Consider the following 56,349-nt stretch of genomic DNA (forward strand, 5'->3'; position numbering starts at 1 on the left):
GCGGCGGCGGCGGGGCGGGCGCGCGGCCCGGCGCGGCGTCGCGCGCGGCGCGGCGCGGCGGCTACTCGCGCGCCGCTCTGCGCTGCTCCGCCTCGATCCGCTCCAGCCGCGGCTCCTCGCCGTGGTCGACGAACCGCATCGCGGCGCCGACGGCCGGGTGCACGTCGGCGATCAGGCGGTGCAGCTGCTGCGCGACCGCGCGGTAGGCGGGGTGGCCCTCGCGGCCGGAGCGCAGCTCCGCGACGTGCATCGCCTCGCGCGCGTTGAGGTCGAGCACGTAGCGGATCCGGTGGCCGAGGCAGAGCGCGTAGGGGGCCTGCGCGCGGTGGCCGTCGTCGACGAGACGCTGCCAGGCAGTGCGCGAGACGTCGAGCGCGCGGCGGTAGTCGTCGCCGCGGCCGGCCGCCTCGACCTCCGTCGGCACCGCCGCGCCGAGGTGCGGCGTCAGCGTCTGCCACTGGACGGTCAGCATGCGGTGGCGCTGGAGGTCGCGGAAGGCGCCGTAGTCGGAGACGATCTCGAAGCGGTAGCGGAGCGCCTCGAAGCCGCGCCCGGGGCGGTGGCGGCGGTTGCTGCGCGGGCCGCACAGCTCCGCGATCGCGTCGGCGCGCTGCTCGGCCGTAAGGCGCTCGACGCGGGCGCGCACGCGCGCTTCGCTCGTCCCGGCCGCCTCGAACAGCAGCGCCGTCAGCAGCCGCTGCTCGTCACCGTCGACGTGCGTGAGGCGGACCGATGGACCTTCCGGCGTGGCAGCGTAGACGCTCGCGTCGTCGAGTCCGAGCTGGCGGGCGATCCGCGTCTCGGCGGCGCCGCGCTCGCGCAGGTAGTCGATCCAGACGCCGCCGCGGTCGGGCCGCTCGACGCGCGCGACGAAGCTCGGCAGCGCCGCTCTGACCGCCCTCAGCAGCTGCTCGCCGCAGCGGCGCGCCTCCGGCAGCGGATGGGCGAGCAGGTGGAGGATCAGCGCCTCGACCGCCTGGCCGCTGGCGAACAGGCCCATGTGCGAGAGCGAGCCGGCCGGCAGCAGGCCGCGCACGAGGTCGAGCGCCTTCGCCTTCACCGCGCGCGCGTGCGCGGCGCGGCCGGCGCTCCCGCCCGCGGCGGCCGGGAAGCGCTCCGCCACCCACGCGGTCATCGCCGGCAGCAGCCGCGCGTAGGTCGCGAACAGCTCGTCCATCGCCCGCTCGTACTCGGGCCCGAGCGCCGCCTCGCGGTGGTAGCGCCAGCCGCCTCCTGCTCCCGGCAGCGGCTGGTCGTAGGCGATGTAGCGGGTGCTCTGCTCCAGGTAGGCGCCGAGGCGCGGCCGCTGGAGGATCTTCGTCAGCACGTTGGAGACCCACTCGCAGGCGACGTGGACGCCGCCGAGCTGGGCGACCGAGTCGTCCCCGTAGCCGACGAAGACGCGCTCGTACAGCTCGGCCGCGCGGCCGGCGGGCGGGGCGGGGGCGGCCGGCGAGGGCGTCGCGTGCGCCGATCCGGCCGGTGCCGGCGGGAGGTCGCCGGCGAACTCGTCCAGCAGCAGCCGCCGCAGCGTTCCGGGGTGGCGCGAGTAGCGCGCGAACAGCGCCGCCTTGACCGTCTCCGGCAGGTCGACGAGCGCGAACACCGGCGCGTCGACGTCGGTCACGTGCCGCGCCAGCAGCGTCCGCTCATCGTCGCTGAAGACCTCGGCGGGGCTCATCGCGCCATCCTCGCAGACCGGTTGGCGGAGCCCGGTGGCGACGCCCGGCGCCGCGCCTGAAGTCAACCCCAGTGAATTGGTTTGTCCGCTCAACGACTGCGGTCAGTTCAGCGGTGTTTCCAGTTGCCGGAATCTGCGATATTGCGCACGGCGGCCTGTTCCGGGCCGTTGTGTGATCGCGGGGCCCCACGCGAACACTTCATGCTGCTTTGACGAGAGGAATTCAGATGAAGATCCGTCATCTCCTGATGGCGCTGGTCGCTGCTGTCTCGCTGTCCTTCGCGCTGGCAGGCACGGCGTCCGCGTCGTTCACCTGTTACGGCAACGTGACGTCGATCCCGATGTACGGCGATGGTCCCGGCGTCGGCCCGGTCGACTGGTACATGGGCAGAAACGAGGCCTTCATAGGCCAGCTAACGGTCGTCTCCAACGGTCACTTCTGGTCGTTCGGGCACAGCACCGGCTCAGCTCCCTACGACTACTGGGTGCTAACCGAGAAGCTGCGCTGCTGAACGATCGGATTGAGTGGTGACTGACGACAGTCACTGTCGCTGAACGACCGGGGTCCGCCACGTGCGGACCCCGGCGGTCAGCCGATGCGGTAGGAATCGCATATGGAGACGAGTGCGCTGGACGAGCAGGCCGTCGCCGCGGAGGCGCGGCTGCTGTGGGAGGCGGAACGGACGCGGGTCGCGGTCGCCCCGGTGATCGAGCGCCACCCGAGCGCGACGATCGCCGACGCCTACGCGATCCAGCTCGCCGGCCGCGCGCTGCGGCTGGGCGCGCCGGGCGCCGCGCTGGTCGGGCGCAAGGTCGGCCTGACGAGCCGGGTGATGCAGGAGATGATGGGCGTCGACCAGCCCGACTTCGGCTACCTGACGGCGGCGATGATCTCGCCCGACGGTGCCGCACTCGACCCGGCGGAGTTCCTCGCGCCGCGCGTCGAGGCCGAGATCGCGTTCAGACTGCGCGCGCCGCTGTCCGGCGCGGCGCTGACGATCGACGACGTGCTGGCCGCGACCGAGGCGGTCGCGCCGGCGCTGGAGGTGATCGACAGCCGCATCGCCGACTGGCGGATCGGCATCGTCGACACGATCGCCGACAACGCCTCCTCCGGCCATGTCGTGCTCGGCGAGTGGACCGCGCTCGACGCGCTCGCCGGCCTCGATCTCGCCACCGTCCCCGTGACGCTCGCGGTCACGCCTGACGGCGACGCCAACACCGGTACCGGCGCGGCGGTCCTCGGCCATCCCGCCGCCCCGATCGCCTGGCTGGCGAGAGCGCTCCACCAGTACGACGCGGGCGCCGCGATCGACGCCGGCGCGGTCGTCATCCCCGGCGCGGTCTCCAGAGCGCTGCCGGTGGCGGCAGGGCAGACGGCGCGCGCGACGTTCGCGGGGCTGGGGGAGGTGACGGCGACGTTCGAGGCTCGGCAGCTCCAGTAGCGCGAGCGCCGTCGCCGATCACGCCGCGGAGGGGATCACCGCCCGCACGCGCGTCCCGCGCCCCGGCACGCTGTCGACGTGCAGCTCGCCGCCGAGCGCCTCGACGCGGTCGGCCATCCCGCGGATCCCGCCGCCCGAGCGGGCGCGCGCGCCGCCGGCGCCGTCGTCGGCGACCTCCAGCGCGAGCAGGCCGCCGGTGCGCGCGAGCGACACCGTCAGCGCCGCCGGGCCGGCGTGCTTGAGCGCGTTGGAGATCGCCTCCGAGACGACGAAGTAGGCCGCGCTCTCGACGTCGAGCCGCAGGCGCTGGTCGAGCCCGGCGACGTGCAGCACGATCGGCAGCGGCAGGCGGTCGCGCAGATCCTCGATCGCCGCCGCGAGCCCGCGCTCGGTGAGCTGCGCCGGCATCACGCCGTCGACCAGCTCGCGCAGCTCGACGATCGCCGATCTGATGCCCGCGCGCAGCGTCTCGCGGTCGTTGTCGCCCGCCGCCTGCACCGCCAGCAGCACCAGCCGCGCCTGCAGGCCGTCGTGGAGGTCGCGCGCGATCCGGCGCCGCTCGCCGTCGGCGGTCGCGGCGATGCGGGCGCGTGAGGCGCGCAGCTCGACGGTCAGCCGCTGCCGGTCGAGCGCGATCGCGACGATCCGGCCGGCCTCGCGGATCTCCTCGGGGCGGTCGAACAGCATCGCGTCGTAGGCGATCGCGCCGACCACGCGCCCGCCCAGCTCGACGTCGACCGTCCCGCGCCCGTTCGCGCCCGCCGCGACGAGCACCGGGATGCCGCGATCGTCGACGAGCGCCTCCTCGCCCTGGACCCGGAACAGGACCTGGACGGAGGGGTCGCCGAGCGTGGTCGCGAGCGCCGCGCGCAGCTCCGGCCGCCCGGACTCGTCGGATCCGAGCCAGACGCCCAGCTCCGCGAGGTCGCTGGTGCGATCGAAGCCGCCGCGCGAGGCCGCCACGACGAAGACGATCGGCACGAATCCGAGGCTGACGAGCTGGAGGATCGTGCGCGGCACCGGGTCGCCGTCGAAGACGCTCTGCTCGAGCGCGCTGCTGACCGGCACGACGAGCAGCGCGAAGATGCCGTAGACGGAGAGCGGGACGAGCACGCGGCGCTGCTCCGGCCGGGCCTGCCGCATCCGCTCGATCAGCAGCGCGGCGGTCGCGATCACGACGAGTGCGCCCGCGATGCGCTGCACCTGCAGGCCGGCGTCGGCGAGGTCCGGGCGGTCCGCGAGCGAGAGCGGGTTGCCCGCGGCGTACAGGTACAGGGGCGCCTGCAGCGGCAGGCAGACGAGGTAGCCCGCGAGCACGACGAGGCGCTCGGTCCTGGTGTGCAGCCGACCGGTCGGGAAGCTCAGCAGCAGCTGCACGATCACCGCGAGGATGACCGTCCCGACGATCATGCCGACGGCGACCGGCACGGGCGCGTCGACGGCGACGACCTCCGCCAGCAGCGCGAAGCCGCCCGCGACGACGAGCAACAGCCCCAGGCGGCTGCTCGGCCGGCGCACCCACGCCAGCAGCCCGGTCGTGACGTACACGAGCCCGAGCGCCGGGAACCACGCCGTCAGCCAGGCGAACTCGCCGCCCTGATGCAGGATCACCGCGACCTCTGTGGCCGCGACGCAGACCGCGCCCAGCCCGATCAGCCAGAGCGCGGCGGTGAGCGGCCCGTTCCGCGACGCGGCGGGGGAAAGGGACGACGCGGTCGAGGCCCGGGGCACGCGGATGCGCGCATCCTGCCAGAACGGTCACCTGACGGCGAGCGTCGATGCGACAGTTCCCGGAGCGCTGCCGCGCCGCGCCGACGCACCCGAAGGAGACCTAGGTCCCTTGCCGGGGTCTCGGCGCTCTTGCAGGCTGATGCGTCATCGCGGCAGCCAGACATCGACGATCGAGGAGCAGCATGAGACGACTGACCGGAGTCGCCGCGGCGATCGCGCTGGCGGGCATCGCCGCGCCGGCGGCCGAGGCCGCGCCGGTGCCCGGCCTGCCGCCGGAGGCGCTGACCGTGATGAACCAGCCGGCCTACCGCCATTCGCAGTGGAACATCGCCGTCCGCGACGCCGCCACAGGCGCCCCGGTCATCTCGCTGAACGCCGACGTGCTGGCGCAGCCCGGGTCGGCCAACGACGACGTCGGCAAGGTCGCGGCGTCGATCCAGGGCGCCTACTGAGCCCTCCGTGACCAGAGGTCGCGGAGGCTCGCGGCGATGTGGGCTCTATGTGCGTCGTCGAGCGGCATCGCCGTGCAGCGTTCGAGCAGGAGCGTGATGTCGCACAGCTCGTGCTCCAGGCAGACGCGCGCGAACTCCCAGTCGCGGTCGCGTCCGGCTGCGAGCTTGGCGAGCACGAGATCGTGGATCTCCATGCAGAGCGCGATCAGCGCGGATAGATGTCGGCCTCCATCGAGCGCAGCAGCTCGGCCGGCGCCTCGGGGTGGCTGCCGAGCACGGCTTGACTGCCGATCACGACCAGCTCGTCCTCGTCGGCGACCTGTGCCGCGGCGGCGATCACGTGTTCGAAGTCGGCGCGATTTATCGGATCTCGGCGACGATCCGCTGCCGCTCAGACTCGGAGAGAGCCCCCGCGAAGGGGGAGTTCTGGCGCATGTCGTCGGCGTCTGTGCCACCCGCACTGATCTGCTCTCTGACCGTGCGCAGCGGACCGCGCAGAAGCAGCTCCCACCGCCGGGCGTACACGGGGTCGATGCGACCCTGGCTCTCCCACTCCCAGACCCGGTGCAGCGCTGTGTCCGCCATCGCCCGCGTGAGCTTGCGAGCGACCGCGCGGTGGTACGCGAGCGCCCGTGCCCGGCTGCGCTCGTGCGCGCCTTCCGCGGGCTCTTCGACATCGATCTGCATTCGCTCAGCCGCCTGGCGGGCAGCGGTCATCCGCGGCTCGATCACGTGCTTTCGTCCTTGCGCGCGTTGCTCGGCGACATCCTCGTAGAGATCTGCAAGCTCGCCGACGGGAACGCCCGGGCGGCCGCTGGGGGAGAGCACCGTCGGCAGCTCGCCACGTCTGATCCACCGCCGGATCGTCGCCTCCGACACGTCGAGGATCGATGCTGCCATCGACATGCTCACGGCGGAGCCGATCTGCGCCTCTATCTGCGCACGCACCTCGGGGATCTCGCGAACGCCAGGCGCAGCGCGCTCGGCACGCCGCAACGCCATCACCTGCTCGAACCATCGGCGCTTGTCAGCGATCACGCTCACCGCGACCACGATAACAAAAGACGAGAAATCGCTTCAAAACTCGTACTTTGTAGTTCTGGGTTCAGCCTCCAGAACGACGAAAGCCCCGCCGGAGCGGGGCTTTCGGTGAAGCGGATGAAGAGACTCGAACTCTCGACCTTCTGCATGGCAAGCAGACGCTCTAGCCAACTGAGCTACATCCGCGCTGACCCGGGGGAGTATATCCAGACTCGCGAAGCACGTGTCGTCACCCTGGCGCGGGCAGGAGCTTGCCCGGGTTGAGCAGGCCGCGGGGGTCGAGGGCGGTCTTGAGGGAGCGCATCGCGGCGACCTCGGCGGTGCCGCGGGCGCGCTCCAGCCAGCGGGCTTTCGCGACGCCGACACCGTGCTCGGCGGAGATCGTGCCGCCGTGGTCGAGCACGAGCTGGAGGACGGCGTCGTCGGCGCGCTCGTCGTCGGCGGGGAGGCCGAGCAGGTTGACGTGGACGTTGCCGTCGCCGAGGTGGCCGAAGAGGATCGGGCGGACCGCGGGGCCGAAGGGCGCGACCGCCGCGGGGACGGCGGCGAGGAAGGCGTCCAGCGCCGCGAGCGGGACGCCGACGTCGAGCTTGTGGGGCACGCCGGCGGCGTTGATCGCGTCGGCGTGGCCCTCGCGCAGCGCCCACAGCCGCTCGCGCGAGACGGTGTCGTCGGCGATCAGGGCGTCCTCGATCCCGGCCCGGTCCAGCGCCGCCACCAGCTCGTCGGTCGGGTCGGTGCGGCTGGCGCATTCGGCCAGCACGTAGACGGAGGAGGGCGACGGCAGCGGGGAGGACCGTCTCAGCTGCGACAGCACCAGCCGCAGCCCCGCGTCGAGGAAGAACTCGCACGACTCCAGCGACGGCGCCTCGGCCCGCAGCGCGGTCAGCAGCGCGGCGGCGGCCGCGGCCGACTCCAGCGGCACCAGCGCCGCCACGCGCGCGTCCTGGCGCAGTTCCAGCTTCCACAGCACCCGCGTCACGATCGCCAGCGTGCCCTCGGAGCCGATCAGCAGCGACGGCAGGTCGTAACCGGCGTTGTCCTTCGTCAGCCCCGCCATGCGCGTGATCACGCTGCCGTCGGCGAGCACCGCCTCCAGACCCGCGACGCGACCGCGCGCGGTCCCGTGACGCAGCGCGCGGGCGCCGCCGGCGTTGCACGCGACCGCGCCGCCGATCGTGCAGGAGTCGCGCGCGGCGAAGTCGAGCCCGGCGTCGAAGCCGGCCGCGCGCGCCGCCTCCTGCAACGCCGCCAGCGTCACGCCCGCGCCGACCGGCACGAGGCCCAGCGCCGAGTCCACCGGTCCGATCGCGTTCAGCCGCGTCAGCGACACGACGACCTCGCGGCCGTCGGCGGACGGCACGCCCCCGCCGACCAGTCCGGTGTTGCCGCCCTGGGGGATCAGCGGCACGCCGGCGGCCGCACAGGCGGCGACGACCGCGGCCACCTCGGTGACGGAGGCCGGTCGCACGACCAGCAGCGCCCGCGCGCCGAAGCGGCCGGTCCAGTCGGTCTCGTACTGGGCCGTCAGCGAGGGGTCGTCGAGCACGTGGCCGGCGCCGACGACCTCCTGCAGGGCGTCGCGCAGATGGTCTCTCTCGTCCATAACATGTGACATGCTACTCACGCTCGCCGTGGGGAGCGGGCGCCCGACGAACGAGGAGCGAGCGATGGCCGCAGCGCGAGAGACGATCTTCACCCTGGAAGCGACGCCCGTGAAGTTCGGGCCCGGCTCCTCGGCAGACGCCGGCTGGGAGCTGAAGCGCCTCGACGTCTCGCGGGTGCTGCTGGTGACCGACGCGGGCGTCGCGGCGCTCGGCCATCCCGAGCGGATCAAGCGTTTGATCGAGGCGGAGGGGATCGAGGTCGTCGTCTTCGACCGCTCGCGCGTCGAGCCGACGCTCGAATCGCTGGAGGAGGCGGTCGCGGCGGCGCGCGCGGCCGGCGTCGACGGCTTCGTCTCGGTCGGTGGCGGCTCGGCGATCGACACGGCGAAGGTCGCCAACCTCGTGCTGACCCACCCGGCGCCGCTGATGGACTACGTCAACGCTCCCGTCGGCGGCGGCCGCAAGCCGCCCGCGCCGCTGAAGCCGCACCTGGCGATCCCGACGACCTCCGGCACGGGCTCGGAGGCGACGACCGTCGCGGTGCTCGACATCCCCGAGCTGAAGGTCAAGAGCGGCATCTCCCACCGCTACCTGCGCTGCACGCAGGCGATCGTCGACCCGGAGCTGACGCGCACGCTGCCCGCCGAGATCACCTCCTCGGCCGGCCTCGACGTCGTCTGCCACGCGGCCGAGTCCTACATCTCGCGCCCGTTCGACACGCGCCCGCGCCCCGCCAGCCCCGACGACCGCCCGCCCTACCAGGGCTCCAACCCGGTCGCCGACGTCTGGTCGGCGAAGGCGCTGGAGTACGGCGGCAGCTACCTGCGCCGCGCCGTCGCCGACCCTGACGACGTCGAGGCGCGCGGCTGGATGATGCTCGGCGCGACGATGGCCGGCGTCGGCTTCGGCTCCGCCGGCGTCCACATCCCGCACGCCTGCGCGTACCCGATCGCCGGCCTCAAGCACGTCTACCAACCGCCCGGCTACCCGGCCGACCACCCGTTCGTCCCGCACGGCCACTCGGTCATCGTCACCGCGCCGGCCGCCTTCCGCTTCACCTACGACGCGGCGCCCGAGCGCCACCACCACGTCGCCGAGCTGCTGCACGGCGGCCCGCTCGACGACCCCGGCCCCGACACGCTGCCGCAGGTGATGAGGCAGCTGATGCGGGACGTCGGCGCCCCCAGCGGGATCGCCGAGCTGGGCTACACGGAGGGGGACGTCGACGTGCTCGTGGAGGGCGCGCTGAAGCAGCAGCGGCTGCTCGCCGTCGCTCCCAGACAGCCGACGGCGGACGACCTCCGCCGCATCGTCACCGCGTCGCTGCGCAACTGGTGACGGGCGGCGACGAGCATCCGCTGGCGCTCGGCGCGCTCGACGGGGGAGAGCGGCAGACGCTGACCGATCGCGCGACCGTCGCGATTCGCGCGGCGATCGTCGACGGCCGCCTGCGCGCCGGCGAGCTGTACTCGGTCGCGAGACTGGCAGAGCGGCTGGAGGTCTCGCGCACGCCCGTGCGCGAGGCGCTGCTGCTGCTCGAACGGCAGGGGATGGTGCGCTTCGAGCGCAACCGCGGCGCGCGCGTGCTGAAGTCCTCCGCCCACGACCTCGACGAGGTCTTCGCGCTGCGGCTGCTGCTGGAGGTGCCGGCCGCGCGCCGCGCCGCCGAGCTGATCGGCGCGCACGAGCTGGAGCAGCTGGCAGAGGTCCTTGCGGCGATGCGGGAGCACGTCGGCGACGCCGACGAACGCGCCTTCATGGCCCACGACAGACGCTTCCACGAGCTGCTGCTGGCGGCTGCGGGCAACCGCCGCCTCGTCGGCGTCGTCGGATCGCTGCGCGACTTCGTCCGCTTCCGCGGCGCCTCGACCGTCGGCCGCGGCCGCGACCTCAGCGCGATCTACGAGGAGCACGTGCGGATCCTCGACGCGCTCCGCGCCGGCGATCCCGCGGCGGTCGGTGCGGCGATGCGCGACCACCTCGTGCACACGCGCGAGCTGCTGCTCGCGGCCGACCCGGCCGGCGACGGCGAGGCGGCCGGCGAGCCGCCGTGGCCGGCGCGGCTGAGCTGACGCCGGACGCCGCCGGTTCGGACTGCGCGCGACGCCGCCGTCGTCTACCCTTCTCGATCTCGTTGGCGACGTGGCGGAGTGGCTACGCAGCGGCCTGCAAAGCCGTGTACACCGGTTCGATTCCGGTCGTCGCCTTGTCCGGGGAGCGTGAGCGCGACCCGGATCGCATCACCGGAGCCGCCACGCTACGCTTCCGGACCTCCCAGGGCGATTAGCTCAGCTGGGAGAGCGCCGCCTCGACAAGGCGGAGGTCACTGGTTCGAGCCCAGTATCGCCCACTCGACGAGCCCCGCCGACAGCGGGGCTCGCTCAGTTCACGGATCGAACGAGGGGACGGGGCGATGTGGCGACGACGGGGCTGGGCTGGTGCGGCGCTGGCGCTGCTGGTGGCGGCCGCCGCCGGCTGCGGTGGCGGCGATGACGGCCCTTCGACGTCGCGCGCGCAGTCGACGTCGACAGCCAATTCGGCGCCGAGCGGTGGAACGAGCGATGCGAAGCAGCGGGCGATCTCGTCGCTGCTCGTCGAGAGGGACCTGAGAGGCTCGAGAGCGCAGGGGTCCGTGATCGCCTACGGCAGCCGCGAGCTGAGAGAGCTCGAAGCGCGCGCCGCCGAGATGGGGAGCGGTGGGGCGTTGCTCGGCGGCTGCTCCGACATCGCCAGATCCGGCCCCAGAGCGGTCGCCTTCGCGATGACGCAGCTCGTCATCGAGCATGCGGCGACGGCGGTGACGAGCATGACGATGATCTTCGGCGACGAGACGCAGGCGCGCGCGGTGGCGGCGCTCTACGGCACGGCCACGACGCGCGACTGCCTCGCGCGGGAGTTCAGAGGCAACATGCGCGCGATCCTCAGGCGCAGCGGCTTCAAGGGCAGAGTCGGAGACGCGACGGCGCGGGCGGTCGCGCTCCCCGAGGTCGGGGATACCCGCTACGGGATGCTGATCGCGCTGCCGGGAAGCGGCGGCGGCACGCGGATGACGGTCTACGCGGAGCACTTCGTGGTCCAGGACGGCGCGGCGATCGGCCTCGTGACGACGACGACCGACGGCACGCCGCCGGCGAGCGATGGGCGCGAGTTCCTCGCGGCGCGGGTGGCGGAGCGGCTGTCGCGGATCACCGCGCCCGCGACCACGACCGAGACGCCCACCACGACGACGCCGCAGACGACCGCCGCGACGAAGCCGGTCGACGAGGCGCAGAAGGAGCGCGCTCTCTCCGCGCTGCTGCAGCCGGGCGACCTGCCCGGCTTCGAGACCGAGGGCGAGGCGGAGGCGCTCTGGACCGCCGGCAGCAACAGAGGCAGAGACGCCGGCAACCCGTTCGCCTCGCGCTGCATCGGCGGCAGAGCGACCTGGAGACTGCTGGTCCAGGCGAGAGCGCAGAGATTCGTGTTCCCCGCGGGGAACATCCAGAACGGTCTCTTCGTCTTCGAAGACGCGCAGCAGGCGAGCGACGCGCTGCGGATCTACGATCGCCCGCAGATGCGCGACTGCTTCGCCCGCAGAGCGCTCGACCAGTTGCGCACCGGCATGCGGCTGGAAGGAGAGAGCGGCTACACGATCGGGAAGCCGGCGATCAGAACGCGCGACCTCGGGCAGATCGGCGACGACAGCTACGCGATGCAGCTGACGATCCCGCTGAAGGCCGGTAGCGACAGCGCCACCTTCTTCACCGACATCGTGCTGGTACGCCAGGAGGAGGCGATCAGCATGATCTCGACGCTCGTGTTCGGCGAGGCGGCGCCGGGCGAGGTGCTGAAGCCGCTCACCGAACTGGCCGCCGACCGCCTCGAGGAGGTCTACGGCTGAGCGCCGGGGGAGCGCGCACGCGGCACGCCGCTTGGGTATGATCCAGCTCCCAGGGCGATTAGCTCAGCTGGGAGAGCGCCGCCTCGACAAGGCGGAGGTCACTGGTTCGAGCCCAGTATCGCCCACTCACTGAAAGCCCCGCACCTGCGGGGCTTTCGTCGTTTCGGCCTGCCTTTCTCTCCAACGGCCGTCGAGTGTGACGCTGAGCGGCGAGGCGCCACGCTACGGTGGCTGCCATGAGCGATCTCGCTGCCGTCCTCTCGCGCGACGAGGTCGCCGACCGGCTGGAGCGCAAGTGGTACGACGACGAGCTGCTGGCATGGGCTGAGGCGACGCTCGTGCGCGCGCCGGACGACCAGCGCGCGCTGGCGATCGCGGGCCGCTGCTGGTCGGCGCGCTGCGAGGTCGAGCGTGCCGACGAGCTGTACCGCCGCGCCGCCGCTCTCGGCAGCGGGCTCGCCACGCGCAAGGCGCAGGAGATGCGACAACGGATCGAGCTGCGCGCGGACGTCGAACAGCGGCTGCTCGCCGACCTCGACGGCCTGCTCGCGGAGGTCGAGGCGGCGCGCGCGCAGGAGCGCGACCTCGCCTTCCAGGTCGAGGCGCGCTGGGTCCTCGCCGAGCTTGACCGCTCGCCCGGCAGTCTCGCGGCGCTCGGCGGCGCGCTGCGACGTGCGACCGAGCACTACGCGGCGAGCCGCGTCTTCGCCGAGTCCGTCGCGCTCGACGGGAACGTCGCGACCAACGCCGCGACGTTCACCGGGATCGCGGCCCTGCAGCGTGCGCTCGGCGACACCGACGCGGCCGAGCGGCAGTACCTCGCCGTGCTGGCCGCGCACCCGCGCGACCGTTACGCGACCGAAGGGCTGGCGGCCGTCCACCTCGACCGGATCGAGCGCAACGGCAGCGAGCGCGCGCTCGCCGCCGTCAGACCGCTGATCGCGCGCCTGCCGCGTGACAGCAAGGCGCTGCGGCGTTGGTGGGCGCTCCGCGCTACTCCTTGAACGGCAGGTCGCAGCGCTTGGCGCGGTCGTTCGCCGACCAGATGCGGCCGCCGAAGTTGTCGGGGGAGAAGAAGGCCAGGCGGCTGAGGCCGAGGCCGGGGTCGCGGGCGGTCTCGGAGCGGAACAGCAGGTCCGAGATGCTCGCCGACTTCGGGAACACGTTGAAGTCGCGCGTCGGCCACAGCGTCGTCGTGCGCCGGCCGCCGTTCTCCCACAGCTCCGTCACGCCCACGGACGCGCCGCCGTCGATCCGGTCCCACGGATGGCTGGAGAACCAGCGGTTGCCGTAGTTGTCGCGCAGCATGCACTCGGTGCCGACCGCGGTGCCGGAGCCGACCGGCTTCGGCGTCGCACGCAGCAGGTACGGGAAGGCGGTCGGGACGAGCGACTCGGCGAACCAGCGCTTCGCCGACAGCTTCAGCTGCGCCGAGGCGGTGCCCATCGTCGCCGGCAGTCTCCAGTCGTTGTCGACCTTGCCGGCGGCAGCCTGCAGCTTGCCCCAGTCGCTCACGACCAGCAGCGCGATCCCGGTCGTCGCCTGCTGCGCGAGGTCGTAGCGGTCGTACAGCTCGTGGCCGAGCTGGCCGGCCTTCGTCGTGATCTCGTCGCCGAGGATCGACTTCCCGTTCTCCTGCGTCAGGTAGGAGGCGAGCGAGAAGACCGCCGACATCCCGCTCAGCCCGCCCGAGACGCTCGACTCGACCGAGCCGCCGACGGCCGCGATCTCGCTGACGAGGCCGAGCGCCCACGAGGTCGTCGCGTCGCCGGTCGGGGCGGCGAACTCGCTCCGCAGCCTGTCGGAGAGGTCGTTGAGGTCGAGGATGCTCTTGCCGGTCGTGCGGTCGAACGGCGCCTGCAGCGTCGTGAACCAGTGCTCGACGTTCGCGACGGCCGAGAGCTCGGCGTCGAGCTGCGTCTTGACCGCTCTGAAGTCGGCCTCGCCGAAGCCGCTGTCAGCGCCCGGCCAGGTCAGCTTCCCGAGGTCGGTCGCCTTCTGGTTCCAGTTGGCCGCGGCGTAGTTCTCGTAGTAGCGGCGGCGCATCTCGCAGCTGGTCGCGCTCGTGTTGCAGAAGCCGAGTCTGATCGCGATCCACGTCTCGGCCTTCTTCTGCTCGGCGCTGAACGCCGGGAACGGCACGGCTCTCTGGTACGCGACCTCGACGACCTCGGTGTTGAGTCTCCCGAACGGGTCGGCGGCGACCGGCGTCAGCTGCAGCGAGCGATCGGGCGAGGCGACGCCGTTGAGGTCGCCGTGCTCGCCGGTCTTGGTGCTCGACTCGGCCGCGGGCGCCGCGGCGCCGGGTCGGCCGACGAGCGCGTAGCTGTCGTTCTGGCCGTCGAGCGCGTTGATCACGTAGCGGTTGCCGCCGATCCGCACCATCTGGTCGACGAGCGCGTTCCAGTTGTCCGCTCTCGCGCTCGGCCGCCCGATGCTCTGCATGATCACCAGCGGCGCCGGCTTGCGGTCGAGGTAGCCCTTCAGCCAGTCGGCCGCGACCTTGACCTGGTTGTTGGTGTCGCTGCCGTTGCTCGTGAGCGGGTTGTCGTCGAGCACCGCGCCCGTGTACGGGTCGATGATCATCGTGTGGAAGCCGGCGGTCGCGCCGGCCGGCAGCGTCTTGGCGTAGTCGACGCCGTTCCAGCGGATCGTGTTGCTGGTCGCGCCGGGGGTGCCGACGCGCGTGTCGAAGGTCGGGTGGTTCAGCGGCGCGACGTCGTAGTGCGGCGGCGCGACGCCGGCCGTCGCCTGGTTGAGCTGGAGGTTCGCGGCGATGCTGGCGGAGGCGGCGCTGGAGCCCTTCGGCGGCAGCTTCGTCCACGCCGCGCCGGGCAGTCCGCCGGGGATGCCGACGAGCGAGAACGGCGTGCCGGCGGTGATCGCGTCGATCTGCGCGTCGGTCACGTCGGTGGCGCCGAGCTTGCCGAACAGCTTCTTCAGCGGCCCGCCGACGTCGCTCGTCGTGCCCTGCGCGCTGGCCACGATCATCATGTACGTGTCGGTGTTGTGGGCGTAGTCGTCGACCATCGCCAGCAGCTGGGTGATGCCGCCGCCGTGGCGCGGCGTCGTGCCGGCCTCGACGACCGCGCGCGTGCGCCGCTCCAGCACGACGACGAAGATCCCGTTGCGGTCGTAGGTGTTGGGGACCGGCTTGCCGTCGATCCAGACGCCGGCCGCCGGATCGCTCGACAGCGTCACCAGCGGCACGCCGATCGGCGGGTCGTCGGGCCGCGCGACGACGGTCAGCGTGTCGCGCGAGCTGGCGCGGCCGTCGCCGGCCGTCAGCTGCAGCACGTAGGTGCCGGGGCGGTCGGGCGTCAGCTGCGGCGTCGCGGTGCGGGCGTCGGCGAGCTTCGGCTTCGCGCCGCGCGGCGCCTTCGCGATCCGCCAGCGGTGCCTGCGCTGCGCGCCCTGCATGCCGACCGGCTCGACGCCGACCTCGACGCCGCGGCCGGCGAGCGTGGTCGCGTCGCGGCCGGCGTCGGCGAGCGGTCTTCTGACGTTCATCCGGCGGGTCGCGACGAGCACCCGCCCGCTGCGCAGCCGCGCCCGCAGCCGCAGCCGGTTGTCGCCGAACCGCAGCCCGTCGTGCGCGGTCAGATCGCCGACCCGCTCGTTCGCCCCCTGGCGCCGGAACGAGCCGTCGGCGCGGCGGCCGTTGACCCACGCGTGCAGTCTCGCGGTGCGCGGCAGCCGCAGCCGCACGACGACCGGCGCGCTGGCGCCGCCGATGCGGACCGACTGCACCTGCAGCGTCTGCTTCGCAGGCATGGCGGGCTTCGCCGGCTTGGCGACGGCGACATCGGCGGTCGCGGACGGCAGGAGCCCGGCGAGCGCGATGCAGGCGGCGGCGCCCGCGAGACGACGCGAGCGCGGGGACGGGGCAGGACGTGCGGGCATGTGGTGGCGACCTGACGGCGGGGACGAAAGTGGACGGTGTTCGGTAACCCGTTCATCGGCAGCGTACGACGTTCGGTTGAGTGCGCTAGGTTCGAACCCCGTGACCCGGCTCGCCCGCAATCGCGACACGCATCTGACGCGTGAGGAGATCGCCGCCGAGGCGCTGCGTCAGTTCGACGCCGGCGCGACCGCGCCGAGCATCCGCCAGCTCGCGACCGCGCTCGACGTCGCGCCGTCGGCGATCTACCACCACTATCCGTCGCGGGCGGCGATCTACCAGGCCGGCGTCGACCTCGTCTGGACCGAGGCGACCGCCGACGTGCTGGAGCTGGTCCCGGACCCCTTCAACGCGCCGCCGCAGGAGACGCTGATCGCGGCCGGGATAGCCTCGCGCCGCGCCTTCATGCGCCACTACCGGATCGCCCCCTACGCCTCCGCGACGCCCGCGGGCGAGGGGATGATGGCGAACGTGATCGCGCTCGTCGCGAGCCTGCTGGAGCGGATCGCGCTGAGGGGAGAGGCGGCCGCCGGCGCCTTCCACACCTACGCGACGTTCACCTTCGGCACGATCATCTTCGCCGCGACCCGCCAGATCGCGCACGAGGAGCTGGGCGGCGCGGTCGGCGACGGCAGCTTCAGCTCGGCCCCCGGCGAGCGCGAGGCGAGCTTCTCCAGCAGCGCGACGCGAACCGCGATCGACGGCGTGATCGACCTCTCCGCGATCGACCCGGAGCGCGACGAGCAGCTGTTCGCCGACGGCCTGAGGCGCCTCGTCGACGGCTTCGTGCGGGAGGCCGCGGATGCATGACATCGCCGACCGCGCCGACTGCGAGCGGCTCGTGCGCGCCTTCTACGGCCGCGCGCTCGCCGACGAGGTGATCGGCTTCATCTTCACCGACGTCGCCAGACTCGACCTCGAGGCGCACGTGCCCGAGATCACCTCCTTCTGGGAGAAGATCCTGCTCGGCGCGCAGAGCTACGGCGGCGGCGCCTTCGCGCCCCACATCAGGCTGCACGCGCAGGTCGGCCTCAAGCCCGGCCACTTCCAGCGCTGGCTGCTGCTGTGGCGCACGACCGTCGACGAGCTGTTCGCGGGCGAGCGCGCGGAGCTGGCGAAGGCGCATGCCGAGCGCGTCGCCGGCGCCTTCTCGCGCCGCCTCGCCGCGCTGCCCTCGCCGTACGGCCCCGGCGATCCCGCGGCCGCCCCGCCGATCGGCGGCCTGCTGACGATCACCCGCCACGGCGACGCCGCTTAACGCACCGCGCCCGCGAGGGACACTCGCGGGCGCGGCGGCTTGCGGGGTGCGATGCAAGCTTCTAGACGCCGGCCAGCTCCCGCTCGCGCTCGGCCTCCGGGCGCAGCGGCTCGACCGGCGGCTCGTGCGTCACCTGCGGCAGCCAGCCGAGCCATCTCGGCAGGTACCAGTTCCAGTCGCCGAGCAGGCTCATCGTCGCGGGCAGCAGCACCGCCCGCACGAGCGTCGCGTCGATGAAGATCGCGACCGCCAGGCCGACGCCGAGCTGCTTGAACTCGATCGCCGACAGCGTCGCGAAGATCGCGAAGACCGCGACCATGATGATCGCCGCGCTCGTCACCGTCGAGGCGGTCGTCTTGATCCCGTGCGCGACTGCGCGGTCGGTGCTCATGCCGCGGTCGTACGCCTCGCGGACGCGGCTGAGGATGAACACGTGGTAGTCCATCGACAGCCCGAACAGCACGACGAACAGGAACAGCGGCAGCCATGAGGTGATCGCGCCGGTCGAGTCGAAGCTGAGCAGCGACTCGGCCCAGGTGTGCTGGAAGACGAGCACCAGCACGCCGTAGGCGGCGCCGACCGACAGCAGGTTCAGCACGATCGCCTTCGTCGCGATCACGATCGAGCGGAACGTCACCAGCAGCAGCAGGAAGGCGAGCGTCAGGACGAACGCGAAGACCCAGAAGATCCGCGAGCTCATCAGATCGTTGAAGTCCTGCGAGCCGGCGGTCGTGCCGGTGACGGCGGTGTCGGCGCCTCTGCCCAGCTCGGCGCGCAGGGCGGGCGCCAGCTGGCCGCGCAGCTCGCCGAGCGAGGCGTGCGAGGCGGCGTTGGTGCCGTCGCCGTCGATCGGCAGGCCGATTCTCGCGACGTCGCCCGCTCTCGACAGCTCGATCGTGATCGGCTCGTGGATCGTGCCGGTCGCCAGGGCCGCTCTGCGGAATCTGCCGAGCGCCGCCTGCGCCTGCGGCGTGCGCAGGTCGCCGGCGCCGGAGACGGCCATCTCGGCCTCGATCTGCTGGCCCGGGAAGGCCGACTGGATGCGGTCGAAGGTCTGCATCACGGGCAGCGAGCGCGGCAGCGTCTCGATCCCCGGCACCGCGGTCTTCATCCCCAGCACGGGGATGCAGAGCGCGAGCAGGAGCCCGCCGGAGATCAGCGCCGAGACGAGCGGGCGGCGCAGCACGGCGTCGATCACGGCGCCCCAGACGCGCGGCGGCTTGGAGACGTCGCGCTTGCGCATCACGAACGGGATGCGGCCGCGGTCGACCTTGTCGCCGAGCTTCGAGAGCAGCGCGGGGAGGACCGTCAGCGAGGCGATCAGCGAGACGCCGACGACGAGGATCGCGCCCATGCCCATGCCCATGAAGGTCGAGTCGCCGGTGATGAACATGCCGGCCATCGCGATCATCACCGTCAGGCCCGAGATCAGCACCGCGCGGCCCGAGGTCGCCGCGGCGGCCTGCAGCGCCGCCTCCTCGGAGCGTCCCGCCGCGCGCTCCTCGCGTTCGCGGCGGAGGTAGAAGAGCGAGTAGTCGACGCCGACGGCGAGGCCGATCAGCAGCACGACCGAGCTGACGCTGTCCTCGACCGCGATCACGTGCGAGCCGAGCGCGACGAGGCCGAGCGTCGCCATCACGCTGGAGAGCGCGAGCAGCAGCGGCAGGCCGGCGGCGACGAGCGCGCCGAAGGCGGCGATCAGGATCAGCAGCGTGACCGGGATCGAGAGGATCTCGGCCTTCTTGAAGTCGTCCTCGAACATCTTCCCGAGCGCCTTGCCGGCGGAGGCGTCGCCGAACTGCTCGACGCGCAGCTCGGGGTGCGCTCTGGCGGCCGCTCTGGTCTGCGCGAGCAATGCGCCGACGTCGTCCTCGGCGTCCTCCTCGCTCGCTCTCATCTTGATCTGGACGATCGCCGCATGACCGTCGGCGGTGATCTGGCCGCCGTTGCCCTCGGCGTAGGGCGAGGAGACGCGCGCGACCGCGGGCAGCCTCTGCATCCGCGTGACGACGTCGTCGACCGCGGCTCTGAACTGCGCGTCGCTCGCCGTCAGCTTCGGCGACTGGATGAAGACCGTCTCACCCGACTGCTGCGGGAAGGCGTCGTAGAGGACGCGCTCGGCCCGGCCTGACTCGCCGGTGCCGCTGTCGCGATCGCTCACGGGTCTGGTGCCGGCCATGTTGCCGGCCATGAAGGCGACGATCACGAAGGCGATCCAGCCGAGGATCGCCGTCTTCCGGTGTTGTGCGCTCCACCTTCCGGCGCGCGCCGCGAAGTTCTCTCTCTGCATTGCTCGCAACCCCTTGCGTTCAGCCGATGACTCGATGCAGGAAGCAGGCTCTCAGCGGCCGGCTGCCGCGCCCATGAGGGGGTCCGCCGAGCGGCAGTGCAGGCACTCCCAGAGCGCGTGGTGGGGTCAGCCCCACCACGCGGTGCGGTTGGCCCGGTGACCAGTGGCGCGTTCGCGTATCCTGGCCAACCGATGAAGGCCCTCCTGCCAGACGGAACAGAGCTCCAGCTCGACGACGGCGCCACCGGCGCCGACGCCGCCGCCGCGATCGGCGCCGGCCTCGCACGCGCCGCGCTCGCGGTCAAGGTCGATGGACAGCTGCGCGACCTGACGGCGCCGCTGCACGACGGCGCCACGCTCGAGATCCTCACGCAGAAGAGCGGGGAGGAGGCGCTGGAGCTGCTGCGCCACGACACGGCGCACGTGCTCGCGGCCGCCGTGATCGACCTCTATCCCGGCGTCAAGATCTCGATCGGCCCGCCGATTCAGGACGGCTTCTACTACGACTTCGAGTTCCCGCCCGGCGTCACCGTCTCCGACGCCGACTTCGCCCGCATCGAGGCGAAGATGAAGGAGCACATCAAGGCCGACGAGCAGTTCGCGCGCGAGGACGTCTCGGTCGGCACCGCGCTCGAGCGGTTCGTGCGCGAGCAGCAGCCGTACAAGGTCGAGCTGATCGAGGACCTCGTCAGAAACGCCCCGGCCGACGACCCGGTCGAGACGGTCTCGCTCTACACCAACGGCCCCTTCACCGACCTCTGCCGCGGCCCGCACGGCCCCGGCACGAAGCGGATCAAGGCGTTCAAGCTGCAGTCGATCGCCGGCGCCTACTGGCGCGGCGACGCCAGACGCACGATGCTGACGCGCATCTACGGCACCGCCTTCTTCACGAAGGAGGAGCTGGCCGCGTACCTCGAGCGGGTCGAGGAGGCGAAGAAGCGCGACCACCGCAAGCTCGGCAGAGAGCTGAGACTGTTCGGCTTCTCGGCCGTCGCGCCCGGCTCGGCCTTCTGGCTGCCGCGCGGCACGCAGCTGTGGAACACGCTCGTCGCGTTCACGCGCGAGCTGAACCGGCCGCGCGGCTACGACGAGGTCAAGACGCCGCAGATCTACGACTCGGAGCTGTGGAAGACCTCCGGCCACTGGGGCAAGTACAAGGAGAACATGTTCCTGACGGCCGCGGAGGACCGCGACATGGCCGTCAAGCCGATGAACTGCCCCGGCCACTGCCAGCTGTTCGGGATGCAGCGCCATTCCCACAGAGAGCTGCCGGTGCGCTACAGCGAGCCGGGCCTGCTGCACCGCTACGAGCCGTCGGGGACGCTCCACGGGCTGATGCGCGTGCGCCACTTCGCGCAGGACGACGCGCACATCTTCTGCACCGAGGAGCAGGTGCAGGACGAGGTGATCGGCTGCCTCGACCTGATCTTCGAGACGCTCGGCCGCTTCGGCTTCGACATCGACATCGAGCTGTCGACCCGTCCCGAGAACCGCATCGGCAGCGAGGAGATGTGGGACCGCGCCGAGGCGAAGCTCGCCGACGCGCTCAGACACCAGGGCCTCGAGTACCGCATCAACGAGGGCGACGGCGCCTTCTACGGCCCCAAGATCGACTTCCACGTGACCGACTCGCTCGGCCGCTCGTGGCAGCTCGGCACCGTCCAGCTCGACTACTCGATGCCGGCCCGCTTCGGCCTCACCTACGTCGGCGCCGACGACAGAGAGCACACGCCGGTGATGATCCACCGCGCCGCGATGGGCTCCTACGAGCGCTTCATCGGCATGCTGATCGAGCACTACGCCGGCGAGTTCCCCGTCTGGCTGTCGCCGGTGCAGGCGATCGTGCTGCCGATCTCCGACCGGCACGTCGACTACGCGCAGGAGGTCGTCGCGGCGCTGCAGGCCGCCGGCGTGCGCGTCGACGTCGACGAGCGGACCGAGTCGGTCGGCCGCAAGATCCGCGACGCCGAGCTGCAGAAGTACCCGTACATGCTGATCCTGGGCGACAGAGAGGCGGAGGGGCGCGAGGTCGCGGCCCGTCGTCACAGAGAGGGCGACATCGGCAGCTTTGCGCTGACCGACTTCGTCGCGCGCGTCGCCGAGGAGACCGCGACCCGGTCCGCGTAGCCGATGCCTGCGACAAAAGCTTCAGCCCGACCGGGCGGCGCCGCTATACTGCGCCCCCTTGATGCTCATGATCTACACGTCGCGCAACTCTTGACGCGACAGAACAAGGCCTCGTAATGCCGGTCCCACGGCGATTTGACCGGCGCCCGCCAGAGCGGGACAACACGCGCATCAACGAACGCATCCGCGTTCCTGAGGTGCGCCTGATCGGCGAAGACGGACAGCAGATCGGCATCCTCAAGACGCCGGATGCGCTCCGCTACGCCCAGGAGCGCGATCTCGACCTGGTCGAGGTCGCCGCCGACGCGCGCCCGCCCGTCTGCCGCGTGCTCGACTACTCGAAGTACAGATACGAGCAGGCACAGAAGCAGAAGGCCGCGCGCAAGCATCAGCAGCAGATCACGATCCGCGAGATCAAGTTCCGCCCGAAGATCGCGCAGAACGACTACGACACGAAGAAGGGGCACGTCACCCGCTTCCTCAAGCACAAGGACAAGGTCAAGGTCACGATCATGTTCCGCGGGCGCGAGGTGACGCATCCCGAGCGTGGTCAGGTGCTGCTGGAGAGACTTGCCGAGGAGCTGCAGGAGCTGGGCACCGTCGAGCAGCGTCCGATTCAGGACGGCCGCAACATGACGATGATGCTCGGCCCCTCGAAGGCCGTGCTCGCGGGCGAGTTCGACACGCCCGACGACGGCAAGAAGAGCAAGCGCGACAAGGGCCCGAAGGACGACGACGCCCTCGAGGCGACGTCGGCCGAGGAGACCGAGTCGGCCGAGGACGCTCCGGAGACGGAGGCTGCCGAGGCGCCCGCTGCCGAGGCTCCGTCCGCTGAGGCTGAGGCTCCTGCTGAGGAGGCTCCGGCCGCCGAGGCTGAGGAGTCGCCGGCCGAGGAGGCTCCGGCCGCCGAGGCTGAGGAGTCGCCGGCCGAGGAGGCTCCCGCTGCCGAGGCTGAGGCCCCGGCTGCCGAGGAGGATCCCGCCGAGGAGGCTCCGGCCGCCGAGGAGAGACCCGCCCCGAGAGCAAGAGCGAGAGCTGCTCCGAGAGCCAGAGCGAGAAGAGCTCCGGCCAGAAGAGCGGCGGCCAGAAGAGCCGCTGCCAGAGCGACCAGAGCCGCCGACGAAGCGCCCGAGGGCGCGACGACGGCGTCCTGATCGCCTCGATCCTCACCGCGATGGCGGCCGCGCTCAGCGTGGCCGCACCCGCCGCGACGCCGCCCGCCGGCGCCGCGGCGACGCGCGCCACGGGGCTGACGCTCCAGCAGTCGGTCGGGCAGCGCGTCATCGGCTCGCTGCCGGGTACGACCGTCCCCGCCGAGCTGGCGGCGAAGATCCGCCGCGGCGAGCTGGGCGGCGTGATCCTGTTCGCCCGCAACATCTCCTCGCGCCCGCAGCTGAAGGCGCTGACCGACAGGCTGCAGGCCGAGCGCAAGCGCGGCCCGCGGGCGCTGCGGAGCCTGCCGCTGCTGGTGATGATCGACCAGGAGGGCGGGCTCGTGAAGCGCCTTCCGGGCGCCCCGCAGCTCTCTCCGGTGCAGGTCGCCGCGCGCAACAGCGCCGACCTCGCCCGCCGCACCGGCGTCGCGGCCGCCGCCAACCTGACCGGCGTCGGCGTCAACGTCAACCTCGCGCCGGTGCTCGACCTCGGGCTGCCCGGGTCGAGCGTGCTGGAGCTGGGGCGAACCTACGGCTCGACGCCGGCGCAGGTCTCCAAGCTCGGCGTCGCCTTCGCGAGCGGCCTCAGAGCGGGCGGCGTGCTCGCCTCCGCCAAGCACTTCCCCGGCCTCGGCCGCGGCGGCCACGACGAGGACCTCAAGCTCAACCGCATCGACGTGCCGCTGAGCACGCTGCGCGCCAGCGACGAGCTGCCGTTCAGAGCGGCAGCGCGCGCCGGCGTCCCGCTGACGATGGTCTCGACCGGCGTCTACCCGGCGCTCGACAGCCGTCCGGCGATGTTCTCGCCGCGGATCGTGCAGAGAGAGCTGCGCGAGGTCGTCGGCTTCGACGGCGTCGTCGTCACCGACGACCTCGAGGTGCCGGCGATCGCGCACCTGTCGCCGGAGCGCAAGGCGCTCGCCGCCGTCCGCGCCGGTGACGATCTGCTGCTCTTCTGCCAGACTGCGAGCGCGGCCGATCGCGGTGCCGCGGCGCTCGTCCGCGCCGTCAGAAGCGGCGCGATCTCACGGGCTGCGATCGACGACGGTGCTGAGCGGGCGATTTCGCTCCGGGCCGCGCTGCGTTGAAGCGCCGGGTCTGCTTTACTTCTCCGTCCCAATGCCCAAGATGAAGACTCATTCCGGCGCCAAGAAGCGCTTCAAGGTGACCGCCAAGGGCAAGGTCCGTGGTCGTCACGCCTTCTCGAGCCACATCCTCGAGAAGAAGTCGCCGAAGCGCAAGCGCGCCCTCGGTCGCCCCGCGATCATGTCCGACGACGATGCTCCGCGCATCAAGAAGCTTCTCGGGGTGGGCAAGTGACCCGCGTCAAGCGCTCCGTTCACGCGCGCAAGAAGCGCCGTGAAGTCCTGGAGATGACGAGAGGCTTCCGTGGCGAAGCCAACTCGAACTACAGACGCGCGAAGGAAGCCCTCCTCAAGGCGGATCAGTACCGCTACCGCGATCGCCGCAACCGCAAGCGCGACTTCCGTCGCCTGTGGATCGCGCGCATCAACGCGGCCGCGCGCATCAACGACCTGTCGTACTCGCAGTTCATGCACGGCCTCAAGCTGGCCGACGTCGAGCTGGACCGCAAGGTCCTCGCCGACATCGCCGTCCGCGATGCCGAGCTGTTCCGACGTTACGCCGACAAGGCCCGCGAGGCGTTGGCGGCGGCTGCCTGAGCGCAGACCCACCAGCTTCTCCCGAAACGGGCGCCGACTCCTTCAGGACGGCGCCCTTTTTGTTTTAAGCGCGTGCCGGGCAGGACGGCGGCGCGGCCGCAGCGAAGCAGCACCAGCGAGCAGCGAACGAGCGCGAGCGCGAACCCAGCAGAGCGATGCCACCGATCACCTCCATCCACAACGAACGCCTCAAAGAGCTGCGCCGCCTCGCGCGCAAGCGCGGCCGTGACGACAGCGGCCGCTTCGTCGCGGAGGGGGAGGACCTGCTCGCCGCCGCCGACGCGGCCGGCTGGCGCGCGCTGGAGCGCTTCAGCGCCGCCGGCAGCGGGCTCGGCGGGGCCGAGGTCGAGCCGGACGTGCTCGCGCACGTCTCGCAGCTCGGCTCCGGCACGCGCGCGCTGGCCGTCTACGAGCAGCGCTGGGTGCCGCAGCCGCTCGGGCCGCTCGCCGTCTACCTGCACGGGATCGCCGATCCCGGCAACGTCGGCACCGTGCTGCGCAGCGCGCTCGCGTTCGGCGCCGCCAGCGTCGTGCTCGGCCCCGGCTGCGCCGACCCGTACGGGCCGAAGGCCGTGCGCGCGAGCATGGGCGCCGTCTTCCAGGTGCCGGTCGCGCGCGCCACGAGCGTCGCCGAGCTGCCGGGCGAGACGATCGCGCTCGACGCCCACGCCGACGCCGGCGGACTGACCGGTCCGCTCGCAGGACCTGCGACGCTGCTGATCGGCGCGGAGCGGTCGGGGCTCCCGCCCGAGCTGGTGGCGGAGTGCGATCGCACGGTGCGGATCGCGATCCGCTCGGAATCGCTGAACGCCGCGATGGCGGCGACGATCGCCCTCTACGAGGCAACGCGCGGCGCGGACGCGCTGGACCATAGGATGAACGCCGCATGATCGAGCGCATCGACGAGCTGAAGAGAGCGGGCGAGGCCGAGGTCTCCGCCGCGACGACGACCGACGCGCTGGAGCAGGCGCGCGTCAGATGGCTCGGCCGCAGAGCCGAGCTGCCGAACATGCTGCGCGGCGTCGCGCAGCTGCCGCCCGAGCAGCGCGGCCCCGTCGGCAAGGCCGCCAACGAGGCGCGCAAGGCGCTGGAGGCGCTGATCGAGGCGCGCAACACCGAGCTGGCCGGCGCCGAGCTGGACCGCCAGCTCGCGGCCGACCGCGTCGACGTGACGCTGCCCGGCGCGCCGCTGCCGCCGGCCGGCGGCCTGCACCTGCTGACGCAGACGCGGCGCGAGATCGAGGACGTCTTCATCGGCATGGGCTTCACCGTCGCCGAAGGCCCCGAGGTCGAACGCGTCTACTACAACTTCGACGCGCTCAACCACGATCCGGCCCACCCGGCGCGGCTCAGAAGCGACACCTTCTACGTCGCCGACGAGATCGTGCTGCGGACGCACACCTCGCCGATGCAGGTGCGCGCGATGGAGCAGCAGCCGCCGCCGATCTTCCTGATCGTCCCCGGCCGCGTCTACCGCCGCGACAGCGACGCGACGCACACGCCCCAGTTCCACCAGATCGAGGGGCTCGCGGTCGACGAGGACATCACGCTCGCCGACCTCAAGGGCACGCTGCTGCAGTTCGCGCGCGCGATCTTCGGCGACGAGCGCGAGGTGCGGCTGCGGCCGCACTTCTTCCCCTTCACCGAGCCGAGCGTCGAGATCGACGTCTCCTGCTTCCGCTGCAACGGCACCGGCCACCTCAAGGACGGCTCGCGCTGCGGGCTCTGCAAGGGCACCGGCTGGATCGAGATCCTCGGAGCCGGGATGGTCGACCCGAACGTCTTCTCCTACGTGAGAGAGCACGGCTACGACCCCGAGAAGGTGCAGGGCTTCGCCTTCGGCATGGGGATCGAGCGGATCGCCTTCCTCAAGCACGGCGTCTCCGACCTGCGGCTCTTCTACGACAACGACCTCCGCTTCCTGCGGCAGTTCTGACGGAGGCCATCTCGCGATGAAGGTCCCGCTTTCCTGGCTCCACGAGCACGTCCATCCCGAGCTGACCGCCGACGAGCTGTCGGCGCGGCTGGCGCTGACCGGCACCGAGGTCGAGCGCGTCACGCACCACGGCGTGCCCTCGGGCGACCACTTCGTCGTCGCGAAGGTGCTGGAGGCCGTCCAGCACCCCGACGCCGACCGCCTGCGCGTGACGAAGCTCGACGTCGGCGAGGAGCAGCCGCTGCAGGTCGTCTGCGGCGCGCCGAACGCGCGCGCCGGCATCACCGTCGCGCTCGCGCGGCCCGGCTCGCGCCTGCCCGACGGCACGAAGCTGAAGAAGGCGAAGCTGCGCGGCGTCGAGTCCAACGGCATGATCCTCGGCGAGTCCGAGGTCGACATCGGCGTCGACCACGACGGCATCATGGAGCTGCCCGACGAGCTGATCGCCGGCACGCCGCTGGGCAACGTGCTGCCGCTGGAGACCGACGTGCTCGAGCTGGAGATCACGCCCAACCGGCCCGACTGCCTCGGCATCTACGGCGTCGCGCGCGAGGTCCACGCCGCGACCGGCGCTCCGCTGGGTCCGCCACCCTGGGCGCACGAGGGCGGGAGGGAGCAGCTCAGCGGCGCGCTCGCCGGCATCGACGTGACGATCGAGACCGAGCGCTGCCCGCGCTTCACCGCGCGCATCTTCGAGAACGTCACCGTCGGCCCGTCGCCGTACTGGCTGAAGGCGCGCCTGATGGCCGCCGGCCAGCGGCCGATCTCCAACGTCGTCGACATCACCAACTACGTGATGCTGCTGACCGGCCAGCCGCTGCACGCCTTCGACCTCGACCGCGTCGCCGGCGGGCGGCTCGTCGTGCGCGACGGCCGCGATGGCGACACGCTCGAGACGCTCGACGGCGAGACGCGCAGACTCGACCCCGACATGGTCGTGATCTGCGACGCCGACGGGCCGACCTCGCTCGCCGGCGTGATGGGCGGCGCCCGCTCCGAGGTCGTCGCCGCGACGACGACCGTGCTGCTGGAGTCGGCCGTCTGGGACGGTCCCAACATCCAGCGCACCTCGACGCGGCTGGCGCTGCGCTCGGAGGCGTCGGGCCGCTTCGAGAAGGGGCTCTCGCCCGAGGGCACGCTGGAGGCGCAGGCGGTCGCGACGAGGCTGCTGGTCGAGCTGTGCGGCGCGACGGTTCGCGAAGGCACGCTCGACGTCGCGCGGCCGTCCGGCTGGGACGCCGCGCACGCGACGATCCGCCTGCGCGACACGCGCGTCACCGGCCTGCTCGGCGCCGACATCCCGCGCACGCGCAGCGCCGAGATCCTCGGCGCGCTCGGCTTCGGCACCGCCGACGCCGACGACGGGCTCGATGCGACCGTGCCGCACTTCCGCCGCAACGACGTCACGCGCGAGGCCGACCTGATCGAGGAGGTCGCGCGGATCGACGGCGTCGACAACCTGCCCGCGACGCTGCCGCTGCGGCGCGGCGCCTCGGGCCAGCTGACGCAATGGCAGCAGCTGCGCCGCAAGGCGGCCGACACGCTCGTCGGCGCCGGCCTGCACGAGGTGATCGGCTGGAGCTGGTCGCCGCAGGAGCTGGCCGACAGACTGCGGCTGCCGGCCGACGACCACCGCCGTCAGTCGATCGCGGTCGAGAACCCGATGTCGGCCGACCACAGCGTGCTGCGCACGACCCTGCTCGGCGGCCTGCTCGACGTCGCCCAGCGCAACGTCACGCGCGGCACGTCCGACGTGGCGATCTTCGAGTCCGGCGCCGTCTTCGCGCCCTCGGGTCAGGAGCTGCCGCACGAGCCGCACCTGCTCGGCGTGCTGCTGACCGGCGCGCTGCGGCCGCCGAACTGGGTCGAGCCGAGACCGCCGCGGGCCGACTTCTTCGCCGCCAAGGGCGTGCTCGCGCACCTGCTCGACACGCTCCGCGTGACCTGGAAGCTGGAGGTCAGCAGCGAGTCGTTCCTGCACCCGGGCCGCACCGCGAGAGTGATCGTCACGCCGCACGGCGGCGGCGACGAGGTCGTCGTCGGCTGGATCGGCGAGCTGCATCCGACGGTCGCGGCCGACTGGGACCTGGAGCGGACGGCCGCCTTCATGATCGACCTCAACGTCGTGATCGCCGCCGTCCCCGGCCCGGCCGTCTACGCCGACTACACCTCCTTCCCGGAGATCCGCCAGGATCTCGCGGTCGTGCTGCCGGCGACGGTGCCGGCGGGCGAGGTCGTCGCGACCGTCCGCGCCGCCGGCGGCCCGCTGCTCGCGGACGCCGGGGTGTTCGACGTGTACAGCGGTACGCAGATCGGCGAGGGCAACGTCTCGCTGGCGCTGCGGCTCGCCTTCCGCGCCCCCGACCGCACGCTCACCGACGAGGAGGTCGGGGAGCGGCGCACCGCGATCGAGGAGGCGCTCGCCACGTTGGGGGGCACGCTCCGTGCCTAGCGGACCGAAGGTCTCCGTCTTCGGCGCGTCGGGCTACGCCGGCGCGCTCGCCGCGGCGCTGCTGCAGCGCCACCCGCACTTCGAGCTGAGCGCGATCACCTCGCGCTCGGACGTCGGCCGCCGCCTCGACGACCTCTACCCGCGTCATCGCGTCCCGCTCGTGATGGAGGAGCTGGACCTCGACCGCCACGGCGACGTCGACGCCGCGATCGTCGCCTACCCGCACCACGCCGCCGCGCCGACCGTCGCCGGCCTGCGCGAGCGCGGCGTGCGCGTGATCGACCTGTCGGCCGACTTCCGTCTGCGCGACCTGCCGACCTACGAGCAGTGGTACGGCGACCACTCCGCCCCGCAGCTGCTGGAGCACGCCGTCTACGGCCTGCCGGAGCTGGGCTACCGCGAGCGGATCCAGGTCGCCGACGTCGTCGCCAACCCCGGCTGCTTCCCGACGGCGGCGCTGCTCGGGCTCGCGCCGCTGGCGCGCGCCGGCCTGCTCGGCGACGTGATCGTCGACGCCAAGACCGGCGTCTCCGGCGCCGGCCGCGCCGCGACCGACAAGACCCACTTCGTCACCGTCGACGAGAACGTCGCCGCCTACGGCGTCGCCGGCCACCGCCACACGCCCGAGATCGAGCAGGAGCTGGCCGTCCTCGGCGCCGACCTGACGATCACCTTCCTGCCGCATCTGCTGCCGCTGGACCAGGGCGAGCTGATCAGCGCCTACGTCACGCCGACGCGCGCGGTCTCCGGCGAGGAGGTGCGCGACCTCTACGCCGACCGCTACGCGCACGAGCCGTTCGTCGAGCTGACCGAGCGCTCGCCGGGCGTCAAGGACGTGCGCGAGACGAACATCGCGCGGATCGCGACGCAGGTCGACCCGCGCAGCGGCCGGATCATCGTGCTGGCGGCGATCGACAACCTCTGGAAGGGCACCTCCTCGCAGGCGGTCCAGAACCTCAACCTGATGTTCGGCTACGAGGAGACGGAGGGCATCTCGTGAGCGACTCCTTCTTCGTCTCCCGCTGGGTCCCGCGCCCGCGCCACGTGCGCGAGGACGACCGCGGCGGCCTGCCGCGCGGCTTCCGCGCCGCCGGCGTCTCCGCGCACGTCAAGCCGAGCGGCGAGAAGGACCTCGGGCTGCTCGTCGCCGACGCGCCCGAGACCGTCAGCGCCGCCCGCTTCACCCGCTCCGGCGTGCTCGCCGCGCCGGTGATCGTCTCGCGAGAGCGGGCCGAGGTCGGCCGGCTGCGGGCGGTCGTCGCCAACAGCGGCAACGCCAACGCGGCGACCGGCGCCCGGGGCGTCGACGACGCGCTCGCGACGCAGGCCGCGGTCGCGCAGGCGACCGGCGTCGACCAGCTCCATGTCGCCGTCGCCTCGACCGGCGTGATCGGCGTGCCGCTGCCGCTCGACCGCTTGATCGCCGGTGTCGAGGAGGTCCACGCCGAGCTGCGCACCGACGGCGACCGCGACTTCGCCGACGCGATCAGGACGACCGACAGATTCGCCAAGCGCGCCTCGCTCGTCGTCGAGCTGCCGGCGGGCGACGTGCGGCTGACGGCGCAGTGCAAGGGCGCCGGCATGATCCAGCCGAACTTCGCGACGATGCTCTGCTTCGTGCAGACCGACGCGCTGCTGGAGCAGGAGACCGCCGACCTGCTGCTCGGCGTGACCGTCAAGCGCTCGTTCGACCGCATCTCCGTCGACGGCCAGCTGTCGACCAACGACACCGTCGTGCTGATGGCCAGCGGCGCCAGCGGCGTCAAGGTCGCGCCGCTGTCCGAGGACGAGCTGAAGCTCGGTGAGGCGCTCGACGCGCTGCTGCGCCAGCTCGCGCTGCTGATCGTCGCCGACGGCGAGGGAGCGGCGCGGATCGGCCGCGTCGTCGTCTCCGGCGAGGACCACGGCGCGGTCGAGAAGGTCGCCCGCGAGGTCGCCAACTCGCCGTTGGTGAAGACGGCGCTGAACGGCGGCGACCCCAACTGGGGCCGGATCGCGCAGGCGGTCGGCGGCGCGCTGCTGGACAGCTCGCCGCTGCACTTCGACATCGCGATCGAGGGCGTCACCGTCTTCGCTGACGGCAGCGCACTGCGGTTCGACCAGGAGGCCCTCAACACGGCCGTCCAGCGCGACGAGGTCGAGTACGTCGTCGCGCTCCCGGGCGAGGGGGCGGAGACGGAGGTCTTCTTCTCCGACTTCGGCCACGAGTACGTGACGATCAACGCGGAGTACACGACCTGAGATGAATCCAGCCCCGCCGACACGCGACATCGCGACGCTGCTCGAGGCGCTCCCGTACATCCGCGAGTTCCACGGCAAGACGGTCGTCATCAAGTACGGCGGGGCGGCGATGACCGACCCGGCGCTGCGCGAGGAGTTCGCGCGCGACGTGGTGCTGATGAAGTACGTCGGGATCAACCCGATCGTCGTCCACGGCGGCGGCCCCGACATCACCGACTACATGGGCCGGCTCGGCCTCCCGGTCGAGTTCGTCTCCGGCCTGCGCGTCTCCGACAGAGAGACCGTCGAGATCGCGAAGATGGTGCTCGTCGGCAAGGTCAACAAGGACATCGTGCTGCGGATCAACCGCCACGGCCAGGGGGCGGTCGGCCTCTGCGGCGACGACGGCCTGCTGTTCCGCGCCGCCCGCCAGCTCGCGCCCGGCGGCGAGGACATCGGCTACGTCGGCAGGATCGAGCGGGTCGACACGGACGTGCTGACGCACATCGCGCAGGACTACATCCCGGTCGTCGCCTCGGTCGGCGCCGACCGTGAGGGCAACTCGTACAACATCAACGCCGACGAGGCGGCCGGCGCCGTCGCGCGTGCGCTCGGCGCCTACAAGGTGATGTTCCTGACCGACGTGCGCGGCTGGCTGCGCGACCCGTCGGACCCCGAGTCGGTGATCACCGAGGTGACCGCCGACGAGGTCGAGCGCCGGCTGCCGGAGATCTCCGGCGGGATGCGCCCGAAGCTGTCCGCCTGCATCGACGCGATCCACGGCGGCGTCTCCTCGGCGGTCATCGTCGACGGGCGCGTGCCGCACTCGCTGCTGCTCGAACTGTTCACCAACGCCGGTCTCGGCACGATGGTCAAGCCCGCGATATGACCCTGACAGAGCTGCAGGCGGTCGAATCCGCCCATGTGATCCCGTCCTACGCCCGCTACCCGGTCGAGCTGGTCAGAGGGGAGGGGGCGCGGCTGTGGGACGACGAGGGCCGCGAGTACCTCGACTTCCTCTCCGGCATCTCGGTCCTCAACGTCGGCCACTGCCATCCGGCGGTCGTCGCCGCCGTGCGCGAGCAGGCCGGGACGCTGACGCACACGACCAACCTCTTCTACACCGCGCCCGCGATGCGGCTGGCGCGGCGCCTGTCGGAGTCCTCGCTCGGCGGCAAGGTCTTCTTCTGCAACTCCGGCACGGAGGCCAACGAGGCGGCGCTGAAGCTCGTCCGCAAGGCGAAGCCGCGCGGTGAGATCGTCGTCCTCCACGGCGGCTTCCACGGCCGCACCTACGGCTCGCTGAGCGCGACAACGCAGGAGTCCAAGCAGGCGCCGTTCGCGCCGCTGGTGCCCGGCTTCGTGCCGATCCACGCGACCGTCGCGGAGCTGGAGGCGGCCGTCGGCCCGCAGACCGCGGCCGTGCTGGTCGAGCCGATCCAGGGCGAGACCGGCGTCCATCCGCTGTCCGACGAGTTCCTGCTCGCCGCCCGCGCCGCCTGCGACCGCGTCGGCGCCGCGCTCGTCTTCGACGAGGTCCAGACCGGGATGGGGCGGACCGGCACGATGTGGGCGTACGAGCAGACGGCGGTCGTGCCCGACGCGCTGACCTCCGCGAAGGCGCTCGGCGGCGGCCTGCCGATCGGCGCGCTGGTGACCGGCCCGCGCCTGGCCGACGTCTTCCAGCCCGGCGACCACGGCTCGACCTTCGCCGGCGGCCCGCTCGCCGCCGCCGCCGCCAACGCCGCCTTCGACGTGCTGGAGGATCCCGCCCTGCTGGCGCGCGTCGTCGAGCTGGGCACGCGCCTGCGCGAGCGGCTGGCGGCGCTGCCGGGCCTCTCGAACGTGCGCGGCCGCGGCCTGATGGTCGGCTTCGACGTCGAGGGCGCGCCGGCGCTCGCGCTGCGGGCGCTGACCGAGCAGCGGATCGTCGTCAACGCGACCGGGCCCGGCACGATCCGCCTGCTGCCGCCGCTGGTCGTCTCCGACGAGCAGGTCGACGACGCCGTCGGGCGGATCGCCGCGCTGCTCTGACGCGTCGCCGCTCGCGGCGGCGCGCGCCGCCGCCGGGCCGGCTGAAGCTGTTCGGATCCGATCAGGATGCGGTCGGACCGCTGCTGGCCAGGGTATGGTCTTGGCGTCCCGTGATTCGCATCCTGATCGTCGACGACCATCCCGCCGTCCGTGCCGGCCTCGTCGCTGTCCTGCGCAGCGAGCCTGGCCTCGTGCCGGTCGGCGCGGCCTCCGAGGAGCAGGAGGGCTGGCGGCTCGCGCAGCGCGCGAGACCGGATCTCGTGCTGCTGGACCTGCACCTGCCCGGCGGCAGCAGCCTCGCGCTCTGCCGCCGCGTGAAGGCGCTGGACCCGCACTGCAGAGTGCTGATCTACTCGGCCTTCGCGCACGACGAGCTGTCGGTCGCGGCGACGCTCGCCGGCGCCGACGGAATGCTCGACAAGACCGCCCCGATGCTGGAGCTGTTCGACGGCATCCGCCGCGTCCACAGAGGCGAGCACCTGCTCGCGCCGGTCACGCCGGAGCGGCTGCAGGACGCGCGCGCGCGGATCCCGACCGAGGACTGGCCGATCGTCGCGATGCTGCTCGACGGCACTCCCTCCGCCGACATCGCGACCACGCTCGCAGTCCGGCCGGAGGAGCTGGAGGGCCGCGTCGAGCGGCTGCTGGCGCGGCTGGCGCCGACGGCGTCGCGCACCCGCGCGTAGGACTTGCCGTAAAGTCCGGCCCGCAATGAGCGAGCCCATCCAGACCGAAGTCCACCGCATCGCCGCTGCGCCCGCGCGCACCGCGAGCTACGAGGCCGATCCCGCCGAGGTCAGACGCGTCCTGCTGCTCTACTCGGGCGGGCTCGACACGAGCGTCATGCTCAAGTGGATCCAGGACGAGTACAGAGCCGAGGTCGTCTGCCTGACCGTCAACCTCGGCCAGCCTGGCGAGGACTACGAGGTCATCAAGGACAAGGCGCTCAGAATCGGCGCGATCGAGACGCATGTCGTCGACGCCCGCGAGGAGTTCGCGCGCGACTTCATCGCGCCGGCGATCAAGGCCAACGCCCTCTACGGCGGCGGCTACCCGCTCTTCACCGCGCTCGGCCGCCCGCTGATCGCGAAGCTCGCGGTCGAGTACGCGCGCAAGACCGGCTGCGACACGATCGCCCACGGCTGCACCGGCAAGGGCAACGACCAGGTCCGCATCGAGGCGACGATCGCGACACTCGGCCCCGAGCTGAAGGTGATCGCGCCGGTCCGCTCGTGGCAGATGGGCCGCGAGGAGGAGATCGCCTACGCGCGCGCCAACGGCATCTTCGTCAAGGGCGGCGCCGAGGTGACGCCCTACTCGATCGACGACAACCTCTGGGGCCGCTCCTCCGAGGGCCGCTGGATCGAGGACCTGACGCACGCGCCGGAGGACGACGTCTTCCAGCTCGTCACGCGCCCCGAGCTGGCGCCGGACGAGGCGGAGATCGTCGAGCTGGAGTTCTTCGAGGGCGTCCCGGTCGCCCTCAACGGCGAGCAGCTGAGGCTGGCCGACCTGCTGGAGCGGGTCGCCGAGATCGGCTGCAAGCACGGCGTCGGGATCGTCGACCACATCGAGGACCGCATCGTCGGCCTGAAGGTGCGCGACATCTACGAGGTGCCGGCGGCGGCGATCGTCCTGCCGGCCCACCAGGAGCTGGAGCACCTCGTCGGCACGATCCACCAGAACCAGTTCAAGACGGGGCTCGACCAGAAGTGGGGCTACCTCGTCTACGCCGGCCTCTGGTGGGAGCCGCTGCGCTCCGACATCGACGCCTACCAGGACGCGGTCAACAAGCAGGTGACCGGCAAGGTCGGGCTGAAGCTCTACAAGGGCTCGGTCCGCGTCGTCACGCGCGAGTCGCCGAACGCCGTCTACGACGCCTCGCTGGCCTCGTTCGCGGAGTCGGGCGGCCTCTTCTCGCAGACCGCCTCGCCCGGCTTCATCGAGCTGTGGTCGTTGCAGTCGCGGATGGCGTACCAGCTGCGCGAGCGCAGAGAGTCCTGATTTTGCGGGCTCTCCTGGGCGGGTAGGTAGGTCTCCATGTACTACAAGGCGCTTGGCTTCATCGTCTGGAGAGTCGGCACGCGGTACCTGCGCAAGCGCTACGGCACGGCGCCGAAGAAGATCGGCGCCGGCGCGCTCGTGGCGGTCGGCGTCGCGGGCGCGATCGTGATCGCGCAGAAGCGTCTCGGCTCGGCCGACTGATCTCGTTTCCCCGCATCGTGCGGGAATTTCTGAACGGCTTCTTGCAGGAGTTCGTTCAGTCATGTCGTGACGCTGCCGCGCGTCCGAGATCGCAGGTAGCCTGGGGCGTTCCCCGGCTTGCCCATGAAGATGTCTCCCGACCCGTTCCCGCCTGACGACGCCAACGTCGTCGACCCCGCCGTCCTCGCCGAGCGACGCGCGCAGCGTGCGGAGCTGGCGGAGCAGGTCGCGGCCCGCCGCGCCGCCGACGCGCAGGCGCTGGCGGCCGAGCTGTCGGCCGAGCGGGCGCGGCTGGAGGCGGAGCTGGAGCAGGCGCGGCTGGAGCCGGAGCGCCTCAGCCGCCTCGTCGCCGACCGCGAACGGGCGCTGAGAGCGGCCGAGCTGCGCGCCCACGCCGAGGAGGCGCAGCGGATCGAGGCGCGCGAGGCGCTGACGCAGGCCGAGGCGCGGCTCGCGCGCGAGCTGGCTGAGGCGCGAGCGCGCGGGGAGCGCGAGCTGACCGATGCGCGGCGCGCGCTCGACGAGGCGCGAGCGCGGGGCGAGCGTGAGCTCGAGGCGACGTCTGCCACTGCCCGGCGCGAGCTGGACGAGGCAGCGGCCTCAGCCCGCCGCGAGCTGGACGAGGTGCGCGCGCATGCCGGACGCGCCGACGTGGAGCTGGCCGAGGCGCACACGCGTGCAGAGCGGGTCGAGGCCGAGCTGGGGGAGGCGCGCGCGAGGGCCGAGCGCACCGCCGCCGAGCTGATCGAGCTGCGCGGCCGCGCCGAGCGGGCCGAGGCGACCGCCGCCGAGCGCGGTGACGAGCGCGAGCGCGTCTCCGCCGCCGCCGACGAGACGCGCACCGAGCTGGAGGCGCGCCTCTCGCGCGCCGAGCTGACCGCGTCGGAGCAGCGCGCGCGGATCGAAGCCGAGGAGGAGCGCGCGAAGCAGGCCTCCAAGCGGGCGGCGTCCGAGCTGGCCGCGCTGCGCGAGCGCGTCACCGAGGCCGAGCAGGTGGCGGCCGCCTCCGAGTCCGCCCGCCGTCGCGCGGAGGCCAAGCGCGGCGCGTCGAGAGAGAAGCGCCGCCGCGCGCTGGAGGAGGTCGAGCGCCTCGCCGCCGAGCTGTCCGCCGCCCGCGCCGAGGCGAGCGCCGCCCGCGAGGGCGCCGACGCCGTCCTCGCCGAGGTCGCCCACGAGCAGGCCGAGCGCGAGGCGCTGCGCGCCCAGCTCGCCCAAGCCCGCGCCGAGCGCGACGCGCTGAGAGAGCGCCTGGAACGCGGCGAAGCGGCCGCGCCCGATGCCGAAACCCCGGCCGCCGCCACGCCCGCCGCGGCCGTCGCCGATGTGCCTGCCGCGGACGCTGCCGATGCGACACCCGCCGCGTCTGACGCCCTTGCTGCCGGCGCCGGCGCTCCGGGCGCGAGCGGGGCGTCGCCGGTCTCGCTTCCGCTGCTGCACGCGGAGCTGTCGCTGGCGCGCTCGATGCAGGCGGTTGCGCTGGCGCCGCCCGTCGCGACGCCCGCGCCGGCCCCGATCGTGCCGAGACGCTCGGCGCTGGAGCGCGAGCAGCAGCTGGTCGCCCAGCGCGCGGCAGCCGAGGCACGCAGACCGGGCGCCGCTCGTCGCGGCCGCCCGCTGCCGTCCGAGATCGACCTGCGCCGTCGCGGCGAGACGACCCCGCCGCCTGCGGCCGCCGCGCCGCTCGCCGCCGAGCCGGCGTCGCCCGGCGTCGCCCCTGCCGAGGCCACGCCGGCCTCAGCGAATGCGCCGGGTGCGGATGCGGCGTCGTCGGCTGTCTCGCCGGGCGCGGACGCGGCGTCGTCTGCTGTCGCGCCGGGCGCGGACGCGGCCTCGTCCGCCGCGGACGCGATGCCGTTCGCGGCCGAGCGCGGGCCTTCGCGGGCGATACCGGTGACGGCGCTGGCGCTGGAGCGCGAGCGTTCGGGGCGGCTGCAGGGCCAGCTCGACCGTCAGGCCGCGACCGAGCGGGAGCTGCGCGAGCAGATCGCCCAGCTCGAGCGCGCGATCGCCTCGCGGATGGACGCCGAGCAGCGGATCGAGGGCGCGCTGCGGCGCGTGCGCGGCGAGCTCGAGGCGGCCAACGCCCTCCGCATGCTGACTGAGCGCGGCTCCCCGACCCGCTCGCTGATACCGCACGCCGAGCCGCTCACGTCTGCCCCTGCCGCGACCGCACCGGACACACCGACCGCCGATGACGCGCCGCCGGCCGCCGCAGAGACGTCTCCGGCTGCCGAGGCCGACCGCGCCCACGCGGCGCAGACTGCCGTGGGTACGCCGCCGGCTGCCGACACCGCTCGCGTGGACGCATCGCCGGCCACCGCGGATGCGCCGGCCGCTGCCGCCGAGCATGCGCCCGCTGCGGCAGCGTCGCCGGCCGAGCAGGCCGCGGCGCCGGTCGTGGACGCGCCGGAGGGCCTCGCCGACGAGGAGCTGCCGCCGGCCGCGCTGCCGGGCTTCGACGCCGCCCGCCTCGCCGAGGCCCGCGATCGCCTCCGCGCGACGACCGAGCCGCTCGACGAGGAGGCCGACGCCGCGCCGGCCGCCAAAGCCGCGCCTGTCGCTGACGCCGCGCCGGCCGCCGACGCCGCATCTGCCGGTGACGCCGCGCCGGCCGCTGACGCCGCCCCGGCACCTGCCGTTGACGCGCCGCCGGCCGCTGACGCCGCCTCGGCACCCGCCGCCGACGCCGCCCCAGCACCCGCCGACGCCGCGCCGGCTCCCGCCGTTGACGCGCCGCCGGCCGCTGACGCCGCCCCCGCGCCCTTCGCTCCCGCGATACCGCCGGCCGAGGTGGGCGCCAGTCCGGTCGCGTGGGAGACGCCGCCGACGAGGGCTGCGTCGGCGGAGCCGGAGCGGCGGGAGCCGTTCGGGCTGCAGCGCGCGCCGAGTGGGCCGCCGGCGCCGTGGCTGCCGCGCGCGCTGAAGCGGCTCGCGGCTGAGGATCCCGAGACCGCCGGCAGGATTCTGGTCGGCATCCTGCCCGCGCAGGGGCTCGTCTCGCAGCAGGTCTCCTACGACCTGGTGCTGACCGATCGCGGCACGGTCGCGGTCGACGTGCACGACGGGCACACGTGCGTCAGACCGCTCGACGGCCCGCGCTCCTCCAGAGCCACCGACCTGCGCGTCACGACCGACCACGCCGGCCTCGCCAAGCTGCTGCTGCGCCGCCGCGGCCTGCGTCGCCGCGCGCGTATCAAGGGCTCGCGCCGCAAGCTGCGGGAGCTGCGCAGACTCGCACGCGAGCCGCTCGCGCTGCGCGACCTCGCCTCCAGCGGCGCGACGCTGGAGCCGGCGCTGGCGCTGTGGCTGGCCGCGCTCGCGATCGACTCCTCCGCCACCTTCGGCAACCGCTTCACGATCGCCCACGCGCCGCTGCCCGGCGGCCCGCCCGACGCCTGGATGCGGATCCAGCACGGCGCCCCGATCGCGGTCCTGCGCACCCGTCCGGGCGAGGAGGCGACCGTCACGCTCCGCTGCACCCGCGGCGCGCTGCTGGCGGTGCTGGCCGGCGTCACGCCGCCGCCGGGGGAGGGCGCCGCGATCGACGGCGACCTGAAGGCGCTCGAACGGCTGCGCGGCTGGATCCGCGCGACCGAGTTCGCCCGCACCTGACGCACCCCGCGGCCCGCTCCGCGGAAGTCTGCGGATCTTGCCTCGCAGAGAGCGGCAAACACCGCAGACTTGTCCGGCGCGGGCAGCCCGCCGAGGGGAACCGGCCCGCCGCGGCACGCGTCGCAGCTAGGCTGCCTCACCGATGCCCGACCCCGTCAGACTCGGCGAGGTGTACCACGGCCCCGCGGCCCAGCAGACGCGCGCGCTCGAACGGACGCTGCGCCGCACCTGGATCCCGCTCGCCCGCTCGTGGCGGCTGACCCCGCGCGGGATCCGGCTGCTCAAGCGCGTCACCGACCCGACCGAGCGCGTGCCGGTGCTGAAGGGCACCCGCGTCGAGCAGACGCGCACCGGAGACCGCCCGGCCGAGTGGGTGCTGGCGCCGCGCGCCCGCGAGCAGGCCGCGCTGCGCGACGGCGATCGCGCCGCCGACAGCGTCATCCCCGCCACCGACGCGCCGATCGTGCTCTACCTGCACGGCGGCGGCTACGTCTTCGGCTCGCCGCGGACCCATCGCAGCCTCGTCTCGCGCATCTCGCACGTGACCGGCATGGCCGCGCTGAGCCTCGACTACCGGCTCCCGCCGGAGGCGACGCTGCCGGCCCCGACCGAGGACGCGCTCGCCGCCTACCGCGAGCTGCTCGACGCGGGCCGCGACCCGTCCCGGATCGTCGTCGCGGGCGACTCTGCCGGCGGCAACCTCGCGCTCAGCCTCGCGCTCCACGCCGCCGAGGCCGGCCTGCCGCGCCCGGCCGCGCTGGTGCTGCTGTCGCCGTGGGCCGACCTCTCGCTCAGCCACGACTCGTTCACCGGCAACGCGCTGCTGGACCCGTTCATCCCACCGGCCGCGCTGCGCCGCTTCGCCCGCATCGCGACGACGCCGGCGTTCGCGCGCGACCCAGCCGACTGGCGCGCCTCGCCGATCTTCGCCCCCGACGAGCTGTGGCGGCAGGCGATCCCGCCGGCGATCGTGCAGGTCGGCTCGACCGAGCTGCTGCTGGACGAGTCGCGCGCCGTCGCCGAGCGAGTCGCGGCCGCCGGCCAGCGGGCGGAGCTGCACGTCTTCGACCGCCAGCCGCACGTCCCGCCGCTGTGGGGCGGGACCCCGGCGGCCCGCACCGCGCTGCATCTGATCGGGCGCTTCACCACGTCTGTGTTGGCGCCTCAAAGCGCGCCCGAACCGCCGACGATCGCCGACGCCGGGACCGCCGCGGAGCTGCCGCCGACGGCCGACGCGCCGCGATCGTAGACGCCGTCGGGGATCGCGCACGGCGTCCGGCGCGGCGCCTATTCTGCATGTCCCGATGAGTTCCTCCTGCGCCCACCTCCACGTTCATTCCGAGTACTCGCTGCTCGACGGCGCGTGCAAGATCGACGCGCTCGCCGCGCGTGCCGCCGCCTTCGACCAGCCGGCTCTCGGACTCACCGATCACGGCGTCATGAACGGCGCGGTCGAGATGTACAAGGCGTGCAAGAAGCACGACGTCAAGCCGCTGCTCGGGTGCGAGGTGTACGTCGTCGACGACCGTCACTTCCGCGGCGGCAGAACGGAGCGCAACCACCTCACGCTGCTGGCGCAGAACGACGTCGGCTACAGAAACCTCGTCAAGCTCTCCTCGACCGGGTTCCTGGAGGGGCTGCACCGCGGCAAGCCGGGCGTCGACTTCGAGATCATGTCGCAGCACTCCGAGGGGATCATCGCCCTCACCGGCTGCCTCGCCTCGCGCTTCTGCCAGCGGCTGATCAACGACCGCCCGGAGGAGGCGCGCGCACACGCCGACGATCTGATGCAGATCTTCGGCCGCGACAACGTCTACTTCGAGGTCCAGAAGAACGGCATCGCGGACCAGGACAAGGCGAACGAGGGGATCGTCAAGATCGCCCGCGAGCTGGGCCGCCCGCTCGTCGGCACCGGCGACGTCCACTACCTCCGCCGCGAGGACTACCACCATCACACGGCGCTGCTGTGCGTGCAGACGAAGAGCACGCTGGCCGAGCCGAAGATGACGTTCGACACGAACGAGTTCTACCTCAAGTCGACGCAGGAGATGGCGGACGCCTTCGCCGAGTGGCCGGACGCGCTGCCGTCGACGCTGGAGATCGCGGAGCGCTGCAACGTCGAGATCCCGCTCGGCGGCCAGCTGATCCCGAGCTACCCGACGCCCAACGGCGAGGACGAGAGAGCGTACCTGCGCAACCTCGTGATGGAGGGGATGCACCGCCGTTACGGCACCCCGCTGCCGGCCGACGCGGTCGAGCGGATGGAGATGGAGCTGGCGGTCGTCGACAGAATGGGCTTCAACGCCTACTTCCTGATCGTCTGGGACTTCGTCAGATACTCGAAGGAGAACGGCGTCGCGGTCGGTCCGGGCCGTGGTTCCGCCGCCGGCTCGATCGTCGCCTACACGCTCGGCATCACCGACGTCGACCCGCTCGCCTACGACCTGCTGTTCGAGCGCTTCCTCAACCCCGAGCGCGTGTCGATGCCTGATATCGACATCGACTTCTCCGTCCGCGGCCGTGAGCGCGTGATCAGATACGTGACCGAGAAGTACGGCAGACAGTCGGTCGCGCAGATCATCACCTTCGGCAAGATGTTCCCGCGCGCCGCGACGCGCGACGCCGCCCGCGTGCTCGGCCACGACTACGGCGCCGGCGACAAGCTCGCGAAGCTGATCCCGGACCCGATCATGGGCCGGCCGCCGTCGTTCGAGGACTGCCTTCAGCCGGGCGAGCCGCTGCGCGGCGAGGTCGACCAGAACCCGGTCTCCAGACAGATCGTCGACGTCGCGCAGGGCCTCGAGGGGATCGTCCGCAACTCCTCGATCCACGCCGCCGCGGTCGTGATCGCCGGCTTCCCGCTGACCGACATCGTCCCGCTGCAGCTGGCCGACGCCGGCACGGACGACAGAGGCGACAAGGTCTATCGCACGGTGACGCAGTTCTCGATGAAGCCCGTCGAAGAGCTGGGCCTGCTGAAGATGGATTTCCTCGGCCTGCGCAACCTCGACGTGATCGAGGACGCGCTCGACATCATCGAGCGCTCGACGGGCACGCGGCCGGACATGACGACGCTGCCGCTCGACGACGTCAGAACGTACGAGATGATGGCCCGCGGCGACTCGGTCGGCGTCTTCCAGTTCGAGTCCGAGGGCATGCGCGAGTCGCTCAAGAAGGTCAGACCGACCGAGCTCGAGGACCTGATCGCGCTCAACGCCCTCTACCGCCCGGGCGCGATGGACCAGATCCCCGCGTACGCGCGCGGCAAGCGCAACCCCGACGGCATCTCCTACCCGGACGACCGTCTGCGGCCGATCCTCGAATCGACGAAGGGCGTGATCCTCTACCAGGAGCAGGCGATGCAGATCGCCAAGCAGCTGGCAGGGTTCTCGGGCGCGAAGGCAGACGACCTCCGCAAGGCGATCGGCAAGAAGAACCGCGCCGCGATGGCGCAGCTGCAGCCGGAGTTCGTCGCCGGCTGCCGCGCCTCGAGAATCCCGGAGCAGGTGATCGAGTGGCTGTGGACGACGAACGAGAAGTCGGCCGACTACTCGTTCAACAAGTCGCACGCCGCCTGCTACGCGCTGATCGCCTACCGCACTGCCTGGCTGAAGGCCAACTACCCGGCCGAGTACATGGCGGCGCTGATCTCCTCCGTCATGGACACGAAGGACAAGGTCCCGTTCTTCGTCGCCCAGGCCGAGCAGATGGGGATCGAGATCCTGCCGCCGGACGTCAACCTCTCCGACCACGACTTCATGGTCGTCGACGGCAACATCCGCTTCGGCCTCGACGCCGTCAAGGGCGTCGGCTACGCGGCCGTCGAGGGGATAAAGCGCGCCCGCGAGGAGGACGGTCCGTTCACCTCGCTGTGGGACTTCTGCGAGCGCGTCGACAACAAGTCGGTCAACAAGAAGGCGATCGAGGCGCTGATCAAGTGCGGCGCCTTCAGCTCGACCGGCGCCTCGCGCAAGGGCATGCTGGAGGTGCTCGAATCCGCGCAGGCGGCCGGCCAGAAGGCGCAGCAGGACGCGCTGATCGGCCAGGGCTCGATCTTCGACCTCGGCTTCGACGACGGCGGTGGCGGCAACGGCGCCGCGGCGGCCTTCGCGGCCCCGACGCACCCGCCGATCCCGCTCGAGGAGTACGACCAGAACGAGCTGCTGGCGGCCGAGAAGGAGTCGATCGGCCTCTTCATCTCCGCCCATCCGCTGAAGGCGGTCCGCGCCGCGATGCGCGCGAAGGTCGACTGCGCGCTGGCCGACCTGCCGGACAGAAAGGACGGCGACTGGGTCACCGTCGGCGGGATCATCGTGCAGACGAAGAGACTGCGGACGAAGAGAGGCGACCACATGATGTTCGCCACGCTCGACGACCTCGAAGGCCAGGTCGAGCTGCTGATCTTCGGCAGAACGCTCGCCGCCTCCGAGGAGGCGTTCGAGATGGACGCGGTCATCACGCTGCGCGGCCGCGTCGACCACAAGGACGCCTCCAAGACGACGATCGTCGTGCAGGACGCGGAGCTGTTCGCGCCCAGCGAGGAGGAGGTCGCCGCGGCCGAGGAGGAGGCGGCGAAGATCCCCGTCGGCCCTCCGGCCTTCCGCCTGCGGCTCGACGCGACCGCGCTGCGCGCGACCGCGATCGACGACCTCAAGTCGGTGATCGAGAACTTCCCGGGCGAGTCGCCGGTGCTGCTGGAGATCCACACCTCCGACGGCCCCCGCACCCTCCGCCTCGGCCCGACCTTCAGAGTCGCCCGCAACGCGGCCCTGCAGGCCGAGCTGGAGCATCACTTCGGCGCTGCCATGGTGGCAGCGCCCGTCGCCGCGTGAGCGAACCGCCTCGCGGCGCTGGACACGATCCGATCCCGTTCAAAGACGACCCGGTCTGATCACGGGATCGGATCGCGCCCAGCATCCACGATCCGGCCGCGCTCACGCGGCGACGGACGGGCTGTCACTTGCGCTGTTTCAGCCCTCTTCTGCGCAGTCTGAACGCGAACGCCATCTCCTCGGCGGAGGTGCCCTTCTTGTCCGGGCCGGGCGTCTCCAGCACGACCGCCATCTGCTCGAAGCGCGGCTCCGACAGGAACGCCATGCAGCCCTCGACGCCCAGCTCGCCCTCGCCGAGGTTGGCGTGGCGGTCGCGGTTGGAGCCGAGCGGCGTCTGCGAGTCGTTCAGGTGGATCGCGCCGAGGCGGTCGAGGCCGACGATCTCGTCGAACCGGTCGAGGGTGTCGGTCAGGCCGTCGTTGGTGCGGACGTCGTAGCCGGACGCGAGCAGGTGGCAGGAGTCGAGGCAGACGCCGAGGCGTCTGCCTCCGCCGGCCGCGCCGATCAGGTCGCGCAGCTCCTCGAACGAGCGCCCGAGCGTGCCGCCGGTTCCGGCCGTGTCCTCCAGCAGCAGCAGGCTGTGGTCGGTCTCCGCCAGCGCCTCCGCGAAGACCTCGCCCGCGCGTCTGATCGCGGGCCCGACCTCGCCTCTCAGCGCCGAGCCGGGATGCAGCACGACATCGGCGCCGATCGCGTCGCCGACGTACAGCGACTGCTTCAGCGAGGCGAGCGACTTCGTGCGGATCTCCGGATCCTCGGAGGCGCAGTTGATCAGATAGACCGCGTGGATCAGGACCGCTCTGATCGGCGACTCCTCGAGCGCCGCTCTGAAGGCGGCGAAGTCGTCCTCGCCGTACGCGGTCGGTCTCCACATCCGCGGCGACTGGTTGAAGATCTGGATCGATTCGCAGCCTCTCTCGACGCCGCGCGCGACCGCCTTGTCGAGACCGCCGGCCTGCGAGACGTGAGTGCCGATTAGCATGCAGACTCCATGAAAGTTCGCTTCGCTCCTTCTCCCACCGGCGCCCTCCACATCGGCGGCGCGCGCACGGCGCTCTACAACTGGCTGCTCGCGCGCGGCAGCGGCGGCAGTCTCGTGCTGCGGATCGAAGATACCGACCGCGAACGCTCGACCCCTGAGAACGTCGAGCAGATCCTCGACGCGCTCAGCTGGCTCGAGCTCGACTGGGACGAGGGTCCGGTCTTCCAGACGGCGAACGAGGCGCGCCATCAGGAGGCGCTGAGACAGCTGCTCGACGCCGGCCACGCCTACCGCACGACCGCGACCGGCGACGACGTCAGAGCGTGGAAGGCGCAGCACGGCGACGACCGCGGCTACCGCGGCACGCCCGAGCAGGAGGGCGCGATCCGCCTGCGCGTGCCCGACGAGGGCGAGACCGTCGTCCACGACGCGATCCGCGGCGACGCCGTCTTCCAGCACGTCCATATGGACGATCCCGTGATCGCCCGCGCCGACGGCTCGGTGCTCTACAACTTCGCGGTCGCGATCGACGATCTCGACGCCGGCGTCACGCACGTCGTGCGCGGCGAGGACCACCTCTCCAACACCCCCAAGCAACTGCTCGTGTTCGAGGCGCTGGGGGAGAGAGCGCCCGTCTACGCCCACCTGCCGCTGCTGCACGGCCCGGACGGCAAGAAGCTCTCCAAGCGCCACGGCGCCGCCTCGGTGCAGGAGCTGCGCGACCAGGGCTACCTGCCGGAGGCGGTCAACAACTACGTCGCGCTGCTCGGCGCCGGCTTCGACCCCGAGCGCGAGCTGTTCACCGTGCAGGAGCTGGCGAGACTGCTGAGACTGGAGAGAATCTCCAAGTCGCCGGCCGTCTTCGACGAGAGAAAGCTCCGCCACATCAACGGCATCTACCTGCGCGAGCTGAGCGTCGAGCAGCTGACCGAGCGCCTGGAGGCGTTCACCGGCCGCTCCGGTCTGCGCGGCGCGGTCGAGATCAGCCGCGAGAAGATCCAGACGCTGGCCGACTTCTGGCCGCTCGCCGGCTTCTTCTTCGACGGCCCCGGCGACGACGCCAGAGCGTGGGAGAAGACCTTCGGCGTCGAGGGCTCGGTCGACGGCCTGCGCGCTGCGCGCACCGCGCTGGCGGAGCTGGAGCCGTTCACGCAGGACGGCGTCGAGGCCGCACTGCGGGGCCTGCTGGAGGCGAACGACTGGAAGCCGAAGCACGTCTTCCAGCCGGTCCGCGTCGCGCTCGCCGGCTCGACGATCTCGCCCGGGATCTTCGAGTCGGTCGCGCTGCTCGGGCGCGAGGAGACGCTGAAGCGGATCGACGCCGCGCTCGCGCGGGTCGGTTGACAGCGCGTCAACGACGATTCGACAGTCTGTCAAGGCGATTCGGCCTCAACTCGGCGCCCGTGCCTGCCGATAACCTGAACGGATCGGGACAGCGGCTGCGGCTGAGCTGACGATCCCCTCGCAACCGTCTTGCGGAGCGAGGAACATGAGATCGTCCGATGACGCAACCCACCTTGACCGCTCTTTCGACATCGCCCGCCGCCACCGCTGAGGCCGGCTTCCCGCGCCACCACAACGAGGGGCACGGGCGCCGGCTGACGGCCGCCTTCGAGGCGCTGGAGGCGTTCCCCGTGCTGGCCGAGTCGCGCAACCGCGTGCTGCGGCTGTTCACGCAGGAGCGCCCGGCGACCGCCGAGATCGTCAACGCGGTCGAGTCCGACGTCGCGCTCGCGATCGCGACGCTGCGGCTCGCCAACCGTGTCGACGGCAGGTCTCGGGGCAGAGTCGACTCGGTCGTGAAGGCGGTCAGCGTGCTGTCGCCGGCCGCCGTGCAGGCGCTCGCCAGCCGCGCCCGCACCTTCGACTTCTTCGAGCGCGGCGGCATCTGGGAGGGCACGCCGGAGCGCTTCCGCCTCCACGGCGTCGCGACCCAGCGCGCCGCCGACCGGCTCGCGACCGAGCTCGGCTACGAGGACCGCGACCGCCTGATGGTGACCGCCCTGCTGCACGACATCGGCAAGCTCGTGCTCGCCCACGCCTACCCCGGCTACCCGCGCCAGGTCCACGGCGACGCGAAGACGCCGGAGGAGCGGATCCATCGCGAGCGCCGCGAGCTGGGCGTCGACCACGCGCTCGTCGGCGGCGTGCTCGCGCGCCGCTGGGGGCTGCCGAAGGCGATCGCCTCGACGATCGAGCGCCACCACAGCGAGGACGCCGACGGAGAGGCCGCGCTCGTCAGGCTCGCGGACATGCTCGCCCACTACGGGCACGGCGACTCGGTCTCCCCGAGCGAGATGCTGTCGACCGCGCGCCTGGTCGGCATCGGCCCGGCTGAGCTGCGCTCGGTCATGTACGACCTGCCGTATCCGCAGAACGGCGTGCGCCAGCGCGCGCTCGACCCCTGCCCGTTGTCGGCCCGCGAGACCGAGGTGCTCAAGCGCCTCGGCCAGGGCAAGGTCTACAAGCAGATCGCGCACGAGCTGGAGCTGTCGACCAGCACCGTGCGGACCCACCTGCACAACATCTACGGCAAGCTCGGCGCTGTCGACCGCGCCCAGGCGGTCCTGATCGCCACCGAGCGGGGTTGGATCTAAGCGACCCGCAGGACCCGCCTGACGTGCGGGACGCGGTACCACAGCAGTACGGCGATCAGCACGCCGGCGCTGTCGATCAGCACGTCGCGCGGGGCGCCCTGGCGGCCGTCGACGAAGGTCTGGTGGTACTCGTCGCCGATCGCCCAGCCGATCGCGATCACGGCGGCGGCGATCGCCGCGCCGCGGCTCCAGCCGAGCGCGCGCAGCCACAGCAGCCACAGCAGGCCGAACTCCGCCATGTGCACGAACTTGCGCCCGATCAGGTCGATCGTGCCCAGCTCGGTTCTCAGATTCGGCTGCGCCGAGAGGTAGTAGATGAGGCCCATCAGCGCGATCGGAGGAGCAAGTCGACCGATCCAGTGCGCAAGCCGTCGCGTCCGTGACATATCCTCGTGGATGGTAAGGAACGCCCGATGCTCTCGATCACGACGAAATCCCCCTACGCGCTGCGCGCCCTGACCGAGCTGGGACGCCTCGGCGGCTCCGGCCCGGTCCCGATCGCCGAGCTGGCGAGACGGCGCGAGATCCCCGTCCAGTTCCTCGAGCAGCTGTTCGCGGTCCTGCGCCGGGCGGGCGTGCTGAGATCGCAGCGCGGCGTCAAGGGCGGCTACAGCTTCGCCAGAGAGCCCGGCGAGATCACCGTGCTGGAGATCGTCGAGCTGCTCGACGGCTCCTTCGGCGCCGACTCCGAGGGCGTCTTCGCCGAAGCCGCCGCTGCCGCCCGCGCCGTGCTCGCGCAGACCACCGTCGCCGATGTGATCGAGCGCGAAGCGCGCGACGCCGGCGCGGCGATGTACTACATCTGAGCGCAGCCTCGTGACACGAGCCGCTGCCGCAGACCCGATCGCGGCGGTGGCCGCGTCAGCCGCCGGCCGGCGGCTCCTCGCCGTGCTCCGTTCGCCGACGGCGGAGACGCTCCGCGACGGCCGCCGCGGGCCCGCGATCGCCGGCGCGATCCCACAGGTCGCCGTCACCGGCGACGCGCTGATCGACCTGCTCGACGGTCGCGAGCCGCTGCGCTTCGTGCTGACCTGGGACGGCCCGGCGGCTCCGCTTGCGCGCGAGTTGCGCGCGCGCCTGCGCGGCGACGTCATCCGCCGCGACTGGTGCGACGTCGCCGAGCTGCGCGCGCTCACGTCGCCGGAGATCGAGCTGCGCGTGCTGCCGGGAGAGCGCGCCGACGCCTGGGCGGGCCCGCCGGCGAACGTGCTCGGGCTGCGGCAGATCTCCGTCGGCGCCTGGTCGGACGCCGTGCTGACGGTGCGCGCGGCGCGGCTGACGCTCGACGGCGAGATCGACGACCCGAGCGGCGACCTCGCGGCTCGCCGCGTCCGCCTGTGCGACCCCAGCGGCTTCCACCGTCGACCCGAGGCGCTGCTGCACCTCGTGCGGCTCGGCAGCCGGCCCGGTTGGACGATCGAGCCGGAGACGCTCGCCGCCGCGCGCGCAGCACGCGCGACAGGCGCGCTCACGACGGCGCCGGTCGCGCACCTCGGCGCCGCCTTCGAGCTGCTCGCGGCTGCGCCCGAGGCGGTCGCTGGGCTCGTGCTGCTGCAGTCGCTCGCGCCACAGGTCCCGTTCGCCGACGGGGTCGAGGTCGACGAGCGGCGGCTGCGCGAAGCCGTCGCGGCGGCGCCGCCGCCGGCCGGCAAGCGCGCTGCAGAACCGCCGCTGGCGGGCGAGCGCGCCGCGCTGCTGCTGCAGGCACTCCTGCCACAGCCGAACCGCGACCGCGTCGCGGCCTTCCTGCGCGGCGCCCGTCTGGTCGAGCCGTACCGCTACGTGAGCTTCGAGAACGACTGGGCGTAGACGACGACGCCCTCGGGCCGCGGCCGGTCCGGCGGCGGGTACGCCGGCAGCCTGAGCGCCTGCCAGGCAGCGTCCGGGACCTCGAACGGCGCGCGGAGCCCGAGCGGCGCGGCGCGCTCGAAGCCGAAGCGGCCGTAGTACGCGGGATCACCGAGCAGCGAGATCAGCGGCACGCCCGGCGCCGCTGCCGGCGCGCGCCGCAACGCCTCGCGAATCAACGCCGACCCGATCCCGGCGCGCTGTGCCTCCGGCGCGACCGCGATCGGGGCGAGCACGAGCAGCGGGACCTGGCCAGGGGCGGCTGCGCCGCGGGCCGGATCGGCGCCGGACGTGGCGCCGCAGGGCACGAGCCGCGCGCGGCTGAAGACGACGTGCCCGACGACCCGATCGCCGCGCAGTGCGACGAGGCACAGCTCCGGCACGTGCGCCCGCTCGTCCCGCAGCGCGTCGACCAGCCGCGCCTCGGCGTGGGTCGGAAACGCCAGCTCGTGCACGCGGCGCGCGCCGGCCAGATCCTCCGGCCGCTCGGGGCGCAGCGTCAGCGCCACGGAGCGCGGCTCACTCGTCCCCGCCCTTGACCCGCCGCGCTTCGCGCTGGACGCGCTCGTAGAAGCGGCCTCTGGACTCGCGGGCTCTGGCGGCGGCGCGTCTGTCGTCGATCCAGGCCTGCTCTCTGGAGAGCTTGCGCCACGCCTCCAGGCGCGCGGGCGGGACGACGCCGCGGACGGCGCAGTCGGGCTCGCTGTCGTGCTGGCAGTCGGAGAAGCGGCAGCCGGCGGCCAGCTCGGCGACGTCCTCGAAGGTGTCGTCGACGCCGCCGTCCCACATGCCGACCTCGCGCATGCCGGGCGTGTCGATCAGCAGGCCGCCGTGGGGGAGCGCGAGCAGCTCGCGCGTGACGGTCGTGTGGCGGCCGCGGCCGTCGGACTCGCGGATCTCGCCGGTCGCCTGGCGCTCCTCGCCCAGCAGCGCGTTGACGAGCGTCGACTTGCCGGCGCCGGAAGGGCCGAGCAGGACGGCGGTCGCGCCCGGCGGCAGCAGGCTGCGGACGGCGCTGACGCCGTCGCCGCTCTTGGAGCAGACGGCGATCGAGTCGGCGATCCCGATCGCGCGGCCGAGCCGCAGCGCGGTCGCGTCGGCGTCGGGGTCGAGGTCGGCCTTCGTCAGCAGCAGCGCGACCGGCACCTCGCCGGCGCCGGCGATCGCGACCAGCCGCTCGGCGCGCCGCTCGTTCGGCTCCGGCAGCGGCTCGGCGACCAGCGCCAGCTCGACGTTCGCCGCCAGCACCTGGCGGTCGGCGCGGCCCTCGCCGACGGCGCGGCGGACGACCGTGCCGTGACGGGGAAGGACGGCTGCGATCGCGTCGCCGCCGTCGAGCACGACCCAGTCGCCGGTGATCGGCGGGCCGTCGCTCTCGCCTCTGACCTTCGCGCGCGCATGCACCAGCCGCGGCGCGGCGTCGCTGCCGGGCTCCGCCACGAGCCAGACTCCGCTGTGCTGCGAGAGCACGCGCGCCGGCACGAGCCGCTCCTCGCCGAGCGCCTCGCGCGCGGCCTGCAGTTCGGCGTCGAGGTCGTCGCGCCGGCCGATTCCGGCGGGAAAAGCGGTCACTGCCGGCGAGCGTAGCGGAAGCTGGCGGCAGAACCTTGACACGGCGATGTTAGGGTTGCGCGATGACGACCGACGGCGCCGCGCCCTACCCGAAGATCGAGCTGCACGTCCACCTCGAAGGCGCCGTCTCGCCGGAGCTGCTGCTGGCGGCCGCCAGACGCAACGGCTTCGCGCTCCCGGTCGGCACGCCGGAGGAGCTGCGCGCCTTCATGCGCTTTCGCGACTTCGACCACTTCATCGAGTCATGGTTCGCGACGACGCCGGCGCTGCAGACCGAGCAGGACTACCGCGAGCTGGTCCTCGACTACGCCCGCCGCGCGCAGCAGCGCGGCGCCGTCTACCTCGAGGCGATCTTCTCGCCGACCGACAAGCTGACCGCCGGGATCGACCTGGAGACCGTCTTCGAGGGCTTCTGCGCGGGCGTCCAGCAGGCGCGCGAGGAGCTGGGGATCGAGGTCCGGCTGACGCCCGACATCACGCGCGGCGTCGACCTCGACGTCGCCGAGCGGACCGCGCGCCTCGCCGTCGCCCACCGCGACCGCGGCGTCGTCGCGCTCGGCCTCGGCGGCGCGGAGGCGCAGTTCCCGCCCGAGCCGTACGCGCCGGCGTTCGCGATCGCGCGCGAGGGCGGGATCGGCTCAGTCCCGCACGCGGGCGAGACGGCCGGCCCGGCCTCGATCCGCGGCGCGCTGGAGACGCTGCACGCCGACCGCATCCGTCACGGCGTGCGCGCGGTCGAGGACCCCGGCCTCGTGCGCGAGCTGGCCGACCGCGGCATGGTGCTCGACGTCTGCGTGCTGTCGAACGTCTGCCTGTCGGTCACCGACAGCGTCGCGAACCATCCGCTGCCGCAGCTGCTGGCGGCCGGCGTGCCGGTCACCGTCAACACCGACGACCCGACCTTCTTCGACTGCGAGCTGGACGACGAGCACGCCGCCGCCCGCTCGCTCGGCGCCGACCCCAAAGGGCTGTTCGAGGCCGGCATCGCCGGCGCGCTGTGCGAGCCGGAGCTGAAGCAGCGGCTGCGCGACGTCGCCGCCGCGCACCGCTGGGGCTAGGCCGCGACCGCGACCGGCTCGCCGAGGTCGGCGAAGGCGCGCTCGGCGACGTCGGCGTCGACGCGGAACGACTCGCGACGGGCGTGCTCCTCGTCGATCAGCGTCTTTATCGCCGTGAACTCGCCGGTCGGCAGCTCGTGGACGGTCGCGAGCGGGCGCACGTCGGCGTCGGCTGCGGCGGCGGCCTCGGCCGCGGCCGGCATGACCGGCTCGCCGGAGCGGTAGCGGATCACGCAGAAGAGCGCGACTGCGGCGAAGCTGCCGGCGATCACGTTGCCGACGCCGAGCATCACGGCGCCGAGGCCGGCGAGGTTGACGTAGCCGGTCATGACGTTGACGAGGATGCCGATCAGCCAGCCGGTCGGCGATTGGCCGTTCGACGATCGGCTGCGCACCATCGTGCGGATGTGGGGCAGGGTCCCGGCGAAGCCGAGCACGATCGCGAAGGAGGAGGCGATGGAGATGAGGGTCATGGCGAGCAGGTGGGTGCGCGGGTGTTCAGGGCAGCACGAGAACCGCGGAGCGCGACCCCATGCGAAGGTGGTTCGGGCGGCCCATCTAGACGCCGGCGGTCGCAGCCGGAGTCAGGGACTTACGTGGACCTCGCGGAGCGTGAGCTCCGCGAGACGACCTGAGAGGGGGCGGGAGGAAGAACGTTTTGCGTTCCGCTCCCAGAACGCATTATCGGCACGATCGTTGCGCCTGCAAGGGTCCTGTGACCTCACTCACATTCACATTCTGTGAAGAGGGGATGTGCGCACGTTCACACGACGGGCGCGGCGTGTCGCTACGGCAGCGTGTACATCGGGTTCGGCAGCTTGAAGGTGCGCGTCGCGGCACCGCCGGAGAGGTCGCTCTGCTGGTCGCCGATCGACAGCACGACGCGGCGCCCGCCGCGCTGCAGCGCCTTGCGCGCGCTCGCCTTGAACGGCACGACCGAGTCCGCGTGGTCCGACGACGGCCGCAGCCTCAGCGTCCACGGCCCGCGCACGCCCGCGCTGGCGAGCTGGTCGCTCGTTAGCTGCTTCAGGCCGTCGGGCCGGCCGGTCACGAACGCGACCCGCACGCCCGCTCGCTGCGCCTGTCTGACGAGCGCGACGACCGGCTTGATCGCGCTGTGCGGGCCGGCGGCGACGCAGACGCTGCGCTGCAGGTTCGTGAAGCCGGCGCCCTTCATGCAGGCGTAGCTCGACAGGACCGTGTCGTCGATGTCGAAGACCGCGACCAGCCTGCCGGTGGCGCGTCTGGCGGCGGCCGGCCTTCTGATCCCGCGCGTCGCGGCGCGCACCTGCGCGGCGAGGAATCTCGACGCGCTCGACGCGACGGCGGCGCTGTCGCGCGCCCAGCCGCCGTCGTTCCAGTAGGTCTCGATCGCGGCGATCTGATCGGCCGTCGGGTCGGCGGCGGGAGCGGTCGCCGGCGGCGCGGCGGCCGGCGTGACGGCGGGCGCGGCGGCCAGCCCGAGGCTGAGCAGCGCGGCGGTGGCAAGCGTCCGTGCGGAAGTCGACATCGCTGACCATTATCGTTACGGGCGCAATGCCGCGAATCCCGATCAACATTGCCGACCACGTCGGCCGCACTCCGATGGTCCAACTGACCCGGATCGTGCCCGAGAACGCGCCCGGCGAGCTGTTCGGAAAGCTCGAGGCGTTCAACCCCGGCGGCAGCGTCAAGGACCGCATCGGCGTCGCGATGATCGAGGCCGCCGAGGCCGAGGGCCGGATCGAGCCGGGCCGCACGACGATCGTCGAGGCGACCAGCGGCAACACCGGCATCGCGCTCGCGTTCGTCTGCGCCGCCAAGGGCTACGACCTCGTGCTGACGCTCCCGCAGGGGATGAGCCGCGAGCGCGAGGGCCTGCTGAGACTGTACGGCGCCCGCTTCGAGATCACCGAGTCGCTCGGCGGCATGAACGAGGCGGTCGAGGCGGCGAGAGCGCTCGCCCGCAACGGCGACGTCTTCCTGCCCGACCAGTTCTCCAACCCCGCCAACCCCGAGGCCCACCGCCGCGCGACCGGCCCCGAGATCTGGGACGCGATGGACGGCCAGGTCGACGTGCTCGTCGCCGGCGTCGGCACCGGCGGGACGATCACCGGCACCGGCGAGTACCTCAAGCAGAGAAACCCGCGCCTCGAGGTGATCGCGGTCGAGCCGCGCACCTCCGCGGTGCTGTCGGGCCGCTACGCCGGGCCGCACAAGATCCAGGGGATCGGCGCCGGCTTCGTGCCGCCGGTCCTCAACCGCGAGCTGCTCGACGAGGTGATCACGGTCGACGACGAGGACGCGATCGGGACCGCGCGGCTGCTGGCGCGGCGCGAGGGCGTGCTCGCCGGCATCTCCTGCGGCGCCGCCGCGTGGGCCGCGATCGAGGTCGCGAAGCGGCCGGCGTCGAAGGGCAAGCGGATCGTCACGATCCTGCCCGACTCCGGCGAGCGCTACGTCTCGACGCCCTTCTTCGCCCCCTGACGCACCCCGCGCGGGGCTACGATCTGACGATGGTCGGTTTCCGCACCCTCCGCCGCGTCGGCGGGGAGATCCGCAGGGACGTCCGCGCTGCTCAGGAGCGCGATCCCGCCGCGCGCGACGTCGGCGCCGTCGAGATCCTGGCGATCTGGCCGGGCGTCCACGCCGTGCTCGCCTACCGCGTCGCGCACGCGCTGCAGCAGGCCGGCGTGCCGCTGCTGCCGCGGATCATCGCCGGCTTCTCGCGCGCCGTCACCGGGATCGAGATCCACCCGGCCGCGTGCATCGGCTCCAGCTTCTTCGTCGACCACGGGATGGGCGTCGTGATCGGCGAGACGGCGGTGATCGGCGACGACGTCACGCTCTACCAGGGCGTCACGCTCGGCGGCACCGGCTTCGCGACCGGCAAGCGCCATCCGACCGTCGAGGACAACGTCACGATCGGCTCCGGCGCCAAGCTGCTGGGCCCGATCACGATCGGCCACGGCTCGAAGATCGGCGCCAACACGGTCGTCATCCACGACGTGCCGCCGAACTCGACCGTCGTCGGCAACCCCGGCCACCCGGTCCGGATCGACGGCAAGCGGCCCGAGGGCCCCGACGCCGACTGGGTCCACCTGCCCGACCCGATCTCCGACGCGATCAAGGGCCTCGCCAGCCGCATCGGCGCGCTGGAGCGGGCGCTGGCCGAGGCGCGCCGCGAGAACGGCGAGATCGTCGCCGACGAGCCGGAGGCCGAGCTGCCGCCGGTGCGCCCGGCGCGCGGTCCGAACCCGGCCGGCGGCTAGTGCTTCGCATTGCGAGTTCCACGACGGCGCCGCGCACGGCGACGCCGTAGCGGGAACTCGCGGCTAGGACGCTGTTCGCTTGCGCGCCGCGACGCGCGCGAGCGCGGCCGGCGCGCTGCGGCGCAGCTGCGGCACGCGCCACATCGCCTCGCGGGCGATCTTGCCGGACATCTTGCTGCTGCCGATCTCGCGGTCTCTGAAGACGATCGGCACCTCGGTCACGCGGAAGCCGGCGAGCACCGCGCGGTAGGTGATCTCGATCTGGAAGACGTAGCCCTGCGAGCGCACGCTCTCCAGCTCGATCGCCTCCAGCACCTCGCGGCGGATGCACTTGAAGCCGCCGGTCAGGTCGCGCTGGGGGAGCCGCAGCACGAGCTGCGCGTAGAGGCAGCCGCCGCGGCTGATGAAGCGCCGCGTCAGCCCCCAGTTGCGGACGCCGCCGCCGGGCACGTAGCGCGAGCCGAGCACGACGTCGGCGCCTCTCGCCGCCTCCAGCAGGCGCGGCAGGTAGAGCGGGTCGTGCGAGAGGTCGGCGTCCATCTCGAACAGCAGCTGCGCGCCACGTTCGAGCGCGTGCGCGAAGCCGGCGAGGTAGGCCTTGCCGAGGCCGCCCTTGCCGCTGCGGTGCAGCACCTCGACGACGCCCAGCTCCTCGCCGAGCCGCTCGGCGATCGCGCCGGTGCCGTCCGGGGAGCCGTCGTCGACGACGAGGATGCGGTGATCGCCGGGCGCGGCGGTCGACAGCTGGCCGGCGACGGCGCGCAGCAGCTGCTCGATCGAACCGGCCTCGTTGTACGTCGGGACGATGATCCAGATCGCGGGCGACATGCGGCGGCGAAGGGTAATGGAGACAGCGACCATCCGCCCGATGAGCGATCATCAGGTGAGTCGCATGAACCTCGAGGAGCTGCTCAGAGTGATCCGCGGGCCGGCCAGGCCGACGCCGAGACAGCTGGCCCACCGTCGCCGCCGCGCGACGCTGCTGGCCGCGCTCGCGGCCTTCGCGTTCATCTTCGGCATCGTCGTCGGCGCCGGCAGCGGCAGCAGCTCCGAGGTCGCCGTCGACACCCAGAAGGTCGGCTGGTACGGCCATCTGAGAATGCTCGCGGGCGGCGGCAGAGGGTCGCTGTCGCTTGAGCAGCGCGCGGCCGAGAACGCGGCGATCAACAGAGCGCTGTCGGCGACGCCGTTCATCCGCATGGGCGGCAGAAACACGAGAGAGGTCGCGCTGACCTTCGACGACGGCCCCGGCCAGGACACCGAGGACCTGCTCGACGTGCTGGAGCAGGAGCACGTGCCGGCGACCTTCTTCATGCTCGGCAAGAACATCCCCGAGTTCCCCAACGCCGTGAAGCGGCTGATCGACGCCGGCGTCCCGCTCGACGACCACTCGATGGACCACCCGGCGATGGCGTCGCTCGGGGCCGACGAGCAGCGCGCCCAGATCGCTGGCGCGGCGTCGGTGATCGAGGACACCGGCGCGCCCTACCCGCGCCTCTTC

General features: G+C 72.6%; 50 protein-coding genes and 4 tRNA genes (1 of these 54 only partly in view). 38 read left to right on the plus strand and 16 right to left on the minus strand.

Translation table 11 applies throughout. The features are described from left to right. Nucleotides 1-61: 61 nt before the first annotated feature. Nucleotides 62-1,681, minus strand: a complete 1,620-nt coding sequence (locus Q7L73_RS12955) for an FAD-dependent thymidylate synthase (RefSeq protein WP_304690006.1) — start codon at nucleotides 1,679-1,681, stop codon at nucleotides 62-64. 227 nt (nucleotides 1,682-1,908) lie between these two features. On the opposite strand from Q7L73_RS12955, the gene Q7L73_RS12960 reads away from it, so the two are divergent. Beyond that, the gene (locus tag Q7L73_RS12960; RefSeq protein ID WP_304690007.1) at nucleotides 1,909-2,193 is read left to right on the plus strand and encodes a hypothetical protein; all 285 of its coding nucleotides are present in this window, start codon (nucleotides 1,909-1,911) and stop codon (nucleotides 2,191-2,193) included. A gap of 102 nt (nucleotides 2,194-2,295) precedes the next feature. Next, on the plus strand, nucleotides 2,296-3,126 hold the full coding sequence (locus Q7L73_RS12965) for a 2-keto-4-pentenoate hydratase (protein ID WP_304690008.1): 831 nt from the start codon (nucleotides 2,296-2,298) through the stop codon (nucleotides 3,124-3,126). Between the two features lie 18 nt (nucleotides 3,127-3,144). Here the strand turns inward: Q7L73_RS12965 and Q7L73_RS12970 are convergent, their stop codons facing one another. Continuing rightward, nucleotides 3,145-4,737: an ATP-binding protein gene (locus Q7L73_RS12970; protein WP_304690010.1), complete on the minus strand. Its 1,593-nt coding sequence runs from the start codon at nucleotides 4,735-4,737 to the stop codon at nucleotides 3,145-3,147. A gap of 302 nt (nucleotides 4,738-5,039) precedes the next feature. Between Q7L73_RS12970 and Q7L73_RS12975 the strand changes: the two genes are divergently transcribed. Next, the gene (locus Q7L73_RS12975) at nucleotides 5,040-5,309 is read left to right on the plus strand and encodes a hypothetical protein (protein WP_304690011.1); all 270 of its coding nucleotides are present in this window, start codon (nucleotides 5,040-5,042) and stop codon (nucleotides 5,307-5,309) included. On the opposite strand, the gene Q7L73_RS12980 is transcribed toward Q7L73_RS12975, so the two are convergent. The 5 genes from Q7L73_RS12980 to Q7L73_RS13000 all read right to left on the minus strand — a co-directional run bounded on the left by Q7L73_RS12980 (nucleotide 5,303) and on the right by Q7L73_RS13000 (nucleotide 7,956). Continuing rightward, nucleotides 5,303-5,503 (minus strand): hypothetical protein, encoded by a 201-nt coding sequence (locus Q7L73_RS12980; RefSeq protein ID WP_304690012.1) that lies wholly within the window; start codon nucleotides 5,501-5,503, stop codon nucleotides 5,303-5,305. The two genes, Q7L73_RS12975 and Q7L73_RS12980, sit on opposite strands and share 7 nt — an antisense overlap. Before the next feature lie 11 nt (nucleotides 5,504-5,514). Continuing rightward, entirely contained in the window at nucleotides 5,515-5,649 is a 135-nt protein-coding gene (locus Q7L73_RS12985) for a hypothetical protein (protein ID WP_304690013.1), read from the minus strand. 20 nt (nucleotides 5,650-5,669) lie between these two features. Next, a complete protein-coding gene (locus tag Q7L73_RS12990; RefSeq protein ID WP_304690015.1) occupies nucleotides 5,670-6,353 on the minus strand; it encodes a helix-turn-helix domain-containing protein in 684 nt (227 codons plus the stop codon). A gap of 109 nt (nucleotides 6,354-6,462) precedes the next feature. Beyond that, nucleotides 6,463-6,536, minus strand: a tRNA-Gly gene (locus Q7L73_RS12995). A 43-nt stretch (nucleotides 6,537-6,579) separates the two neighbouring features. Then, nucleotides 6,580-7,956 carry an FAD-binding oxidoreductase gene (locus Q7L73_RS13000; RefSeq protein WP_304690016.1) on the minus strand — a complete coding sequence of 459 codons (1,377 nt, stop codon included), beginning with the start codon at nucleotides 7,954-7,956 and terminating at the stop codon, nucleotides 6,580-6,582. Between the two features lie 64 nt (nucleotides 7,957-8,020). Between Q7L73_RS13000 and Q7L73_RS13005 the strand changes: the two genes are divergently transcribed. The 7 genes from Q7L73_RS13005 (at nucleotide 8,021) to Q7L73_RS13035 (ending at nucleotide 12,841) form a co-directional block, all read left to right on the plus strand. After that, nucleotides 8,021-9,295 (plus strand): hydroxyacid-oxoacid transhydrogenase, encoded by a 1,275-nt coding sequence (locus Q7L73_RS13005; RefSeq protein WP_304690018.1) that lies wholly within the window; start codon nucleotides 8,021-8,023, stop codon nucleotides 9,293-9,295. Beyond that, nucleotides 9,292-10,029, plus strand: coding sequence for a GntR family transcriptional regulator (locus tag Q7L73_RS13010; RefSeq protein ID WP_304690020.1), 738 nt, complete (start codon nucleotides 9,292-9,294; stop codon nucleotides 10,027-10,029). Before Q7L73_RS13005 ends, Q7L73_RS13010 begins: the two co-directional genes overlap by 4 nt. A gap of 64 nt (nucleotides 10,030-10,093) precedes the next feature. Beyond that, a tRNA-Cys gene (locus tag Q7L73_RS13015) sits at nucleotides 10,094-10,164 on the plus strand. Nucleotides 10,165-10,234: 70 nt separating this feature from the next. Continuing rightward, nucleotides 10,235-10,307 (plus strand) — tRNA-Val (locus Q7L73_RS13020). Nucleotides 10,308-10,370: 63 nt separating this feature from the next. Beyond that, entirely contained in the window at nucleotides 10,371-11,837 is a 1,467-nt protein-coding gene (locus Q7L73_RS13025; RefSeq protein WP_304690022.1) for a hypothetical protein, read from the plus strand. 52 nt (nucleotides 11,838-11,889) lie between these two features. Further along, nucleotides 11,890-11,962: transfer RNA gene (locus Q7L73_RS13030), tRNA-Val, on the plus strand. A gap of 111 nt (nucleotides 11,963-12,073) precedes the next feature. Continuing rightward, complete coding sequence (locus Q7L73_RS13035; protein WP_304690025.1) at nucleotides 12,074-12,841, plus strand: hypothetical protein; 768 nt, start codon at nucleotides 12,074-12,076, stop codon at nucleotides 12,839-12,841. On the opposite strand, the gene Q7L73_RS13040 is transcribed toward Q7L73_RS13035, so the two are convergent. Continuing rightward, complete coding sequence (locus tag Q7L73_RS13040; RefSeq protein WP_304690027.1) at nucleotides 12,831-15,740, minus strand: hypothetical protein; 2,910 nt, start codon at nucleotides 15,738-15,740, stop codon at nucleotides 12,831-12,833. The two genes, Q7L73_RS13035 and Q7L73_RS13040, sit on opposite strands and share 11 nt — an antisense overlap. A gap of 100 nt (nucleotides 15,741-15,840) precedes the next feature. Between Q7L73_RS13040 and Q7L73_RS13045 the strand changes: the two genes are divergently transcribed. Together Q7L73_RS13045 and Q7L73_RS13050 are read left to right on the plus strand one after the other, a co-directional pair. Next, on the plus strand, nucleotides 15,841-16,548 hold the full coding sequence (locus Q7L73_RS13045; protein ID WP_304690029.1) for a TetR/AcrR family transcriptional regulator: 708 nt from the start codon (nucleotides 15,841-15,843) through the stop codon (nucleotides 16,546-16,548). Beyond that, nucleotides 16,541-16,996, plus strand: coding sequence for a group III truncated hemoglobin (locus Q7L73_RS13050; protein ID WP_304690031.1), 456 nt, complete (start codon nucleotides 16,541-16,543; stop codon nucleotides 16,994-16,996). Before Q7L73_RS13045 ends, Q7L73_RS13050 begins: the two co-directional genes overlap by 8 nt. A 61-nt stretch (nucleotides 16,997-17,057) precedes the next feature. Here Q7L73_RS13050 and Q7L73_RS13055 read toward each other — a convergent pair whose 3' ends face one another. After that, nucleotides 17,058-19,286, minus strand: coding sequence for an MMPL family transporter (locus Q7L73_RS13055; RefSeq protein WP_304690033.1), 2,229 nt, complete (start codon nucleotides 19,284-19,286; stop codon nucleotides 17,058-17,060). Between the two features lie 192 nt (nucleotides 19,287-19,478). Here Q7L73_RS13055 and thrS point away from each other — a divergent pair, with 192 nt between their 5' ends. The 18 genes from thrS to dnaE all read left to right on the plus strand — a co-directional run bounded on the left by thrS (nucleotide 19,479) and on the right by dnaE (nucleotide 43,540). Continuing rightward, nucleotides 19,479-21,413, plus strand: coding sequence for a threonine--tRNA ligase (thrS, locus tag Q7L73_RS13060; protein ID WP_304690035.1), 1,935 nt, complete (start codon nucleotides 19,479-19,481; stop codon nucleotides 21,411-21,413). A 116-nt stretch (nucleotides 21,414-21,529) separates the two neighbouring features. After that, the gene (infC, locus tag Q7L73_RS13065) at nucleotides 21,530-22,567 is read left to right on the plus strand and encodes a translation initiation factor IF-3 (protein WP_304690036.1); all 1,038 of its coding nucleotides are present in this window, start codon (nucleotides 21,530-21,532) and stop codon (nucleotides 22,565-22,567) included. Nucleotides 22,568-22,587: 20 nt separating this feature from the next. Beyond that, nucleotides 22,588-23,655 carry a glycoside hydrolase family 3 N-terminal domain-containing protein gene (locus Q7L73_RS13070; protein WP_304690038.1) on the plus strand — a complete coding sequence of 356 codons (1,068 nt, stop codon included), beginning with the start codon at nucleotides 22,588-22,590 and terminating at the stop codon, nucleotides 23,653-23,655. Nucleotides 23,656-23,686: 31 nt separating this feature from the next. Continuing rightward, nucleotides 23,687-23,887 carry a 50S ribosomal protein L35 gene (gene rpmI, locus Q7L73_RS13075; RefSeq protein ID WP_304690040.1) on the plus strand — a complete coding sequence of 67 codons (201 nt, stop codon included), beginning with the start codon at nucleotides 23,687-23,689 and terminating at the stop codon, nucleotides 23,885-23,887. Further along, nucleotides 23,884-24,249: a 50S ribosomal protein L20 gene (rplT, locus tag Q7L73_RS13080; RefSeq protein ID WP_304690042.1), complete on the plus strand. Its 366-nt coding sequence runs from the start codon at nucleotides 23,884-23,886 to the stop codon at nucleotides 24,247-24,249. Before rpmI ends, rplT begins: the two co-directional genes overlap by 4 nt. Nucleotides 24,250-24,404: 155 nt before the next feature. Beyond that, the gene (locus Q7L73_RS13085) at nucleotides 24,405-25,139 is read left to right on the plus strand and encodes an RNA methyltransferase (RefSeq protein WP_304690044.1); all 735 of its coding nucleotides are present in this window, start codon (nucleotides 24,405-24,407) and stop codon (nucleotides 25,137-25,139) included. Continuing rightward, nucleotides 25,136-26,185 carry a phenylalanine--tRNA ligase subunit alpha gene (gene pheS / locus Q7L73_RS13090; protein ID WP_304690045.1) on the plus strand — a complete coding sequence of 350 codons (1,050 nt, stop codon included), beginning with the start codon at nucleotides 25,136-25,138 and terminating at the stop codon, nucleotides 26,183-26,185. The genes Q7L73_RS13085 and pheS overlap by 4 nt, the downstream gene beginning before the upstream one ends. Nucleotides 26,186-26,201: 16 nt before the next feature. Next, entirely contained in the window at nucleotides 26,202-28,637 is a 2,436-nt protein-coding gene (gene pheT / locus Q7L73_RS13095; RefSeq protein WP_304690047.1) for a phenylalanine--tRNA ligase subunit beta, read from the plus strand. Next, entirely contained in the window at nucleotides 28,630-29,637 is a 1,008-nt protein-coding gene (argC, locus tag Q7L73_RS13100; protein WP_304690048.1) for an N-acetyl-gamma-glutamyl-phosphate reductase, read from the plus strand. Before pheT ends, argC begins: the two co-directional genes overlap by 8 nt. Further along, complete coding sequence (gene argJ, locus Q7L73_RS13105; protein WP_304690050.1) at nucleotides 29,634-30,878, plus strand: bifunctional glutamate N-acetyltransferase/amino-acid acetyltransferase ArgJ; 1,245 nt, start codon at nucleotides 29,634-29,636, stop codon at nucleotides 30,876-30,878. Before argC ends, argJ begins: the two co-directional genes overlap by 4 nt. 1 nt (nucleotide 30,879) lies before the next feature. Beyond that, on the plus strand, nucleotides 30,880-31,746 hold the full coding sequence (gene argB, locus Q7L73_RS13110) for an acetylglutamate kinase (RefSeq protein WP_304690051.1): 867 nt from the start codon (nucleotides 30,880-30,882) through the stop codon (nucleotides 31,744-31,746). Further along, the gene (locus tag Q7L73_RS13115; RefSeq protein WP_304690052.1) at nucleotides 31,743-32,891 is read left to right on the plus strand and encodes an aspartate aminotransferase family protein; all 1,149 of its coding nucleotides are present in this window, start codon (nucleotides 31,743-31,745) and stop codon (nucleotides 32,889-32,891) included. Before argB ends, Q7L73_RS13115 begins: the two co-directional genes overlap by 4 nt. A 110-nt stretch (nucleotides 32,892-33,001) precedes the next feature. Continuing rightward, nucleotides 33,002-33,577, plus strand: coding sequence for a response regulator transcription factor (locus tag Q7L73_RS13120; RefSeq protein WP_304690053.1), 576 nt, complete (start codon nucleotides 33,002-33,004; stop codon nucleotides 33,575-33,577). Between the two features lie 25 nt (nucleotides 33,578-33,602). Next, nucleotides 33,603-34,895, plus strand: coding sequence for an argininosuccinate synthase (locus Q7L73_RS13125; protein ID WP_304690054.1), 1,293 nt, complete (start codon nucleotides 33,603-33,605; stop codon nucleotides 34,893-34,895). Nucleotides 34,896-34,931: 36 nt separating this feature from the next. Continuing rightward, nucleotides 34,932-35,096: a hypothetical protein gene (locus Q7L73_RS13130; protein ID WP_304690055.1), complete on the plus strand. Its 165-nt coding sequence runs from the start codon at nucleotides 34,932-34,934 to the stop codon at nucleotides 35,094-35,096. 123 nt (nucleotides 35,097-35,219) lie between these two features. Further along, complete coding sequence (locus Q7L73_RS13135; protein ID WP_304690056.1) at nucleotides 35,220-38,708, plus strand: hypothetical protein; 3,489 nt, start codon at nucleotides 35,220-35,222, stop codon at nucleotides 38,706-38,708. Nucleotides 38,709-38,850: 142 nt separating this feature from the next. Beyond that, nucleotides 38,851-39,957 (plus strand): alpha/beta hydrolase, encoded by a 1,107-nt coding sequence (locus Q7L73_RS13140; RefSeq protein WP_304690057.1) that lies wholly within the window; start codon nucleotides 38,851-38,853, stop codon nucleotides 39,955-39,957. A 55-nt stretch (nucleotides 39,958-40,012) separates the two neighbouring features. Further along, the gene (gene dnaE / locus Q7L73_RS13145) at nucleotides 40,013-43,540 is read left to right on the plus strand and encodes a DNA polymerase III subunit alpha (protein ID WP_304690058.1); all 3,528 of its coding nucleotides are present in this window, start codon (nucleotides 40,013-40,015) and stop codon (nucleotides 43,538-43,540) included. Nucleotides 43,541-43,664: 124 nt separating this feature from the next. On the opposite strand, the gene Q7L73_RS13150 is transcribed toward dnaE, so the two are convergent. Further along, nucleotides 43,665-44,522: a deoxyribonuclease IV gene (locus Q7L73_RS13150; RefSeq protein WP_304690059.1), complete on the minus strand. Its 858-nt coding sequence runs from the start codon at nucleotides 44,520-44,522 to the stop codon at nucleotides 43,665-43,667. 9 nt (nucleotides 44,523-44,531) lie between these two features. On the opposite strand from Q7L73_RS13150, the gene gltX reads away from it, so the two are divergent. Continuing rightward, a complete protein-coding gene (gltX, locus tag Q7L73_RS13155) occupies nucleotides 44,532-45,866 on the plus strand; it encodes a glutamate--tRNA ligase (protein ID WP_304690061.1) in 1,335 nt (444 codons plus the stop codon). Nucleotides 45,867-46,024: 158 nt separating this feature from the next. After that, nucleotides 46,025-47,119, plus strand: coding sequence for an HDOD domain-containing protein (locus tag Q7L73_RS13160; RefSeq protein WP_304690062.1), 1,095 nt, complete (start codon nucleotides 46,025-46,027; stop codon nucleotides 47,117-47,119). Here the strand turns inward: Q7L73_RS13160 and Q7L73_RS13165 are convergent. Further along, entirely contained in the window at nucleotides 47,116-47,445 is a 330-nt protein-coding gene (locus Q7L73_RS13165) for a VanZ family protein (RefSeq protein WP_304690063.1), read from the minus strand. The genes Q7L73_RS13160 and Q7L73_RS13165 overlap by 4 nt on opposite strands. Before the next feature lie 87 nt (nucleotides 47,446-47,532). On the opposite strand from Q7L73_RS13165, the gene Q7L73_RS13170 reads away from it, so the two are divergent. Both Q7L73_RS13170 and Q7L73_RS13175 read left to right on the plus strand, forming a co-directional pair. Further along, entirely contained in the window at nucleotides 47,533-47,925 is a 393-nt protein-coding gene (locus Q7L73_RS13170; protein ID WP_304690064.1) for an Rrf2 family transcriptional regulator, read from the plus strand. A gap of 82 nt (nucleotides 47,926-48,007) precedes the next feature. After that, entirely contained in the window at nucleotides 48,008-48,928 is a 921-nt protein-coding gene (locus tag Q7L73_RS13175) for a hypothetical protein (protein ID WP_304690065.1), read from the plus strand. Here Q7L73_RS13175 and Q7L73_RS13180 read toward each other — a convergent pair. Together Q7L73_RS13180 and rsgA are read right to left on the minus strand one after the other, a co-directional pair. Further along, nucleotides 48,898-49,476, minus strand: coding sequence for a GNAT family N-acetyltransferase (locus Q7L73_RS13180; protein WP_304690066.1), 579 nt, complete (start codon nucleotides 49,474-49,476; stop codon nucleotides 48,898-48,900). The genes Q7L73_RS13175 and Q7L73_RS13180 overlap by 31 nt on opposite strands. 10 nt (nucleotides 49,477-49,486) lie before the next feature. Further along, a complete protein-coding gene (gene rsgA, locus Q7L73_RS13185) occupies nucleotides 49,487-50,539 on the minus strand; it encodes a ribosome small subunit-dependent GTPase A (protein ID WP_304690067.1) in 1,053 nt (350 codons plus the stop codon). Between the two features lie 62 nt (nucleotides 50,540-50,601). Between rsgA and add the strand changes: the two genes are divergently transcribed. Next, nucleotides 50,602-51,597 (plus strand): adenosine deaminase, encoded by a 996-nt coding sequence (gene add, locus Q7L73_RS13190; protein WP_304690068.1) that lies wholly within the window; start codon nucleotides 50,602-50,604, stop codon nucleotides 51,595-51,597. Here add and Q7L73_RS13195 read toward each other — a convergent pair. Continuing rightward, a complete protein-coding gene (locus Q7L73_RS13195; RefSeq protein ID WP_304690069.1) occupies nucleotides 51,594-52,070 on the minus strand; it encodes a hypothetical protein in 477 nt (158 codons plus the stop codon). The two genes, add and Q7L73_RS13195, sit on opposite strands and share 4 nt — an antisense overlap. Before the next feature lie 314 nt (nucleotides 52,071-52,384). Further along, complete coding sequence (locus Q7L73_RS13200) at nucleotides 52,385-53,107, minus strand: HAD family acid phosphatase (protein WP_304690071.1); 723 nt, start codon at nucleotides 53,105-53,107, stop codon at nucleotides 52,385-52,387. A gap of 26 nt (nucleotides 53,108-53,133) precedes the next feature. Here Q7L73_RS13200 and cysK point away from each other — a divergent pair, with 26 nt between their 5' ends. Both cysK and epsC read left to right on the plus strand, forming a co-directional pair. After that, nucleotides 53,134-54,063: a cysteine synthase A gene (gene cysK / locus Q7L73_RS13205; protein WP_304690072.1), complete on the plus strand. Its 930-nt coding sequence runs from the start codon at nucleotides 53,134-53,136 to the stop codon at nucleotides 54,061-54,063. Between the two features lie 29 nt (nucleotides 54,064-54,092). Beyond that, nucleotides 54,093-54,848: a serine O-acetyltransferase EpsC gene (epsC, locus tag Q7L73_RS13210; RefSeq protein WP_304690075.1), complete on the plus strand. Its 756-nt coding sequence runs from the start codon at nucleotides 54,093-54,095 to the stop codon at nucleotides 54,846-54,848. Between the two features lie 63 nt (nucleotides 54,849-54,911). Here the strand turns inward: epsC and Q7L73_RS13215 are convergent, their stop codons facing one another. Continuing rightward, the gene (locus tag Q7L73_RS13215; protein ID WP_304690078.1) at nucleotides 54,912-55,676 is read right to left on the minus strand and encodes a polyprenol monophosphomannose synthase; all 765 of its coding nucleotides are present in this window, start codon (nucleotides 55,674-55,676) and stop codon (nucleotides 54,912-54,914) included. A 40-nt stretch (nucleotides 55,677-55,716) separates the two neighbouring features. Between Q7L73_RS13215 and Q7L73_RS13220 the strand changes: the two genes are divergently transcribed. Beyond that, nucleotides 55,717-56,349, plus strand: partial view of a polysaccharide deacetylase family protein gene (locus tag Q7L73_RS13220; protein ID WP_304690079.1) — the 5' portion only. It continues 342 nt past the right edge of the window; only the first 633 of its 975 coding nucleotides appear in the window; it begins with the start codon at nucleotides 55,717-55,719; the stop codon falls past the right edge of the window.

Origin of the sequence: Conexibacter sp. CPCC 205762 (assembly GCF_030646155.1) — a bacterium.
GTDB lineage: Bacteria > Actinomycetota > Thermoleophilia > Solirubrobacterales > Solirubrobacteraceae > Conexibacter.

Bases quoted from the DNA above. Each gene is read 5' to 3' on its own strand.
- Q7L73_RS12955 (WP_304690006.1), bottom strand. From the start codon at position 1,681: ATGAGCCCCGCCGAGGTCTTCAGCGACGATGAGCGGACGCTGCTGGCG.
- Q7L73_RS12960 (WP_304690007.1), top strand. From the start codon at position 1,909: ATGAAGATCCGTCATCTCCTGATGGCGCTGGTCGCTGCTGTCTCGCTG.
- Q7L73_RS12965 (WP_304690008.1), top strand. From the start codon at position 2,296: ATGGAGACGAGTGCGCTGGACGAGCAGGCCGTCGCCGCGGAGGCGCGG.
- Q7L73_RS12975 (WP_304690011.1), top strand. From the start codon at position 5,040: ATGAGACGACTGACCGGAGTCGCCGCGGCGATCGCGCTGGCGGGCATC.
- Q7L73_RS12980 (WP_304690012.1), bottom strand. From the start codon at position 5,503: ATGGAGATCCACGATCTCGTGCTCGCCAAGCTCGCAGCCGGACGCGAC.
- Q7L73_RS13000 (WP_304690016.1), bottom strand. From the start codon at position 7,956: ATGGACGAGAGAGACCATCTGCGCGACGCCCTGCAGGAGGTCGTCGGC.
- Q7L73_RS13005 (WP_304690018.1), top strand. From the start codon at position 8,021: ATGGCCGCAGCGCGAGAGACGATCTTCACCCTGGAAGCGACGCCCGTG.
- Q7L73_RS13025 (WP_304690022.1), top strand. From the start codon at position 10,371: ATGTGGCGACGACGGGGCTGGGCTGGTGCGGCGCTGGCGCTGCTGGTG.
- Q7L73_RS13035 (WP_304690025.1), top strand. From the start codon at position 12,074: ATGAGCGATCTCGCTGCCGTCCTCTCGCGCGACGAGGTCGCCGACCGG.
- Q7L73_RS13040 (WP_304690027.1), bottom strand. From the start codon at position 15,740: ATGCCCGCACGTCCTGCCCCGTCCCCGCGCTCGCGTCGTCTCGCGGGC.
- Q7L73_RS13050 (WP_304690031.1), top strand. From the start codon at position 16,541: ATGCATGACATCGCCGACCGCGCCGACTGCGAGCGGCTCGTGCGCGCC.
- Q7L73_RS13055 (WP_304690033.1), bottom strand. From the start codon at position 19,286: ATGCAGAGAGAGAACTTCGCGGCGCGCGCCGGAAGGTGGAGCGCACAA.
- thrS (WP_304690035.1), top strand. From the start codon at position 19,479: ATGAAGGCCCTCCTGCCAGACGGAACAGAGCTCCAGCTCGACGACGGC.
- infC (WP_304690036.1), top strand. From the start codon at position 21,530: ATGCCGGTCCCACGGCGATTTGACCGGCGCCCGCCAGAGCGGGACAAC.
- Q7L73_RS13070 (WP_304690038.1), top strand. From the start codon at position 22,588: ATGGCGGCCGCGCTCAGCGTGGCCGCACCCGCCGCGACGCCGCCCGCC.
- rpmI (WP_304690040.1), top strand. From the start codon at position 23,687: ATGCCCAAGATGAAGACTCATTCCGGCGCCAAGAAGCGCTTCAAGGTG.
- Q7L73_RS13085 (WP_304690044.1), top strand. From the start codon at position 24,405: ATGCCACCGATCACCTCCATCCACAACGAACGCCTCAAAGAGCTGCGC.
- pheS (WP_304690045.1), top strand. From the start codon at position 25,136: ATGATCGAGCGCATCGACGAGCTGAAGAGAGCGGGCGAGGCCGAGGTC.
- pheT (WP_304690047.1), top strand. From the start codon at position 26,202: ATGAAGGTCCCGCTTTCCTGGCTCCACGAGCACGTCCATCCCGAGCTG.
- argB (WP_304690051.1), top strand. From the start codon at position 30,880: ATGAATCCAGCCCCGCCGACACGCGACATCGCGACGCTGCTCGAGGCG.
- Q7L73_RS13115 (WP_304690052.1), top strand. From the start codon at position 31,743: ATGACCCTGACAGAGCTGCAGGCGGTCGAATCCGCCCATGTGATCCCG.
- Q7L73_RS13125 (WP_304690054.1), top strand. From the start codon at position 33,603: ATGAGCGAGCCCATCCAGACCGAAGTCCACCGCATCGCCGCTGCGCCC.
- Q7L73_RS13130 (WP_304690055.1), top strand. From the start codon at position 34,932: ATGTACTACAAGGCGCTTGGCTTCATCGTCTGGAGAGTCGGCACGCGG.
- Q7L73_RS13135 (WP_304690056.1), top strand. From the start codon at position 35,220: ATGAAGATGTCTCCCGACCCGTTCCCGCCTGACGACGCCAACGTCGTC.
- Q7L73_RS13140 (WP_304690057.1), top strand. From the start codon at position 38,851: ATGCCCGACCCCGTCAGACTCGGCGAGGTGTACCACGGCCCCGCGGCC.
- dnaE (WP_304690058.1), top strand. From the start codon at position 40,013: ATGAGTTCCTCCTGCGCCCACCTCCACGTTCATTCCGAGTACTCGCTG.
- Q7L73_RS13150 (WP_304690059.1), bottom strand. From the start codon at position 44,522: ATGCTAATCGGCACTCACGTCTCGCAGGCCGGCGGTCTCGACAAGGCG.
- gltX (WP_304690061.1), top strand. From the start codon at position 44,532: ATGAAAGTTCGCTTCGCTCCTTCTCCCACCGGCGCCCTCCACATCGGC.
- Q7L73_RS13160 (WP_304690062.1), top strand. From the start codon at position 46,025: ATGACGCAACCCACCTTGACCGCTCTTTCGACATCGCCCGCCGCCACC.
- Q7L73_RS13165 (WP_304690063.1), bottom strand. From the start codon at position 47,445: ATGGGCCTCATCTACTACCTCTCGGCGCAGCCGAATCTGAGAACCGAG.
- Q7L73_RS13170 (WP_304690064.1), top strand. From the start codon at position 47,533: ATGCTCTCGATCACGACGAAATCCCCCTACGCGCTGCGCGCCCTGACC.
- add (WP_304690068.1), top strand. From the start codon at position 50,602: ATGACGACCGACGGCGCCGCGCCCTACCCGAAGATCGAGCTGCACGTC.
- Q7L73_RS13195 (WP_304690069.1), bottom strand. From the start codon at position 52,070: ATGACCCTCATCTCCATCGCCTCCTCCTTCGCGATCGTGCTCGGCTTC.
- Q7L73_RS13200 (WP_304690071.1), bottom strand. From the start codon at position 53,107: ATGTCGACTTCCGCACGGACGCTTGCCACCGCCGCGCTGCTCAGCCTC.
- cysK (WP_304690072.1), top strand. From the start codon at position 53,134: ATGCCGCGAATCCCGATCAACATTGCCGACCACGTCGGCCGCACTCCG.
- epsC (WP_304690075.1), top strand. From the start codon at position 54,093: ATGGTCGGTTTCCGCACCCTCCGCCGCGTCGGCGGGGAGATCCGCAGG.
- Q7L73_RS13215 (WP_304690078.1), bottom strand. From the start codon at position 55,676: ATGTCGCCCGCGATCTGGATCATCGTCCCGACGTACAACGAGGCCGGT.